Below are 57,671 nucleotides of genomic sequence, written 5' to 3' on the forward strand. Positions count from 1 at the left end.
TCATCCGTGGCCAGAAAGTCGCTTCGCCGTCAGACACCCAAGGTGGGAGCCGTATGCCCGAATTGGGCCCGTACGGATCTGTGCGGGGGGCGCGAGGTAACTCGCGTCCCTACCGCGAAAGTTAACGACGCGCGGTCGAAGTGAGGCTTTTGACCCGGACGGACAATCGGCAGGTCAGAAATTGGACGAATGTCGGCCAGAAAGCCGCCGCTTCTTTCGCCGACTATTTTTGAATGGTGGAGCAATATTGAACACTCCTCGGGAGCCGAACAGAGCCATGATCGAGTGGCGGTTGGCGATGCGAGTGGCATCGGCGGGGAGGCCAACATGAAAAATAGAAAGTTCGAAATGATGTCCGCGGACCAACTTTGGACGCTGCACGAGGAAGTGTGTGCGATCCTGTCAATGAAATTGGACGCTGAAAAGCAAAAGCTAGAAAATCGCTTGGCTCGTCTCGACGGACGCATCGAGCACGAACAAAAGGTGCGTCGAGCTTATCCGAAGGTTCATCCAAAATATCGCAATCCGGAGAGGCCCTTTGAAACTTGGTCTGGTCGAGGGAAGCAGCCGCACTGGGTCAGGGCACAACTAAGGTCAGGAAAAAAGGTCGACGAACTGCTGATTTCTCGGGCGCACTGAAGACGCCTGAGCCCCTGTTATACAAAGGTCCAGCGTCCGATCGCGAAGATTCCTCCAAAGGCTGATGCCTGCTCGTGGCACGAATGTATGGACCGGCTGCGTTTTGCAATAGAGGTTGCGCGTGGATAGCGGAAGTCGCTGATATGTATCCGGCCTGCTTGATCGGCTCGCGGGCCGTGGCCTTGATGGGAATACGCACGCATCTTTGGTCTCATTAACGGACAGGTTGACCAGCAACCATTAGTGCCACCAGACTCTGAATGCGCTCATTGATCCGTTCCATGCATTTACTCTGTCGCGAACATTGGCACCGGCGAGGCATTCGAGCGCGGGCGAGACTTCGGCGCATGGCTTGGTCTCGTCCCACGCCAGTACAGTACAGGTGGTCGATCCATCCTGGGTCGCATCTCCAAGCGCGGGAGCAAGTATCTCAGAACCTTGTTCATCCAGGCCGCAAACGTCATCGAGCGGCGTGGCCCGCTGCGACCTACGATCGCTACCACCTATTGGTCGCGGCACCGTGGCCCGCCTTTGCGCAAACGGCCTTCGTTTTTGTAATAGCGCTGAATTTTATCTTCGCGTTGCTCTACACGCTGCGGCCGGACGCGGTTCAATACCTGCTACCGGCGACGTGCGGCAAGTCGGCGCTCCGTGACATCCAGGACCGCACCGACACATTCCTCTTGGCCATTGTCATGGCGATTCACACGAGCGAAAAGTCTTATCCACTTTAACCGACCATCAGGCATTTGCAGCCGTATCTCGCAATCCTGATTGTCGACACTTCCCCGCACCCGCGCGTGAACATCGGCTAGGACGGGGATGTCGTCTGGATAAACACGCTCGGCTATCATCGCAAAAGTCGGATCGGTGTTGGGCTCAAACTCGAAGATGCGATGCAGTTGCTCAGAGAAAATCAACTCGGCCGTACCCAACTGCCACGAGAACGTTCCTGCCAAGCTGCTTCGCTGACTTTCGCTGAGGTAGAATTCGCTCCGCTTGAGCTGGGCTTCATTCCCGATCATCTGCGTCACCTGTCATTTAGCCAACCTATATCGCAACAATTCCGCCTTACGATACCGGTCCCCTCAACCCCACAATCTCCGCCCGCTGCCTCCTGGACCATTCAACGTTGGGAAGATGTTACTTATATCAATGTATGAGGGATTGGCGCTCACTAGATGAGTGAGTTCTGTGCAGTCATCCCTGTAAAAACGGCGCCGGTCCCACTGGGCAAACCCCGGACGCATGACGGGCTTATCGCTCGAAGGGCGCGCAGGTCCTTACTATCTTCAAGGACGTGAGCGTCGACATCACGTTCGCGTCGCCAAAGGGAAGCGGCCGCTGCTTGATCCCAAAATTCGAAAGGTTCTGTATCCTCGCTATCGCCTTCGGTATAAATTGCGCTCCCATGTGAATTGAACGCGCCTGCGGGTTTGCCTGAGAAACTTCTCCCCTAGTCACGAAAGGAGGCACGATGACCACAAGCTTTCAAGCCGATATTCGTCCGCTTTTTACTGAGCGAGACATCAAGGGGATGATGAAGGGGTTCAACCTGGCGAGCTATGATGAAGTCAAAGCTCACGCAGCCTCTATTTACGACCGCATTCGTGGAATTGGCGGCGCCGTCATGCCGCCGCCACCGCCAAGGGGCGAAGGCCCATGGCCGCAATCCCGCATTGATCTGTTCGCTAAATGGGTGGCCGACGGCTGTCCACCTTAAAGGCCCAGCAACGATGGCGGTTGTTGAAGGCAAACTTCGCGTTTGTCGCCCGATGGCACTATTGAGACATGCCGGACGACCAAGCGGATATCCGCTAGTCGGTGAAGACCAGAAATGAGCAGCTCGGGGTCAAGTGTCGCTAGTGATCTATCTGCGACATCGACTACTATTCGATGTTGCAATAGCGAAGCCCGATTTGACCCTATCAACGGACTTGTTCGAGCCGATAGAATGCCTTCTCAGAAGCCTAGGCGCGGGTATGGCAACTTTGCAGATCAAACGAGTTTATGAGCAGCGGTCGCCTACTGACGGGCGGCGCATTTTGGTAGACCGTGTTTGGCCCCGCGGGATTAGCAAAGAGAATCTAGGAGAGGTAACTTGGCTTAAGGACGTCGCGCCAAGCGCCGAATTGCGAAAATGGTTTGACCATCGTACCGAGCGTTGGAAGCAATTCCGTGCTCGTTACTTTGCAGAGCTCGACCGCAATCCAGCAGTAGAACAGCTGCGCAGCATTTGCCAGCTGGGGCCGGTTACGCTTCTCTATTCGGCTCGCGACGTTGAGCACAACCAAGCTCAAGTACTTTCAGAATATCTCGCGACACGGTGTCAAAAGGAACGGCCCCCGTCTGTGAGGGTACTCAGCAAACGGGGCCGCCCGACAGCTGCGGGACAAACCTGACGTGGCTTCGCCACTGTCTGGAATAGATGCGGACGAAGTTGCCTTTGGTTTTCCGGCCCGTATTGACCTCTATGATCACTTTTGCACACATTCTGCGGAACTAAATCGCCACTCCTGCGTGATGTCACGGCTGCTTTTGTGCGGCGGGACTAGGGGGGCATGGGTGAAAAATCTACCGCTTATTCTGGTCGTTGAAGACGATCAGCTTCTCGTAACCCTCCGGTGAGGATCGCCTTCCGAGCAGCAACTTTGCCTGCGATAGTTTGCTGATTGATTTGCAAGCAAATTTTGATCCGGGCATCCACGTCTTGTGCGCTGAAACAGAGGAAGGCGTGGATGGCCGGGTCAAGCCCGGCCATGACGGAGAAATACCAGCTAATTCCGCCATGCCCGTAGGCATCCGATGCCCGTTGTTAGTGCTTGATGTCGGTCTGATCAGGTGTTCTGCTTAAAAAAGCTGCTGGAGCACCCCTCTCGTGTCGATCTTCGTCGCACTTCACCACGTCACGCACTACAAATACGACCGCCCGATCGACCTCGGTCCACAGACCATCCGGCTGCGGCCGGCGCCCCATACGCGGGTTCCGATCCTGAGCTATTCGCTCAAGGTGACGCCCTCCAATCATTTCGTGAACTGGCAACAGGACCCGCAAGGCAACTGGCTTGCCCGCTTCGTATTCCCCGAGAAAGCCAATGAGCTGAAAATCGAGGTTGATTTCTCGGCGCAGATGACCGTGATCAATCCGTTCGATTTCTTTGTCGAGCCATCCGCCGACAGTTTTCCGTTCGAATATAACGCCGATCTCAAGACCGAACTGGCGCCATACCTCGCAACCACCGAGCCCGGTCCGCTGTTGGCCGCTTACGTCGCAGGCATCAGGCGGGAGGCGAGCAGTACCGTCAACTTCCTCGTCGATCTGAACGCCGAACTGCAGAAAAAGATTCGCTACATCATCAGGATGGAGCCGGGCGTTCAGACGCCTGAGGAAACGCTGGGATCAGGCGCAGGCTCCTGCCGCGACTCAGCGTGGCTATTGATCCGGATCTTGCGGCATCTCGGCTTCGCGGCGCGTTTTGTCTCCGGCTACCTGATCCAGTTGCGCCCGGATATCGACCCGGTCGAAGGACCACGCGAGGTCGAAAACGACTTCACGGATTTGCACGCCTGGGCCGAGGTCTACCTGCCGGGCGCGGGCTGGATCGGATTTGACGTCACCTCGGGCATGCTGACCGGCGAGGGGCACATTCCTGTCGCCGCCACGCCGCATTACCGGACGGCGGCGCCGATCAGCGGGGCGGCTGGATTCGCCAATGTCGAATTCGGCTTCGAGATGAGCGTCAAACGAATCCGTGAAGCGCCGCGGATCACCCGGCCGTTCTCGGATGAATCCTGGGCGCGCCTCGACAAGCTCGGCGAGCAGGTCGATGCCGATCTGGTGGCCGGCGACGTTCGCCTGACGATGGGCGGCGAGCCGACCTTCGTCTCGGTCGACGATATGGAATCTGCGGAATGGAATATCGCCGCGGTCGGTCCCACCAAGCGCCGCTTCGCCGATGAGCTTATTCGCAAGTTGCGGACGCGGTTTGCGCCGGGCGGCCTGCTGCATTACGGGCAGGGCAAATGGTATCCGGGCGAAAGCCTGCCGCGCTGGGCCTTTGGCCTATACTGGCGCAAGGACGGCGTGCCGATCTGGAAGAATTCCGACCTGATCGCGGATATCGAAGGACCGCACGAGGCTAACGTCGAGGAGGCCCAGCATTTCGCGGAAAAGACCGCCGAACGCCTGGGAGTTGATTCCGAATTCGTGATGCCCGCCTTTGAAGATCCCGGCCATTGGCTGCAAAAGGAAGCCGGCCTGCCGCCGAATGTTGATCCCAGCGATTCCAAACTGTCCGATCCCGAAGAGCGCGCGCGGATGGCGCGGGTGTTCGACAAAGGTTTGAACGAGCCGCGTGGGTTCGTGCTGCCGATTCAGCGCTGGAACGCGGATGCCGGCAAGTGGAAGAGCGAACGCTGGCAGCTGCGCCGGAATAACCTGTTTCTGACCCCGGGCGACTCGCCGCTGGGGCTTCGGCTGCCGATCGCCTCACTGCCGCATATTCCCGCCGACGAATATCCCTACATCGTCGAACAGGACCCGCTGGAGCCGCGGGAACAATTGCCGGTGTTTGATGGCGCGCCGGCGGAGAGCGCGCCGCATCAGCAGGTGCAGGAACAGCAGCTCAAGGGCGGTGGTGGCGTTCGTACCGCGATGTCGATCGAAATCCGCGACGGCGTGCTGTGTGCGTTCATGCCGCCGGTGGAGAAGATCGACGACTATCTGGAACTGATCGCGGCGGTGGAAGCGACCGCCGAGGACATGCATGTCAAGGTGCATGTCGAGGGCTATCCGCCGCCGTTCGACCCCCGCATCGAGGTGATCAAGGTGACGCCCGATCCCGGCGTCATCGAGGTCAACATCCAGCCGTCGACGAACTGGCGTTCGGCCGTCGATATCACCTTCGGTCTCTATGAAGACGCGGCAAAAATCAAACTCGGCGCCAATAAATTCCTGGTCGATGGCCGCCACACCGGAACCGGCGGCGGCAATCATGTGGTGATCGGCGGCGGCACGCCAAAGGATTCGCCGTTTCTGCGCCGGCCGGATCTGTTGAAGAGCCTGGTGTTGTACTGGCAGCGTCATCCCTCGCTGTCGTATTTCTTCTCCGGCATGTTCATCGGCCCGACCAGCCAGGCGCCGCGCATCGATGAGGCCCGGCATGACGGCCTCTATGAACTGGAGATCGCGCTCGCCCATGTGCCGCCGCCGGGAAAAGAGATTCCGCTGTGGCTTGTGGACCGCCTGTTCCGGCACATTCTGGTCGACCTGACCGGCAACACCCATCGCGCCGAAATCTGCATCGACAAGCTCTATTCGCCGGATAGCCCGACCGGGCGGCTTGGCCTCGTTGAATTTCGCGCGCTTGAGATGCCGCCCGATCCGCGGATGTCGCTCGCCCAGCAATTGCTGATCCGCGCGCTTATCGCCAAGTTATGGCGCGAGCCGCAGCAAGGGAAGTTCGTACGCTGGGGCACGACGCTTCACGACCGCTTCATGCTGCCGCACTTTTTGTGGGAAGATTTTCTCGATGTGCTCGCCGAACTCGGGCATTCCGGCTATGAGTTCTCGCCGGAATGGTACGCAGCCCAGCTCGAATTTCGCTTTCCGGTGTTTGGCCGGGTGCATCACGGCGGCGTCTCGCTCGAAGTCCGTCAGGCGCTCGAACCCTGGCATGTTCTTGGCGAGGAGGGGAGCGCTGGCGGCACCGTGCGTTACGTGGATTCCTCGGTCGAGCGGTTGCAGATCAAGGCCGAAGGCTTCGTTGAAGGCCGACATATCGTCACCTGCAATGGCCGGCGGATGCCGATGACGCCGACGGGGCGCTCGGGCGAGGCGGTCGCGGCCGTCCGCTTCAAGGCCTGGCAGCCGGCGTCCGGCCTGCACCCGACCATTCCCGTCCATGCGCCGCTGACGTTTGACTTGATCGACAGCTGGAACAACCGCTCGCTCGGCGGCTGCGTCTACCATGTCTCCCATCCCGGCGGGCGAACCTACGATACCAAGCCGGTCAATTCCTACGAGGCTGAGGCGCGCCGGCTCGCCCGGTTTCAGGATCATGGCCACACCCCCGGCACGATCGACCCGCCGCCGGAGGAGCGCACAATTGAATTCCCCCTGACTCTCGACTTGCGGACGCCACTCTTGCATTGAACACTGCAGTGTAAGGCGCGGAAGAGAGTCGAGGATTTCAAGGGATGGCCGACCAGGGAATCGGACAAGGAAACAAGGCCCGTCCCGGCAGCCGCCGCGTGGCGCAGTGGATGCGCGACTATGTGCCACTTCCAGGAATTCCCGATGAATATATCGCGGAAGGTGGCACGCCGCGTGCGGTCTGGAGCCGTTTTTTCGAAGCCATCGCCACCCTGACGCCAGCTGAGATCGAACGGCGCTTCGGCACCGCCGACCGGCATCTGCGGGAAGCCGGCGTCAGCTATCGCGCTCCCGGCGAGACCGCCGACCGGATGTGGCCGTTGAGCCATCTGCCCCTTCTGATCGATGAGGCCGAATGGCGGCAACTGACCGCAGGCATCGTGCAGCGCGCCCAACTGCTGGAGCTTGTGCTGAGCGATCTCTATGGCGAGGGCAAGCTGATCACTGAGGGCGCAATACCGGCGGCCGCGATTGCCGGCAGCCCCGAATATCTGCGCCCCGTGTGCGGGATCAAGCCGCCGGGCGGGCGATATCTCAGCCTCTATGCCGCCGACGTCGGCCGCGGACCCGACGGACGCTGGTGGGTATTGAGCGACCGGACGCAAGCGCCGTCCGGCGCCGGCTATGCGCTCGAAAATCGCCTGGTGCTGTCGCGCGCTTTCGCCAGCCTCTACAAGTCGATGAATGTCGAGCGCGTCGCGCCGTTCTTCGAGGCGTTCCGCGACTCCCTGCGCGCCGGCGCCGACCGGGACGAGCCGCGCATCGGGCTTCTGACGCCCGGCCAGTTCAACGAGACCTATTTCGAGCACGCAACGCTGGCGCGCTATCTCGGTTTCCTTCTGGTCGAGGGTGACGATCTCGCGGTCAGCGGCGATCGCATTCATATCCGCACCGTCGCGGGGTTGAAGCGGCTGGATGTGTTGTTGCGCCGGGTCGATTCCAATTTTCTCGATCCGCTCGAACTCGACGCGTCCTCGCAACTCGGTGTGCCCGGGCTGATCGACGTGCTCCGCAAGAACGGCGTCGTCGTCGCCAACATGCCGGGCTCCGGTGTGCTGGAGGCGCGCGCTCTTCTCGGCTTCCTGCCAAGTCTTTGCCGGCGCCTGCTCGGTGAAGATTTGAAGATGCCGCATATCGCGACCTGGTGGTGCGGACAGGCCTCCGCCCGCGAGGAAGTGCTGTCGCGGCTCGACGAGATCGCGATCGAAGGCGCCTATCGCCGGGATGTACCGGGCTTTCCGGGTCAAAGCCCGGTGCTGGCCGGAGGGTTGCCGGCGGCCGATCGCGAACGGCTGACGACGGCCATCAGCGATCGCGGCATCGACTTCGTCGGCCAGGAACTGGTGCGGCTATCGACCATGCCGGTATGGGATCAGGGGCGGATCGCACCGCGGCCGTTCGTGCTGAGGGTCTTTGCCGCAGCGACTGATCAGGGGTGGACGATCATGCCGGGCGGCTTCTGCCGGATCGCCGAGCAGCCTGACGCGCGAGCCGTATCGATGGGAGACGGCGCCCGCGCCGCCGACGTGTGGGTGGTTTCCGACCGGGCGGTGCCGGCGACGACGCTGTTGCCGGCCACCGATACGGTGCGCATCCGGCGCATCGCGGGGTGGGTGCCGAGCCGGGCCGCCGACAACCTGTTCTGGCTGGGCCGTTACCTCGAACGCGCCGAAGCGACGTTGCGGCTGATACGGGCGCTTGCAAGCTCGCCGCGCGATCCCGTCAGGGGATCGTCGACCGTGCTTCATACCGTGGAACGGATTCAGCGGCTTCTTCTAGCATGGGGCGCGACGTCGCAAACCGCGCGGTCGCAGCCTGGCAGAGTGGTTGCCGAAGCGCTGCAAAACGACGAGCGCTTCGGTTCGGCGTTGTCGCTGGTGCGCTCGGCCCAGCGCATGGCGACGTCGCTGCGCGAGCGCCTCTCGCCGGATGCCTGGCAGGTCATTATCGAAATGGCGGAGCGTTTGGCGCAGGAAGTCGAGGACGATGACGGCGTCATCAGGGCTGCCGAACTGTCGTTGCAGGAGCTGGCAAGCTTTGCAGGCCTCGCCCAGGAAAACATGAATCGCGCCGCGGGCTGGCGTTTCCTCGAAATGGGCCGCCGCGTCGAACGCGCGATCAACACGGTGCGGTTTGCGCGCCAATTTGCCTATGACGAGGCGACTGGCGAAGACCTCGACGCTCTGTTGACGCTGGTGGATTGTCAGATCACCTACCGCTCGCGCTATCTGGTCGGGCCGCTACTCGCGCCGGTGCGCGACCTCGTAGTTCTCGATCCCTACAATCCGCGATCGGTGGCGTTCCAGGTTTCGGCGCTGAACGACCACATCGCCAGCCTGCCGACGTTGAAGGAAGGCGGACTGATCGAACGGCCGCAACGTCTGGCCGTCGCGGCGCAGGCGGTCCTGACGACGGCCGAGGCCGCGAGCCTGTCGACCCAGGCATTGTTTGGCCTTGAACAAGACCTGCTCCACCTCGCCGATGCGATCGGACAGCACTATTTTCCGCACGGGCCGAATGCCTCGAGGCCCGAGAAACTGACGGGCCTTGCGTGATCTACGACATCCGTCACGTCACCTCATACAGTTACGAAAGTCCGGTCAGCTTCGCGCGGTGCTCGCTGCGGCTGCAACCGCGAAGCGGCGACGGACAGGAACTGATTTCTCACACCGTCGACATCAGGCCGCGTCCGGCGGACCGAACGGTCAGGCGAGACTTTTTCGGCACGCAAACCGAAAGTATCCTGATCGAGGCGGCGCACCGCAGTCTGCGGATCGATTCCCGATCGCGCGTATCCGTGTCGCGCAATGCGCCGGATCGCCGCGCACAAAGCCGCGCCTGGGAAAGCGTTCGCGATGTCGCCATCGAAGCCAAGAGTCTCGGTCCGGCTTCCCCGATCGGATATGTTTTCGCAAGCCCGCTGGTGCCGGTGCAGCGTCCGGTGACTGCCTATGCGTCGGCGAGCTTTGCGCCCGGCGGCGGCATCCTGGCCGGCGCGGTTGATCTGATGCACCGGATCAGGACCGATTTCAAATACGACCCGAAGGCGACCGTCATCTCGACACCGCTCAACGAAGTGTTCGAAAAACGCCACGGCGTCTGTCAGGACTTCGCCCATGTCATGATCGCGGGCCTGCGCGGTCTTGGCCTGCCGGCGGCCTATGTCAGCGGCTACTTGCGGACGATACCGCCGCCCGGGAAAGAGCGTCTGCAAGGCGCGGACGCCACGCACGCCTGGGTATCGCTGTGGTGCGGCGACGGGTTGGGTTGGATCGGTTTCGATCCGACCAACGATATCCTGGTCCAGAACGATCACATCGTTCTGGCCGTCGGTCGCGATTTCTCCGACGTATCGCCGGTCGACGGCATCATCGTGGGATCGCGGAAGCAGAAGCTCAACGTGGCCGTTGACGTGCTGCTGGTCGAATGACCGGTAAGTCGCTCGCGTGGCGTTGATCGCGCGGGCCGTCGTTTCTTAACGAGGCATTTACTATTTGTCGTATTTGGAAGCCGCGCGTAAGACCTGCTTAGCTCTCCCCCCGTAGATTTACCGGCAAACAGGCACCAGTAAAGTGCAAGGCGGGGGAAAGAATGCCGGATACGTCAAACGCCAACAAAGGCTCGTCTTCGATTGAGGGCGGTCTTTTCAACCAGATCGCTTTGTTCAGCGCCAGCGGACTTGCTATGTCGATGGCGTTCATCTTCGTGGGCGACCTTCGGATCCTGTATCCCTGGTTCTGAGACGATCGCCGTCTCGGGGACACCTCAATCCGTTCAAAAATGTTTTTTATCGGCCTTCGCGGATCGCGCGGGCGGGATCGCGTCTGGCTAGCTGGCGGTCGCATTTCGCGGCGCGGCGTCGCCTTCGGTGCGCAGGTCGCGGAAGAATTTTTCGACTTCACGCGACAGCCGTTCTGCCGTCGAGGCGAGTTCGCCCGACGTTGACAGCACGGACGAGGCACCCTTGTTGGTGTTCTCGATGGCTTCGCTGAGCGATCCGATATTGGCCACCAGCGTCGAGTTGCCGTCGGCGGCGAGCTGCGCATTTTGCGAGATCTCGCGTGTTGCCGCATCCTGCTGCCCGACCGCGCTCGCGATGTTGGACGTGACGTCGTTGATCTCGCGGACGGCAGTGCCGATTTCGCGCACCGCTTCGACCGCGTTTTTCGTCGAGGCCTGAATCAGGCTGATATTCTGGCCGATTTCGGAAGTCGCCTTGGCGGTTTGCCCGGCGAGCGCCTTGACTTCGTGGGCCACCACGGCAAAGCCGCGGCCAGCTTCGCCGGCGCGAGCGGCTTCAATCGTGGCGTTCAGCGCCAGAAGGTTGGTCTGTTCGGCAATCGCCTGAATGAGGGTGAGCACGCCGTCGATGCGTTGGGTCGCCGCGGCGAGGCTTTCGATTTCAGCAACCGATTTTTCGGTACGCTGGCCGGCCTGCTCGACCACCTCGGCCGATTGGCGCACCTGCCGGCCGATCTCCTCGATCGACGCGGAGAGTTGCTCGGCGGCGCCTGCCACCGCAAAAACGTTGCTGGAGGCCTGTTCGGTGGCGCGTGCCGCGGCGTTCGCGCGTCCGCTAGCGTCGGCGGCAACCCCCGAAATGGACTGCGCGGTATCGCGCATGGCGGAGGCATTGTCGTTCACCGCGCCCAGCACGCTTCCGATCGCGCCGCGGAAAGACTCCACCGAAGCTTCGATTTGCCGGGTCCGTTCTTCACGCGCTTTGGAATCCGAGAGCACTTGTGCATTGAGGTTGCGGTTTCGATCCATCGCTTCCTGAAAGATCCGGATCGCGCGGGCCAGTGCGCCGATTTCGTCTTGCCGATCGAGATGCGGAACCTCAATGCCCTCCGCACCGTCAGCGACCTGCTTGATAGTGGTGGTAATCACCGAAAGCGGGCGGGCCACCATTCGGGCAATGATGAAAATACCGGCGCCGACCAGAGCCAGCGCCAATCCGCCGAGGCAGGTCAAGAGAAGCGCGAGCTGACGGTTCAAAGTGGTGTCCAGAGCAATTCGCCTGCTGCGTTCCGCATAGACTTTCGAGAGCTCTCCAAGGTCGTTGTTGAGAGCGATGCGCACCTCGCGATTGGCATCGTTGTCGCCCCATTCCCGGCCCGCTTCGTGGCTGATTTCGACCGCACGGCGAACCAGTTCTTTTCGGAATTCGACGAATTGGTCGATCCGCTTTTTAAAGACGGCAAATTGCTGGGCGTCGTCTGCCTGGGTGATCGATTCCCAGTTCTTGACGACGCCAAGCAGCTGGTCGCTGAATTTGTGCAGACCATCGCCGTACTTCTTCATGACGGGCAGATCGCTCGACATGTATATCCCGCGCGATTCCATCACCATGGCATAGACCAGCGAATTGACGCGCTCGACATTGAGCGCAGCCTGGCTTGCGATTTCGATGGATTGGGTGAGTTCGGTGCCGCGACGGGTGTTGTAGTCGGACAATGCAGTAATGGCTGCCGTCAGAAGCGCAAACAGGGCGAATATCGAATAAAGTTTGAAGGCAAGCGAAAAGCTTGAGCCTTTGAGACTCGATGATGCAATCGTATTCATGAATATGGCATCCGTGGCCTCGCTCAGGAGGCTAATGTAACGGCCGTCATAACGACTATGTGTAATCTTCCTGTAGAAAATCTTAACCATTGCCGCTTGCGTGGGCGATTGGGGCGGGATTCGAGGCCATAGATGGTTCGCATCTCGGGGAGGTTGCGTAAAATATGCAAATTAAATCAATATTATAGTCGCGCAGCCGGCCAGTGGAGCGGCTTGTCATGCAACATAACGCGAGGCGCCGTGTCGCAGGCTGGCAAGTAAAATGCTACGCTGACGATAGGGTTGTTGGCGGGCGGCGCTGACCGGTCCGGAGCAAACATGGCCTATCGGCACGCGATCGGCAGTACCGCCTACGTTTTCAACGACCTTCGCGATCTCCTGGCCAAAGCGAGCCCTCCGCGCTCCGGCGATCGTCTTGCAGGTATCGCCGCCGAAAGCGCCGAACAGATGGTGGCTGCGCGGATCGCGCTCGCAGACCTACCACTCAAGCAGTTTCTGCACGAGACGGTCATTCCCTATGAAGCCGACGAGGTGACCCGCCTGATCGTCGATGGTCATGATCCCACAGCCTTTGCGGCGATCGCTTCGTTGACGGTCGGATCATTCCGCGACTGGCTGCTCTCCGGGAAGGCAAGCGGCGAGGTCCTCAAGACAATCTCGCGCGGGATCACGCCGGAAATGGCCGCGGCGGTTTCAAAGCTGATGCGCAACCAGGATCTGATACTGGTCGCCAAGAAATGCGAGGTCGTCACCGCTTTTCGCGACACGATCGGTTTGAACGGGCGAATGAGCGTGCGGCTGCAACCCAACCATCCCTTCGATGATGCAAAAGGCATTACCGCATCGATACTGGATGGCATCCTCCTCGGTGCCGGCGACGCCTGCATCGGCATCAACCCCGCCAGCGACGATCCCGCCATCATTGGCAGGCTGTCGCATCTGCTCGACGAGATCATCGGCCGGCTCCAAATTCCGACCCAGGCCTGCATATTGTCGCATGTCACCACGACGCTTCGATTGATCGCCGAGGGCGTGCCCATCGACCTGGTGTTTCAGTCGATCGCGGGCACGGAAGCGGCCAACCGCAGTTTCGGCGTCGATCTTGCGCTGTTGCGCGAAGCGCACGACGCCGGCCGCTCGCTTCGGCGCGGCACCGTCGGCAACAACGTAATGTATTTCGAAACCGGGCAGGGGTCGGCGCTATCAGCGAATGCCCATCACGGCGTCGATCAGCAGACCTGCGAAGCGCGCGCCTACGCCGTCGCGCGCGCTTTCGATCCGTTGCTGGTCAACAGCGTGGTCGGCTTTATCGGCCCGGAATACCTCTATGACGGCAAGCAGATCATTCGGGCCGGGCTGGAGGATCATTTCTGCGGAAAGCTGCTCGGCCTGCCGCTCGGCGTCGACGTCTGCTACACCAATCACGCCGAGGCCGACCAGGACGACATGGACAATCTGCTGACGCTGCTTGCGGCGGCCGGCGTGAACTTCATTATGGGTGTCCCGGGTGCCGATGACGTCATGCTGAACTATCAGTCGACGTCATTTCACGACGCGCTCTACGTCCGGGACCTTTTTGGACTGAAGCGGGCGCCCGAATTCGACGAGTGGCTGCTTCGCACAGGCATCGCCGACGCAAGCTTTCGTCTTGCCGCCAATGGCGAGCTATTGCCTGATTTTGCCCGGCGTTTGATCGCCTGAGGACCTGCAAGCCCCCCATCTGGCTGGGGCTTAGCAACTATATGGCCCGTGCGGGATTATGCCACTGCCACAATGCTGAAAAATTTGTGGCCCAGCTTGGGGGTTGCATGATTAACTTGTCAAAGTCGAAGGCGCAGAGGGAGCTATGAGAGCTGAAAGCGCTGGCGTCGTGCGCCGTATCTTGTGCGTCTTTCCGCGCTACACGTCGTCCTTTGGCACGTTTGAATACTCCTATCCGCTGACTGACGGCGTTCAGGCGTTCATGCCCCCGCAAGGGCTGCTGCTGATCGCAGCCTATATGCCCGAAAACTGGCCGGTGCGGTTCGTCGACGAAAACATTCGCCCCGCCACCGCTGAGGATTTCGAGTGGGCGGAGGCCGTCTTCGTCAGCGGCATGCATATTCAGCGGCAGCAAATGAACGATATTTGCCGCCGGGCGCACGCCTTCAACTTGGCAGTTGCGATCGGCGGGCCTTCGGTCAGCGCCTGTCCCGACTACTATCCTTCGTTCGACTATCTGCATGTCGGCGAACTGGGCGATGCAACCGATGAATTGATCGCGCTTCTGGCGCGCGATCCGTCGCGCCCGTCGCGGCAGGTCGTGCTCAAGACGGCCAACCGTCTCGACATGACGTGCTTTCCGCTTCCCGCTTACGAACTCGCCGAACTCAAGCGCTATTTCCTGGGCAGCATCCAGTATTCGAGCGGGTGTCCCTATCAGTGCGAATTTTGCGATATTCCCGGACTCTATGGCCGCAACCCGCGCCTGAAAACGCCGCAACAGATCACGGCTGAACTCGACAAGCTGCTTGAATGCGGCATCCGCGGTTCGGTTTATTTCGTCGATGACAATTTCATCGGCAATCGCAAGGCCGCGCTCGACCTGTTGCCGCACTTGGTCGAATGGCAGAAGAAGACCGGTTTTGTTCTGCGCTTCTCCTGCGAGGCGACGCTGAATATCGCCAAACGGCCGGAAATTCTGGCCGGGATGCGAGAGGCGTTCTTCAGCACGATCTTTTGCGGCATCGAGACGCCGGATCCGGTGGCCCTGAAAGCGATGCACAAGGATCACAACATGATGGTCCCCATCATGGAAGGCATCCAGACGATCAACAGCTACGGAATGGAAGTCGTCTCCGGAATAATTCTCGGGCTGGATACCGACAAGCCGGAAACCGGAGCCCATCTGCTTGAATTTATCGAGGCCTCGCAAATCCCGCTTCTGACCATCAATCTGCTTCAGGCGCTGCCCAAGACCCCGCTCTGGGACCGCCTGATGCGGGAGAACCGTCTGATCGAGGACGAAGGGCTGGAGTCCAACGTCGTTTTTCGTCAGCCTTACAAGGACGTCGTCGACACCTGGCGCAAGTGCATGGGAGTAGCCTATGAGCCCGCCAAATTGTTGCAGCGTTACGAATACCAAATCCGCGAAACTTATCCCCGCCAGATCGAGCGGCCGTCGTCGCGTCAGCAGTTGACGTGGCCGAACATCAAGCTCGGCCTGGTGATGCTGCGTAATATCTTCTGGAAGATCGGGGTTCTCGGCGACTACAAGCTTGAATTCTGGAAATTCGCGCTGCGTCGTCTGGCCCGCGGCGAAATCGAGTACCTCATCTCCTCGATGATGGTTGCACATCACCTCATCATGTTTGCGCGCGGAGCCTCCGGCGGGCGGCAAAATGCGTCAAACTATTCCATGCGGTTGCGCGAGGCTTCCGTCCCTGCCGAGTAATCCCACCAAGACCGAGGTATCACCGTCGTCGCTCGCGCGCCTGCGCGAGTTGACGCCGGCACGCGTCGCGTTGGGTATCGTCGGCGCGAGCCTGCCGACCAAGGCCTTGCTTGAATTCACCCTAGACCATGCGCGGGCGCGCGACGCCGTTCACGCAGCTTTCGATACCGAAGGCCTGGCGCAAGGCCTCGCCGATATCGGTCTTGAAGCGACGCGGGTTTCGAGCCTGGCGCCGACCCGCAAGGACTATCTCGCCCGCCCGGATCTCGGGCGCAAACTTGACCCGGATTCGCGGCACAAGCTGATGGCTCCCTGCGGCAAAGCAAGCCCGGTTACGATCATTATCGGCGACGGGCTTTCCCCGACCGCCGTCAACGCACATGCGGTTCCGCTGTTGAGCAAGCTGCTGCCGTTGCTGGCGGACGACGTCATCGCCGTCGGCCACGCCGTTGTCGCAACTGGCGCGCGGGTGGCATTGGGCGATGAGATCGGTGACGTTCTTGGCGCGCGCATGACCGTGATGCTGATCGGCGAACGACCGGGCCTGTCCGCCGCAGACAGCCTCGGGGTTTATCTCACCTTTGCCCCCTCGGTCGGGACAACGGATGAAAAGCGAAACTGCGTTTCCAATATCCACGGGGCCGGGCTCAGCTACGAGGATGCGGCGGCAAAGATCGGTTGGCTGATTCGCGAAGGCCTCGCGCGGCAATCCACCGGGGTCGGGCTGAAGGACGAAAGCGGCATCCAGTTGGGCCACGCTATTGCCGCTAATTCGAGCTAACGCGAAAATCCCGCGAGATGGCAACCCCTTCGGGCTGTGCCATTTTAGCGCGCAGCTTGCGAGAAGCCCGGCAGACCTGCTACACCAGCCTCACAAAATTATCGTATATTTTCAAAGGCTATTATGGCACTCCGCCGATCGGTCGGAGCTTTCCAGGCTCGATTGTTTTGCTGCAGTTTGAGTTGGCTGGTTGGGCCAGTGTGAGAATTGGATAGGGCATGCTCGAAAAGAACAGCGAGAGTGAAGTCCACGTCGAGAAAATCGAGCAGCGGCCGATGGGCAGCATTGCCTTTGGGCTCGAAAGGATCGGACTCATCGCGGTTCAGGCGCCGATCTGGTCCTGCATCATTCTCGTGGCGCTCATCATCGGCGCGGTTTTCGGAATCGAGCGCATCAGGATCGACGACTCCTTAAGCCAGCTCTTCCGTTCCAACTCCCGCGAATACCGGCAATATGAATCGGAAATCAAACGCTTCCCGGCGACGGAATTCGACGTGCTCGTCGTGGTCGAGGGCAAAAATCTGCTTGCACGCGACAATCTCGAAAAGCTCCGTGATTTCATCACCGACCTGCAACTTGTGGAGGGCACACGCGGCCTGATCTCGCTGTTCTCGGCCCGTCAGGCGCCGGCGCCGGGCAAATTCCCTGCGGCGCTGTTTCCGTCCGAATTGCCGCAAGGAGCAGACTACGACAAGTTCATTGAAACGGTGAAATCGAACGAACTCATTCGCGGCAAATTGTTGTCGGAAGACGGTACGCTGGCGCTGGTCGTGCTCTCGCTTGAACCGGAGGTGGTTGCGAGCAACAAGCTCACCAAAACCATCGGCGACATCAGAAAGCTGATGAAGGAGGACCTCGGGGACACCGGCTTGAACGTTGAATTGTCCGGCGTTCCGGTGATGCAGCTCGAAATCCGCAACGCGGTCGAGCGCGACGGTTTGACCTACAATATTCTCGGCATTCTGGCCGGCTGCATCATCGCCATCATTTTCTTCCGCAAGATATCGTTCATGGTGGTGGCGGCGTTCCCGCCGATTATCGCGATTCTGCTGGCGCTCGGCGTTCTCGGCTGGGCGAACTTCAATCTCAATATGTTTTTGAACGTGATGACGCCGCTGATCATGGTGATCAGCTTTTCGGATTCGATGCAGCTTACCTTTGCGGCGCGTGACCGCCTGATTGCGGGGCAGGACAAGTACACGGCTTTCCGCAATGCCGTGATGGTCGTGGGCCCGGCTTGCGTGCTGACGCATGGCACGGCCGGAATCTCGTTCATTGCGCTTCAGTTTTCGGATTCCGACCTAATCCGCAAATTCGGCGAGGCGGGGTTAGCCGCAACCATCATCGCGCTTGTCGCCGTGCTGTCGCTGGTGCCGGTATTCGGCGTGCTGCTTGTGCGCAACGAAAAGACGTTTGCCGTCAAGTTCCAGGGCGCCGACGCCGGCGTGCAGATGCTGCGGAATTTCTGCTACTGGATCGCGGTGCGAATGGTCGGCCGCCCCGGCCTGTTCAGCCTCATTGCGGTGCTGTTCGTCGGGGGCCTCGCGGTTGTCTACGCCAATCTTGAACCGCGCTATCGTCTCGCAGACCAGGTGCCGGACAAGCAGCAGGCGGTGGCCGCCAGCAGCCGTCTCGACGCCAAGTTGACCGGCGCCAATGCGATCGACGTGCTGATCGAATTCCCGAAGGGCGCCTCGCTCTATTCGCCCGAAACATTGCAAACCATCGCCGATGTTCATTCGCAGGTTGAAAAGCAGGCCGGCGTCGGCAATGTCTGGTCGCTGGAGACGCTGCGGCGCTGGCTCGCGGAGAAAGCAGGCAGCTCGGATGTCGCGACCCTGAAGGAATATGTCAGCGTTATTCCTGAATATCTGGTGCGCCGTTTCATCTCGGCCAGTCAGGATGCGGTGGTGGTGTCGGGCAGGGTGCCGGACCTGGATTCCAGCCAGATCCTTCCCGTGGTCGAAAAGCTCGACAGTGGGCTGGATACCGTGCGCAAGGCGCATCCCGGCTACGAGATCGCGGTGACCGGTCTGTCTGCGATCGCCGCGCGCAATTCCGCCAACATGATTGAAAAACTCAACCGCGGCCTGACCATCGAATTTGCGCTGGTTGCGATGTTCATCGGGCTGGCCTTCCGCTCGGTGGTCGTCATGTTCTCCTGCATCCTGCCCGGCATTTTTCCGGTGGTTATGTCCGGCACGGTGCTTTGGTTGCTCGGGGAGGGGCTGCAATTTGCCAGCGTCGTCGCGCTGACGGTGTCATTTGGGCTGGGGCTCAGCGCCACCATCCATTTCCTCAATCGCTTGAGGCTTGAGTCCAGGCCCGACGTCACGCCGGAGCTTGCGGTTGAGCGGGCCACTGTTCTGGTCGGGCCGGCATTGATCCTGACCACCGTGGTGCTCGCCTGTGGCCTGGTCGTGACCGTATTTTCCGATCTGCCTTCGCTGCGCTTGTTTGGCTGGTTGAGCGCATTCTCGATGGTGTCGGCGCTGGTGGCCGACCTCTTCATCCTGCGCCCGACGGCGATGTTTTTGATCAACCTGTCGATGAAGCTGCGCGGAACGGCGCGTCCCGCGGAACCCGCCGTGTAGCTCACCTGCGATGGTGAAGAGCTAGCTCTTCACCATCGTGATCGATACGCCCCTGATGTCGCCCTTCGAAGTGATTTGAACCGTCTGCTTGTTGCCGCTCGTCCGCAACGTCAGGCTTGCCGTAAAGCCGGGGGATTCGACCGTCACATCGATCTTGCCGCTGCCGGCGGTTCCCAGCAGGCTGCCAGAAATATTGCGGTTCGTCTCCGACCAGCTGCCGGTAATATGATCGCCGTGGCTGGTGACGTCGCTGGTAAGATCGAACTTATAGCTGTCGCTGGCACAGCGAAGGGTTTGCTTCAACACAAGCCCGGTGCCGTCGATCTGGTAGACCGCTCGGCAGCGCAGCCGCTCGGTCGAGCCGTCCGAGAGCGAAACCGTTCCGTTGCCGGACCATGCGCCGTCAAAGCCGGCAAACGGACGCGTTTGCGCGTGACCTGACGACGTCGACAGCACCAGCGCTGCTACAATTGCACTCGCTTTGATCGTTTGCCCAATCAATCCCGAACCGATGTGTTTCATCTTGAATTGCCCCGTTCGAATGTGACGTTTTCGCGCACGGCGTTCTTCACGCGCATGTGCTTTGGTGTTCCGGCAACAGGTTTGGTTCAAAAGGATCATTCGAATCGCGCCATTCGCTGAGTAATTTCTTCTCAGTGCGACAAATTTTCTTCACTCCGAGACGAAGAGTGAGGCATCAGCATTTTTTTACTCGCGAAACGAATGTGACTTCGGGTATCTTAAGTTTCTCGCCGCGCGGTAATTGCCCTGCGCCTTCATCCACAAAAATGCCGTGTAATGCCAATTGGTTACGTGCTCCTCGAAATCTGCGTTCGAGGGCCGCAATTTAGGGAGATGGTCGCCGCAAATTTGGCCGCATTTAACAGCGCTTCTGCTTGCCGAAATCGGCGACCTTCGCAATCTGATCGGCGACCTTCGCAATCTGAATAGTCTGCCCCGCTGATGCCACGTGCTATTCGGGTTAGAAAATCTCCGTCGTAAGAATCTCGGCCGTAAGAATTAAAGGAACACAATGCGTAAATCTTTCTTCGTCGCCGCCCTGCTGGCGCTGTCGGTTTCTGCCGGGGCTGTGGCCCAGCAACAACAACACGGCGGAACGCCCGAGGAGCAGAAAGCCTGTGCCCATGACGTTCAGAAATTCTGCCGTGCCGTGATGAACGACAGCGACATCACCGTTCTGAACTGCTTGCAGCAGAACAGGGCCAAGCTGACCAAGGCCTGCGATCAGGTCCTTGTCAGTCACGGTCAATAAAAGCCTAAAAAAGCCTTCTTCGAAAGTCCGCCGCCGCCCGTTCCAAGGTGCGGCGGGCCTTTGCCTATGGGCACGGATGGCATTGGTTTTGGTGACATATTCGCCTATATGGGGCTGACGTAATTCCGAGAGCATGCCGGATATCCGGCGCATGCGAAAACCCATGACACAGTCAGCCTTTGAGATGACGAACGCGAGCGAATGGCGATCCGGCAAGGGTCACCGCGACGAGAATTTTCCGGTCGCGTCGTGGATCATCCACCCGCGGCATCGGGCATTGATCCTCGCGTTCTATAACTTCGTCAGAACGGCCGACGATATCGCCGACCATGAAACACTGGGCGGCGACGAAAAGCTCGCGCTTCTCGATCTGTTGGACGCGGAGTTGCTCGGCAAGGGTGACAGCCAGGCGGAAGCCGTCAATCTGCGCCTTGCGCTGGCGGAGCGCGGGATGTCACCGCGTCATGCGCTCGATGTCCTGATCGCTTTCCGGATGGACGTGACCAAGCTTCGTTATGAGACGTGGGACGAAGTGATCCATTATTGCCGATATTCGGCGATGCCGGTCGGCAGGTTCATGCTCGACGTTCACGGCGAAAGCACGTCCACTTGGGCGGCGTCGGACGCGCTTTGCGCCGGCTTGCAGATCAACAATCACTTGCAAGACTGCGGCAAGGATTTCAGGAATCTCGACCGTGTCTATCTTCCGCGCGATGCGCTGGAAGCCAGCGGCGCTTCCGTCGAACAATTGGGCGAGGCACGCGCTGCGCCCGCGTTACTGGAATGTCTGCAATCGCTGGCGGTGCGTAACGAAGTCCTGCTCGACGAGAGCAAGTTGCTGGCCGCCGAGGTCAGGGATTTCCGGCTTGGGCTTGAGATATCGGTCATTCAATCGTTCGCGGACAAGATCGTTCGTCTCCTGAAGGTGCGCGATCCCTTGAGCGAACGGGTGCACCTCAATCCGGTCGAATTGCTCGCGTTCAGCCTCGGAGGTCTCGCCGCCGAATCGATCCACCGTCTCTCCGGGCGCCGTCCGGCATCGAAATCGGCGGCTGGCGCATGACGGGAGAGGTGGCGTGCGCCAATCCGAATTATGGGACGACGGCATCGGGCAGTTCGTTCTATGCCGCGATGCGCATTCTTCCGCAGGAGCAGCGGGAGGCGATGTTTCAGATCTACAGTTTTTGCCGACAGGTCGACGATATCGCCGATTCCGACGGCCCGCGCGAACAGCGGCTGGCCGCGTTGCAACAGTGGCGCGAAGATATCGACGCCCTCTATCAAGGCCATCCGCCGGCGCGCCTGCGCGATTATGTTGCCTCGGTGAAACAGTTCGGGTTTGAGCGCGAGGATTTCCTGGCAATCGTCGATGGCATGGAAATGGATGTCCCGCAGGACATCAGGGCGCCGGACCTTGCCACCCTCGATCTTTATTGTGACCGGGTCGCAAGCGCGGTCGGGCGCCTCTCGGTCAAGGTGTTCGGTTTGCCGAGAGAGGACGGCATCCTGCTCGCGCACCATCTCGGCCGCGCCTTGCAGTTGACCAACATTCTGCGCGACATCGATGAAGACGCCGCGATCGGGAGGCTGTATTTGCCGAAGGAGGGATTGGTGCAGGCGGGCATCAGTTCGACCGATCCGCTGGTCGTGGCCGCCGATCCGGCCGTGCCGAAGGTCTGCACGCCGCTGGTCGATCGGGCGCGAAACCACTTTGCGCAAGCCGACCAGATCATGGCCCGCAATTCGCGCCGTGCGGTGCGCGCACCACGCATCATGTCGAAGTATTACGGTTCCATTCTGGCATTGCTTGTTGCGCGCGGGTTCGCTAACCCGCGAACGTCGGTTCGCCTGAACAAGGCGGCCCGCATCGCCATTCTGCTTCGCTACGGCTTTTTCTGACGTCCCAAATCTTTCACACAATCATCTCATGCAAAAAGTTGCCCACATCGTTGGCGCGGGAATTTCGGGCCTGTCGGCCGCGGTCCGGCTGGCGAACGCGAATTTCAAGGTGTGCCTCTATGAGGCCACGCAACAGGCGGGCGGACGCTGCCGGTCTTATTTCGATGCCGCAACCAACCTGACCATCGATAACGGCAACCACCTGCTGCTCTCGGGCAACCACCACGCCTTGGCCTATGCGAGGTCGATCGGCACCGAAGCCGGGCTGGTGGGACCGAAGCGCGCCCAGTTTCCCTTTGTCGATGTGTCGACTGGCAAGCGCTGGCAGCTCGATCTCGGCGACGGCCGTCTGCCGCTATGGGTGTTCGATTCCGCGCGACGGGTGCCGGACACGAGCTTGCGCGACTATCTGGCGCTGATGCCGCTGATCTGGTCGTCGCCTTCCAGGCTTGTGGGTGACGCCATCCCCTGCGAGGGCGTGCTGTACCAGCGATTGGTGCAGCCGCTGCTGTTGGCTGCGCTCAATGTCGATCCGCCCGGCGGATCGGCCGGCCTTGCCGGCGCGGTCGTGCGGGAAACGCTGCTCGCGGGCGGGCAAGCCTGCCGGCCACTGATTGCGCGCGAGGGTCTGAGCGCGGTTCTGGTCGAGCCGGCGATCAAGCTGTTGCAGGGCAAAGGCGCCGATATCCGGTTTAGCCAGGAGCTGCGCGGATTTGGCAGCGTCGCGGATCGGGTGAGCGAGTTGAAGTTCGGCGAACAGGCCATCTCGCTGGCACCGTCGGACGTCGTCGTGCTAGCGGTGCCGCCACGACCGGCGGCCTCGTTGTTGCCGGGGCTGAAGACGCCGTCGAAGTTCCGCGCCATCGTGAACGCGCATTTTCGATTTGAGCCGCCCAAGGACCTGCCCGCGATTTTGGGCGTCGTGGGAGGGCTGGTGGAATGGCTATTCACGTTCCCCCAGCGCTTGTCGATCACCATCAGCGGCGCCGACCGCCTGGTGGATATGCCGCGCGAGGAGCTCGCCCATGCCATTTGGCGGGATATCTGCCAAGCTGCGGGGATCACGGCCGAACTGCCGCCCTGGCAGATTGTTCGCGAGCGTCGTGCCACATTTGAGGCCACGCCGGAACAGAACGCGCTGCGGCCGGGCGCCGTGACGGCCTTCAAAAACCTGTTTCTTGCCGGCGACTGGACTGATACGGGGGTGCCGGCAACCATCGAAGGGTCGGCGCGGTCGGGGAACCGGGCGGCCGATCTCATCCTCGCCATGCGCCAGATTTAATGAGCGGACGGCGAAATTAAGGTTGTCTGTGAGACCGGACGGATAAGGACTTAGGATTTCGGGCGAAATGCATTCTGCTGCCACCCAGCTTAGGAGCACCGACGGCCTCGAAGCGAGCATCGTTTCGGCGACGCAAGGGCTGCTGAATGATCGCCAGGCCGATGGGCATTGGGTGTATGAGCTTGAGGCCGATTGCACCATTCCGGCCGAATATGTGCTGCTCGCTCACTATCTCGCAGAACCGGCCGATACGGTTCTGGAAGCCAAGATCGCCAATTACCTGCGCCGGATTCAGGGCGCCCATGGCGGCTGGCCGCTGGTCCATGACGGCGAGTTCGACATGAGCGCGAGCGTCAAGGCCTATTTCGCCTTGAAGATGATCGGCGATTCCATCGATGCGCCGCATATGGTGCGGGCGCGCGAGGCGATCCATGCCCAGGGCGGAGCGGCCAAGAGCAACGTGTTCACGCGCTTCATGCTCGCTTTATTCGGTGTGACGACCTGGCGCAGCGTGCCCGTGTTGCCGGTCGAGATCACCTTGCTGCCGCTATGGTTCCCGTTTCACCTGAACAAGATTTCCTATTGGGCCCGCACGACGCTGGTGCCGCTTCTGGTGCTGGCGGCGCTGAAGCCGCGTGCGAAAAATCCAAAGGGCGTCGGCATCGACGAGCTGTTCCTTCAGGATCCGCGTTCGATCGGCATGACCGCCAAGGCGGCGCATCAAAGCTGGGGCTGGTTTTTGTTTTTTCGTGCCCTGGACAGCGTGTTGCGGGTGGTCGAACCGCTGTTTCCAAAGAGGTTGCGCGCACGCGCAATTAACGAGGCCGTCGCCTTCATCGAAGAGCGGCTGAACGGCGAGGACGGTATGGGCGCGATCTTCCCGCCGATGGCCAACGCCGTGATGATGTATGAGGCGCTTGGCAAGGGCGCCGACTATCCGCCGCGCGCAACCCAGCGGAGGGGCCTCGCCAAGCTCCTGGTGATCGGCGCGGACGAAGCCTATTGCCAGCCCTGCGTGTCGCCGGTGTGGGATACGGCGCTGACCTGTCATGCCCTGCTCGAGGCCGGAAGCGAGGCTGCGCTGGCGCCGGCGCGGCAAGGGTTGGATTGGCTGGTGCCCAAACAGGTGCTGGACGTGAAGGGGGATTGGGCGGTCAAGAGCCCGCAGACCCGCCCGGGCGGATGGGCTTTCCAGTACAATAATGCTCACTACCCCGACCTCGACGACACCGCGGTCGTCGTCATGGCCATGGATCGCGCCCGACGCGCGGTGCCGAACCCGGCCTATGACGCCGCGATCGACCGTGGCCGCGAATGGATCGAGGGCATGCAGAGCAAGGACGGCGGGTGGGCCGCCTTTGACGTCAATAATCTCGAATATTACCTCAACAACATCCCGTTCTCGGACCACGGCGCTTTGCTCGACCCCCCGACCGAGGACGTCACGGCCCGCTGCATTTCCATGCTGGCCCAGCTTGGGGAGACCGCCAGCACGAGCCCGGCAGTCGCGGCCGGGATCGCCTACCTGCGCAAGACCCAGCTTGCGGAGGGGTCCTGGTATGGCCGCTGGGGCCTGAACTACATTTACGGCACCTGGTCGGTGCTCTGTGCGCTCAATGCCGCGGGCATCGACCATAAGGACCCGATGGTGCGGAAGGCGGCCGACTGGCTGGTGTCGGTCCAGAACGCCGATGGCGGCTGGGGCGAGGATGCGGCCAGCTACCGACTCGGTTACAAGGAATTCGACCCGGGATTTGACGGCGGCCCGACCACGCCCTCGCAAACGGCATGGGCTTTGCTTGGTCTGATGGCGGCGGGCGAGGTCGAAAATCCGGCTGTTGCCCGCGGTGTCGAGTACCTTATGACCACACAGACCGAAAAGGGCTTGTGGGACGAGCAACGCTATACGGCTACGGGGTTTCCTCGGGTGTTCTATCTGCGCTATCATGGCTATTCGAAATTCTTCCCGCTCTGGGCGTTGGCGCGGTTCCGGAATTTGCGAAAGACCAACAGCAGGGTGGTAGGGGTCGGGATGTGAAGTTGGGGGCAGGGGTTGGCGCGTCCGGGGTCAAGGTGGACCCGCGGCCGGTGCTTATTGTGACTGGTCTGATACAGGAGGCCCGGATCGCGTCCGGGCCTGGGATGACCGTCATCTGCAGTAGTAGCGATCCGCAGCAGCTGCGCGCGCTGCTAACCGTATTCGATCCCGCCACGATCAAGGGAGTGATCAGCTTCGGCGTGGCCGGTGGGCTCGATCCTACCTTGAAGTCAGGCGATGTTGTGGTGGCGACCGAAGTGCTGGCGGGCGACGCGCGTTGGCTGGCTGGTCTTTCCCTCAACGACGATCTGATCGCCAGCATGGGGCTCGGACGCCGGCGCATCGTCAGGGGACGCCTGGCAGGCGCCGAGCAGGTGGTCGCCGCCCGTCACCTCAAGGAGGCGCTGCATCTGGAGACGGGTGCCGCCGCGGTCGACATGGAAAGCCATATTGCGGCTGAGTACGCTGCCAACGCCGAGCTTCCGTTTGCGGCGCTACGGGTCGTCAGCGACCCCGCCCACCGGGCTCTGCCGCCGCTGGCAATGGCCGCGATCAAGCCCAACGGCGATATCGACCTGCGCAAGGTCCTGCGCAGCGTGGCGCGTAATCCGCGCACGCTACGCGATCTGGTTACAACCGGGATCGACTTCAACCGCGCGCTAAAGAGCCTACGCGGCTGTCGAAGCTTTCTGCTGGGCAGCGAGGGCCTCGTCACGGCGGATCTCTGACAGCCGCTTCTGCACTTCCGCAGAGAAGATGTACTGCGCCGGCCTCTGCTTGGTGAGATCGATTTCCGGCGCCATCGGGCCGGTCGTCCGGACACCGCGGATGGCCACTGCCATTGCCTTCAACGGATTGCTGAGCGCCGCGCTTGCCGCGGTTGGCTCATAGCCGCAATGGGCCATGCAGTCGGCGCACTTCTCGTACTTGCCGGTGCCGTAGGTTTCCCAATCCGTCGTGTCCATCAGCTCCTTGAAGGTCTTGGCATAGCCTTCACCGAGCAGATAGCAGGGCTTCTGCCAGCCGAAAATGTTGCGGGCGGGCATTCCCCATGGGGTGCATTCGTAGCTCTGGTTGCCGGCCAGGAAGTCCAGGAACAGGCTGGAATGCATGAAGTTCCACTTCTTGCCCTTGCCCCGCGCAAACACGTCGCGGAACAGGTTCTTGGTCTTGGTGCGGTTGAGGAAGTGCGCCTGGTCGGGCGCGCGCTCATACGCGTAGCCCGGTGACATCGATACGCCGACCCCGAGTTCAGTCGTGAAGTCGAGGAACTTGGCGATGTCTTCTGCCGAATGTCCGTCGAAGATCGTGGCATTGACGTTGACCGCAAACCCCTTGGCTTTGGCGGCCTTGATCGCCGAGACCGCGCGATCGAACACGCCTTCCTGGGACACGGCCTTGTCGTGGTGGTCCTTCAGACCATCCAGATGGACCGAGAAAAACAGGTAGGGCGAGGGCGTAAACAGGTGAAGCTTCTTCTCGAGCAGCAACGCGTTGGTGCAGAGGGAGACGAATTTCTTGCGCGCCACGAGACCGCGAACGATTTCGCCGATGTCCTTGTGAATCAGCGGCTCGCCGCCGGGAATCGCCACCATCGGCGCGCCGCATTCATCGGCCGCATCCCAGCATTCCTGCGCCGTCATCCGGCGATTGAGGATCGCATCCGGATAATCGATCTTGCCGCAGCCTACACAGGCGAGATTGCAGCGAAACAGCGGCTCGAGCATCAGCACCAGCGGGTACCGTTTCCGGCCCATCAGCTTCTGCTTCATCAGATAGCCACCGATGCGAATTTCCTTGAAGAACGGTATTGCCATTACGAATCTTTCTACCACCCAGGGAGAGGAGTTTATCAGCCCACCGCCAACTCAGCCGGAAGCCGAAATTCGATATTTTCTTCGCGGCCCGGAAGCACCGAAACCTCAACCGGTCCGATACGCCTCAAGGCCTCGATCACGTCGTCGACAAGAACTTCCGGCGCCGAGGCGCCGGCGGTTATTCCGACCGCCTTGGCATCCTTCAGCCATTCCGGATTCAATTCGCTGCCATCGGCAATCAGGTAACTCGCTACACCGACTTCGGTGCCGATTTCGCGCAGCCTGTTCGAATTGGAACTGTTGTTGGCCCCAACCACCAAGATAACGTCTACGAGTTTACTCAGGTCCCTTACCGCAGATTGGCGGTTCTGTGTCGCATAGCAGATATCCCGGATGTCGGGGCCTTGAATATTTGTAAATCGCTGGTGGAGGGCCGCAATGATGTCCTTGGTGTCGTCCACGCTGAGCGTGGTTTGGGTGATATAGGCCACCGGGGCGTCGCTCGGCAACGTCAGCGCCGCGACGTCATCGACGTTCTGGACCAAAAGCACCGGGCCTGGAACCTGGCCCATGGTGCCCTCGACCTCGGGATGGCCCGCATGGCCGATCAGGATCAAGGACCGGCCCTTCGACATGTACCGCTTGCCCTGGTTGTGGACCTTGGTCACCAGCGGACAGGTGGCGTTGAGCACGGGCAGGCCGCGCGCCGCAGCCTCTTCCTCTACGCTTTGCGCCACGCCATGGGCGCTGAACACCGTAACAGCCTGCGGCGGGACCTCGGAAAGGTCCTCAACGAAGATAGCCCCTTTGTTTTTCAGGCTTTCGACCACGTATTTGTTGTGCACGATCTCATGCCGGACATAGACCGGAGGGCCGTATTTCTCGAGCGCACGCTCGACGATCTCGATTGCGCGCACGACGCCCGCGCAAAACCCGCGAGGTTGTGCCAGATAAACTTCCATAGGACGGCCGTTACGCAAGTTGAACTACCCCCAATTTAGCGCTCGATCCCGACGCCGATATTTCAACGCATGTTTGCAATATCCGCACCAACCGTTGCCGGACAGGCGCAGGGCTTTGTGTCAAAAAAAGATCGGATAGAAAAGGCGATTACCGGCAGGATTGTCAGGAGGCAGGTATATGTCGTCTTCAGTATTAATCTAGGTACTATGGTACAGTTTTGAGCTCAAGATTGCTTACATTTCCTCACAGCTGCGTCATAACGCCCGATTAAACGGCGGAAAGCGCCCGATGGCCCGAATTCGGCATCTTGCTGGCCTTTTTAGGCTAACGGCGCCAGAAAAGCGCAAAAACAACATTAGATCGGCTTGGGGAACTCGGTTAGATAGCGGGCGTTTCCGGCAGGCCGTTAACATCAGCGTTAACAGCAGAAAGAATAGACGTGCTGACAAAGCTAGTTATTTCGATTGTCCAGACCTGTACCCGGTTTGCCGCCACCACTGTTCTGATTGCCCTTGGCCTTGCGGTCGGTGCCGGCTTCTATACTGCCGAACATTTCGAGATCAATACCGACATCAACACGTTGATTTCTCCCGATCTGGACTGGCGCAAGCGCGACATTCAGTTCGACACGGCGTTCGACCGGGACCGCACGATTCTGGCGGTGGTGGAGGCGCCGACGCCTGAGCTGACGAACTCGGCCAGTGCGGCGCTCTATCGGAAGCTCGCCAATGACAAGCAGCATTTCGAGTCGGTCCAGCCGCTGGGGTCGGGCGAGTTCTTCGAGAAGAACGCGCTGTTGTTCCTGCCAAAGGAAGAGGTCGCTCGGGCCACCGGCCAATTTGGGTCGGCAGCGCCGCTGATCGAGATCATGGCCGGCGATCCGAGCATCCGCGGTTTGACCGGCGCATTGGAAACCGCTCTCGCCGGCGTCAAGCGCGGCCAGATCAAACTCGACAGCACCGAGCGGCCGTTCAACCAGATCTCCCAAACGATCGAGGACGAGCTGAAGAACGGCAACGCCACCTTCTCATGGCGCGAACTGATCAGCGACAAGCCTTTGACCGATGGCGATCGGCGGTCGTTCATCGAGTTCAAGCCGATCCTGGATTTCAACGCGCTCGAGCCCGGCAAGGAGGCAACCGATGCGATCAGGCAGGCCGCCGGCGACCTCAAGCTCGAAAGCGAATATCGCGCGCGGGTCCGCCTGACCGGTCCGGTGCCGATCGCCAATGAGGAGTTTGCCACGGTCGCCGACGGCGCTGTCGTCAATGGCGTGGGCACCGTTCTGGTCGTGCTTTTCATCCTCTGGCTGGCGCTGCATTCGGCGAAGATCATCTCGGCGGTGTTCGCCAATCTGTTCATCGGCCTTTCGATCACCACGGCAATCGGCCTGATGATGGTCGGCTCGTTCAATTTGCTTTCAATTGCGTTTGCGGTTTTGTTTGTCGGACTGGGCGTCGATTTCGGCATCCAGTTCAGCGTCCGCTACCGTTCGGAGCGTTTCAAAGGCAACGACCTGAAGGCGGCGCTGGCGAAGGCGGCCGAGCGGTCCGCCGTCCCCCTCTCGCTCGCGGCGATGGCGACAGCGGCGGGATTCATGTCGTTTCTGCCGACCGACTACAAAGGCGTGTCTGAACTCGGCAAAATCGCCGGCGTCGGCATGCTGGTAGCGTTTTTAACGAGCATCACCGTATTGCCGGCCTTGCTCAGCCTGCTCAACCCTCCGGGAGAAGACGATCCGGTCGGCTATGCCTTTTTGGCCCCGCTCGATCATTTCCTCGAAAAGCACCGCGTGATCGTCATTGTCGGAACCTTGCTGGTCGCGGCTTCCGGCTTGCCGCTGCTTTACTTCCTGCACTTCGATTTCAACCCGATGCATTTGCGCAATCCCAACGTTGAATCGATCGCCACGTTCCTCGACCTGAGAAAAGATCCGAACACCGGCGCCAACGCTATCAACGTGATGACGAATTCGGAAGCCGATGCGAAAAAGATCGAAGCCAAACTCTCGCAGCTGCCGGAAGTGCTCAACGTGATCTCGCTGGACAGTTTCGTGCCGGAAGATCAGCCGGAAAAGCTGAAGCTGATTGCGCAAGGTGCCAAGGTTCTCAATCCGGCGCTCAATCCTGAATCCGTTGATGAGCCGCCGTCGGACGCGGAAAATATCGACGCCCTGAAGGGATCGGCGGATAGTTTGCGCAAGACCGCGGGCGACGCCAAAGGGCCGGGAGCGGTAGCGTCGCGGCGGCTGGCCGATGATCTGCAACGGCTTGCCGATTCCAATCAGGCCACCCGCGAAAAAACCCAAGCCATCTTCGTCGCCCCGCTGAAGATCGTGTTCGATCAACTCAAGAACGCGATGCAGGCGAGGCCGGTCAGCCTGAATAATCTGCCGACCGATCTGGTGAGCGGCTGGAAGACCAAGGACGGCCTGATGCGCGTCGAGGCCGAGCCGCGCGGCGATCCCAACGACAACGAGACGCTGCGCAAGTTCGCAGCCGCCGTGCTTGCCGCCGAGCCAACCGCGATCGGCGGTCCGGTGTCGATTCTCAAGTCCGGCGAGACGATCGTGAAGGCGTTTATTCACGCCGGCTTCTGGGCACTGCTCGTCATCAGCCTGTTGCTCTGGCTGACGCTGCGACGCATCACCGATGTGTTGCTGACGCTGGTACCACTGTTGGTCGCGGGCGCGGTGACGCTCGAGATATGCGTCCTGATCGACATGCCGCTCAATTTCGCCAACATCGTTGCGCTGCCGCTGTTGCTCGGCGTCGGCGTCGCCTTCAAGATTTATTATGTGACGGCGTGGCGCTCCGGGAGAACAAATCTGCTGCAATCGAGCCTGACGCGCGCCATATTTTTCAGCGCGCTGACAACGGCCACGGCGTTCGGCAGCCTGTGGCTGTCGAGCCATCCGGGAACCGCAAGCATGGGTAAGCTTCTGGCGCTGTCGCTGGTCACGACACTGGCTGCGGTGCTGCTGTTTCAGCCTGCGTTAATGGGCAAACCGCGCGATGTCGGGGAGTAGGCAGATATCGCCGACATCGGCGGGGGCAGCGGGCGTCGTCGCTGCCTGCTTCTGACCCGATGTCGTCTTGGGCGCCGCCGTCATCGTGCCCGTAGTCTTCGGGGGTACCGCAGGCTTTGCGCCCTTTGCTACAGTGTTGGTGGGACTCGAAGGAATGGGGCCGGCGATTCGAGTCCAGGTTTCCCCGCCGCACAGGAAGCCGAGCACGCAGCCCTGAATTTCCAGCTTGTCGGAGCCGACCGGTTTGATCGTCGAGCTATACGTCTTGCCGTCATTGGCGTTGTAGACTTCGCCTTCCCACTGATCGACCCCGGATTTCTTCTTCATATTACTGAGGACCGCTATGCCCAGCGTTGGTCTGCTCCGTTTTGAGGCGTCGGGATTGTGTTCGTCGACGCCGCCGGGCTCCTTCTCCCAGGCGACCGCGCCCCACATGCTGCCGTTGCATTCGGCGACGCGAATGTGGGCTACGCCGTCCGCCACGAGCCAGTCTCCGGTCGGATCGGCCGCTAGCGCCGAAGCTGTGTTCAGCCCGGAAAATGTAGCAAAAAGTATAAGTGTACGCATAACATCTCGCGGGCGGTGCAACATTGTGTAACCTATGCTCAAATGGATGATCCTGAGGATGGCAAAACGCCGCATTCAGCGTTTTCAGTTGACGGAACGGGCACTAAGCGAAGTATGTAGCTGATGACGGATTCTAATCTAGATGTTTCTGCGATGTTTGCGGACCGGCAGGGGCAACGTAGCTCCATGCATGCGCGTTATTTGAACGAACAGCTCGTTCGGGTCCTCAAGACGATCGGTTATGATGTCGGCTTCCAGAAGGGCCAAGGCCAGTACCTCTTTGATCGTGACGGTGTCCGTTACCTCGATCTACTGAGCGGGTTTGGCGTTTTTGCGATTGGCCGGAACCATCCGGCCCTGCGTGAGGCGCTCAAGAGCGTTCTCGACAGCGACCTGCCAAATCTCGTTCAGCTCGATGTTTCGACGCTCGCCGGCATTCTGGCTGAGCGGTTGCTGAAATATGTCCCATATCTGGACAAGGTGTTTTTCGCCAATTCCGGCGCGGAATGCGTCGAGGCCGCCATCAAGTTCGCGCGCGCCTCCACCGGCCGGCCCGGCATCGTCTACTGCGCGCACGCTTACCACGGCCTCACTTATGGCGCGTTGTCGCTGACGGACGATCCGAACTTCCGCGGCGGGTTCCAGCCGCTGCTTCCTGGCTGCACCTCGATCCCCTTCAACGATCTTGCCGCGCTTGAGCAGGCGCTGTCCTCGCGCGAAGTCGCCGCTTTCATGTTCGAGCCGATCCAGGGCAAGGGCGTCAACATGCCCACCGACGAGTTCCTGCCCGGCGCGGCCGCGTTGTGCCGGAAGTACGGCACCTTGATGATTGCGGATGAAATCCAGACTGGCATGGGTCGAACAGGTCGCTTCCTCGCCGTCGAACACTGGAACGTCGAGCCCGACATGGTTCTGTTGTCGAAGGCGCTCTCCGGCGGTCATGTGCCGGTTGGCGCAGTGCTCACGCGCAAGAGCATCTTCGACAAGATCTTCAATCAAATGGACCGCGCGGTCGTGCACGGTTCGACGTTTGCGAAGAACGACCTGGCGATGGCGGCCGGCATTGCCACGCTTGAAGTGATGAAGTCGGAAAAGCTGGTCGAGGCCGCCGCCAAGCGCGGCGCCGAGCTTCGGCTCGCGCTCAACCGGATGGTTCCCGGCTACGAGCTTCTGAAGGAAGTGCGTGGCAAGGGATTGATGATCGGTCTCGAGTTCGGCTCGCCGAAATCGCTGCGGCTGAAAGCGTCTTGGAACGTGCTGGAAACCGCAAACAAAGGGCTGTTCTGTCAGCTCATCACCGTTCCTCTGTTCAAGGACCACAAGGTTCTGACCCAGGTGTCGGGCCACGGCAGTCACACCATCAAGCTGCTGCCGCCGCTGACCATCACCGAGGAAGACTGCAACTGGATCGTACAGGCGTTCGATTCGGTGATCGCATCCAGTCACAAGGTCCCGGGCGCGATCTGGTCGCTCGGCAAAACGCTGGTCGACAACGCGGTTCGCAAATCAGCTTAAGCTTATCGTTTGCGCATGATCTCCGCGCAAACGCTCTTGCGTTTGTCGCGAGGGAAAACCGCTGCACACTTTTCCCGTATCGTGAGCTAGCGCCCATCCTCCAGGATCATCGCCGCACCTTTTTCGGCAATCATCGCCGTCGGGGTGTTGGTGTTGCCCGAGGTGATCGTCGGCATCACGGACGCATCCGCGACCCGCAGACCCGCAAGCCCGCGAAAGCGCAATCGCTCATCGACGACGGCCAGGGAATCGTTTTCCGTTCCCATTTTCGCAGTGCCCACGGGATGAAAAATGGTGGTCCCGATGTCGCCGGCGGCTTTTGCCAGCGACGCTTCGTCATCGCCGACAGAGGGGCCCGGCAAATATTCTTCCGGATGATAGGGAGCGAGCGCGGGCTGCTTCATCAGTCGCCGCGTGGTGCGGATCGCGTCGGCAGCGACCTGACGGTCGTCATCGGTCGACAGATAGTTCGGCGCGATCGACGGCGCCTGATCGGCAGCGGAAGACTTGATCCGCACGGTGCCGCGCGAGGTCGGTTGCAGGTTGCAGGCGCTGACGGTGATGGCCGGAAATCGATGCAGGGGATCGCCGAACTTGTCGAGCGACAGCGGCTGCACGTGGAACTGGATATTGGCCCGGTCGCGGTGGGAATCAGAGCGGGTGAAGATGCCAAGCTGCGAGGGCGCCATGGTCAAGGGGCCACGGCGGCGAAAAGCGTAATCGAGGCCCATCAGGCCGCGTCGCAGGTAGGAGTAATAGGTCTCGTTGAGCGTGCGGACGCCGGAGACCTTGTAGATCGCGCGCTGCTGCAAATGGTCTTGCAGGTTTCGCCCGACGCCCGGTCGGTCGATGATGCTTTCAATGCCGAGCGGGGTCAGCCATTCCGCAGGACCGATGCCGGATCGGTGCAGCACTTGCGTCGATCCGATCGAGCCGGCGCACAGGATCACTTCGCCCTTGGCACGGGCCTCGAAAATCTCACCATCCCTGGCAAACAGAACGCCCGCGGCGCGGCCGTTCTCGATGATGAGACGGTCGACCAGCACGTTCTTCTCGAGGCGGAGATTAGCCCGCCCCAAAGCGGGCTTGAGAAAACCGCGCGCCGAAGACCAGCGGCGTCCGCGCTTCTGGTTGACGTGGAAATAGCCGACGCCTTCGTTGTCGCCGGTGTTGAAATCCGCAGTTTTGCGAATTCCCATTTGCTCGGCCGCTGCGCCGACGGCATCGAGGACGGCCCACGACAGCCGGGGCGCCTCGACGCGCCAGCCGCCGCCGCTGCCGTGATGTTCGCTCTCGCCGAGGAAGTGATCCTCCAGCCGGCGAAAGGCCGGCAAGACGTCGCCATAGCCCCAGCCGGTCAGGCCGAGCTGACGCCAGTGGTCATAGTCGGCGGCCTGTCCACGCATCGAAATCATGGCGTTGATCGCTGAGGAACCGCCGACCACCTTGCCGCGGGGATAGGCCAGCGAACGGCCATTGAGGCCGGCTTCGGGTTCGGTCCGAAACATCCAGTCCGAGCGTGGATTGCCGATCGCGAACAGGTATCCGACCGGGATATGAAACCAGATCCAGTTGTCGCTGCCGCCCGCTTCCAGGATCAGCACCCGGTTTTTCAGGTCAGCCGACAAGCGGTTGGCCACGATGCATCCGGCGGTACCGGCCCCGACGATGATGTAGTCGAAATCTCCATCGATCCGTGTCGTCATTTTCTCGTTTCCGCCCTTCGCCTGCGCATCTGTTAGCCAGACGTTAATAGGCCGGACCAAAGTCCGGCGATTGCGCCTTTGTCAATGCAAGGGGCCCGGATCTCGTACGAAGGGGTATTGGGCGGGCTGGGCCTTGCATGCTAAACAGGGGCGACATCAACGATTTAGACCCGAGTTTCCCATGCCCATCGTCAACCGCGCGGCCGACCTGCAACCCGAAATACAGGCCTGGCGCCGCGATATCCATGAACATCCTGAACTCGGCTATGAGGAGCGCCGCACCTCGGCCTTCGTGGCTGACCGGCTGCGGGAATTTGGCTGCGATGAGGTCGCGACCGGGCTGGGCGGCACTGGCGTGGTCGGTGTCATCAAGGGACGCAAACCTGCCGGCAACGCCGACGTCAAGGTGATCGGGCTTCGCGCCGACATGGACGCGCTTCCGATCGAGGAAGCGACCGGATTGCCTTACGCCTCCAAAATCTCCGGCAAAATGCACGCCTGCGGTCACGACGGGCATACCGCGATGCTGCTCGGCGCGGCGCGCTATCTGGCCGAGACCAGGAATTTCGCTGGGCAAGCCGTCGTGATCTTTCAGCCGGCGGAAGAGGGCGGGTTCGGCGCGGCCGCGATGATCAGGGACGGACTGTTCGAACGCTTCGCCATCGATCAGGTCTACGGCATGCACAACGGTCCGGGAATTCCGGTCGGCAGCTTCGCGATCCGGCCGGGTCCGATCATGGCCTCGACCGATGCTGTCAACATCCACATCGAAGGGCGCGGCGGCCATGCGGCACGGCCGCATCTGTCGATCGATTCCGTCATGGTTGGCGCTCAGCTGATTACGGCGTTGCAGTCGATCGTCGCGCGCAGCGTCGATCCGCTCGAAGCCGCCGTCGTCTCTATGTGCGAGTTCCACGCCGGCAATGCGCGCAACGTGATTCCGCAGACCGCTGAAATCAGGGGCACCGTCAGGACCTTGACGCCGGAAGTGCGGGCGCTAGTCGAGAAGCGCGTGCGCGAAGTCGTAGGCGGCGTGGCGCAGATGACCGGCGCCAAGATCGATCTCGAATATCTTCGCGGCTATCCGGTCGTGGTCAACCATGCCGCGCAAACCGATTTTGCGATCAAGGTGGCCGAGGACGTCGCCGGCAACGGCAACGTCCAGGAGATGCCGCCGCTGATGGGCGGCGAAGACTTCGCCTATATGCTGGAGAAGCGGCCGGGCGCGTTCATCTTCTGCGGCAACGGCGACAGCGCCGGTTTGCATCATCCGGCCTATAATTTCGACGACGAGGCGATAGTCTTCGGCACCTCGTACTGGATCAAGCTGGTCGAAAGCACGCTCGTGGCGTAAAGGCCGTTACGCCAAGACGTCAGACAGCAATAAAGCAATAAAAAAGGCCCGCGTGATGCGGGCCTCTTTGTTTTACGTTCGATCCGCCTTTGATCAGAACAGGTGGGCAAAGATGAAGTACAGCCCGCCCGAAAGCATGATCGCCACCGGCAGCGTCAGCACCCAGGCCATTGCCATGTTGCGGATGGTCGCGACCTGAAGTCCCGAGCCGTTGGCCGCCATGGCGCCGGCGACGCCCGACGACAGCACGTGCGTGGTAGAGACCGGAAGGCCGAAGGTGTCGGCCGCGAAGATCGTCGCGGCGGCAACGAGCTCTGCCGAGGCACCCTGGGCGTAGGTTAGGTGCGTCTTGCCGATCTTCTCGCCCACCGTCACCACGATGCGCTTCCAGCCGATCATGGTGCCAAGGCCTAGCGCCAGCGCGACCGCAATCTTCACCCAATTCGGGATGAACTTGGTGGCGGCGTCGAGCGTGCCTTTGTAGGTGTTCAGGACCGCGACATCGTCCTTGCTGAGGTCGCTTTCCTTGTCCTTCATCAGGAAGCGGATCGCTTCCGAGGTCAGGTACATATCGTTACGGGTGTTGCCGACGACTTCCGACGGAACCTTCTTCAGCGAGCCGTACTTCAGGACCTGATCGCCGACGTCCTTTACCAGCGCCGAGAGCGAAGGATAGGTGCCTTCGCTGATGCGATGCTGCGACACATACTGCGTCACGGCCGGGCGCGGATCGCCGATGATGCTGTGGCCGGCGCTCTTGGCCGCAATCACCTTGGAGGCGGCGTCGGAGGCCTGCTGGAACACCGCGATCTGCGAGTCCGGCATCGAGCGGTTGAGGGCGTAGGCGGTGGGCACCGTGCCGATCAGGATCAGCATGATCAGGCCCATGCCCTTCTGGCCATCGTTCGAGCCGTGCGCAAAGCTGACGCCCGTGCAGGTCAGGATCAAAAGGCCGCGGATCCAGAGTGGCGGGGCCTTGTTCGGTTCCGGCGCGGAATAGAGCGCCGGACTGCGGACGATCACCTTCAGCAGCAGGAGCAGCAGCGCGGCGCAGATGAAGCCGACCAGTGGCGACAGCAACAGCGCGTAACCGATTTCGGTGGCCTTGCTCCAGTCGACGCCTGAGGTTCCGTCGCGGCCGCGCATCAGCGCGTTGACGACGCCGACACCGATGATCGATCCGATCAGGGTGTGGGAGCTGGAAGCCGGCAGGCCGAACCACCAGGTTCCGAGGTTCCAGATGATCGCGGCGATCAAAAGGGCGAACACCATCGCAAAGCCTGCGCTGCTTCCGACCTGAAGGATGAGCTCGACCGGCAGCAGTGACACGATGCCGAAAGCCACCGCGCCGGACGACACCAGCACGCCAAGGAAGTTGAAGAAGCCGGACCACATCACGGCGAACTCGGCCGGAAGCGAGTGGGTGTAGATCACGGTCGCGACCGCATTGGCGGTGTCATGGAAGCCGTTGACGAACTCGAAGCCCAGCGCGATCAGCAGCGCCACCACCAACAGCATGTAGGGGACGTATGAAGTTATTTTGGTGCCGGTGGCATCGACGTCGGCGTAGATGCTGTAGGCGACAAACGCCAGACCGGCGGCGAGAATTCCGAAAAAGATAATCATCGTCAGAGGGTTAAAGCCCTTGTCGAGATTCGGTCTTGAGGCAGGCTGGATCGGCCCGTCGTCCGTCCCGCTAATTTTTTGGTCAAGTGCAAAATCAGTCATTATCGACGCCCCTGATACGGTGAGCCTTCATCATTGCCGCACGGATTTGAAGGTTAGATGACAGTGACGGGGTTATCCCCAGTCGCGGCTGAAAGCCCGGCCGATCTGATTGAAATGATTGAAATAAAATCTTTTGAGAGAACCTCTGACTGACCCGTCCAATTCACAGTAATTTTTTGTGGGAATAAATCGCAAACAACGGGTCAGTCTCGCGCGGCGTATCTAGCAAAGCAGCGCCCTGAATGTCGATCAGGCTGCGATGCGATCAGGCCGCATGAGCTGATTTTTGCAATACGGCCGCGGCCATTTTCAGATCGCTGACAAAGCGCTCGTACTCGCGCGCCCTGGCGTCGGGATCGGGCAGCCGCAACAAATAAGACGGATGCACCGTCACCAGCGCCTTGGTTTCATCATCGAGATCAATGAGATGACCGCGGTTCTTGTTGATCGGCGTGATCTTGCCGAGCACGCTTTGGGCGGCCGTGGCACCCATGGCCACAACGAGCGCCGGCTTGATGGTCGCCAGTTCGCGTTCGTACCATGGCCGGCAAGCTTTGATTTCAGATGTTGACGGTTTTTGATGCAGGCGGATTTTCCCGCGCGGCACAAATTTGAAATGTTTGACCGCGCCGGTGATGTAGACCTTCCCCCGCTCGATGCCGGCCTCGGCCAAGGCGCGGTCGAGCATCTGCCCCGCCGGACCCACGAACGGCTTGCCGGCAAGGTCTTCCTTGTCGCCGGGCTGCTCGCCAACCAGCATGACGGTCGCGTCCGGCGGGCCCTCGCCAAACACGGTCTGCGTCGCATCCTTCCACAGCGGGCAGGCGCAGCAGGAGGCGGCTTCCTCGCGCAACCTCTCAAGTTCTTTGGCTACGCTAGTGGTTTTGCCTCTCATCGGCTCCTCCAGCCGCTTCTGCATCTTGTGTGGCTCAGTCGCGGCCCCAGCGATCATCGCGTCGGTGGCGCGTGCGGCGCCGGCGATCAGAGGTTTAATCATCGAAGCCTCCGGCAGGTTCCTCCAGTACTTCCTTGGCATTTCCGCACTCATGGCTTTGACCTTGAGGCGGGCGGGATTGAAGATCGCGGCGTAATAGCGCCGCCACGTCTCTTCCAGACGGTCCGAAGCCGGCGCTCCAGCCTTATGGACGCCGGGGGAGAGTGAAAGCGCGACGCCATCCCAATGCGCACAGAGGTCGGGCGTCAGGATCGACCAGGGCATAGCGGCGAAACGGCGCGCAAAGAACGGCGCTGCCAGTTCGACGATGTGATGCTCCGGTTCGAACCAGGCGACATAGCGGGCCTCGCGTTCGCGGCCGATCTCGCGGAAGCGGACAAAGGCGTGCATCTTGTGCTCGTCTCGGCGCACCGCTTTTGCCATCGCCGAGATGCACGAAATGTCGGGATCGGTCGCAACCTCCAGAAGGTCATGGTGGCTGCGCAATCGCCACAGCAAGCGGTAAAGGATTGCAAACCGCTCGGGATCACGGTGCAGTATCGCAATACTGGCTAACTCCACGAATTTGGCCGGGACGTTGAAGGTTTCAGCCGATGAGCGCGGTTGTGATGCCGTCTTCATTGTTGCAAATAGTTGGTCTTCGTCGCCCTCGATGTTCCACGTCACATCCGTTGGCTTAACGCCGTCGAGCACGAGTGTGCGCGCAGCCTGCCGCCAGCCGTTGAAATCGGTTTGGTGGATGAGGGTGATGTGGTGCATGGTGTTACCCGCTTTCTCGTCATTGCGAGGAGCGAAGCGACGAAGCAATCCAGACTTTTATTCTGGTCCTGGATTGCTTCGCTTCGCTCGCAATGACGAAGTCTCAAAATCCGAATCCCAATTGAGCCGCCTTTGGTTTGAAACGCTGGGCAAGGCTTGCGTCGTCAAGCAAATGCGGCGAGGGGCGATGATCGCTGAGAACGATGAAGGGCAGCGCCTTTTGCTTCGGGATATGAAGGCAGCCGAGATCGGCGGCGCGGATAGACGTCACGCGGCGCGTGGCGATGATCCGGTCGACTGCTTTGGTGCCGAAGCCGGGCACGCGTAATAGTTCCTCGCGGCTGGCACTGGCGACATCGAGCGGGAACCGGTCGCGGTGGCGCAGCGCCCAGGCGAGCTTCGGGTCGATGTCGAGCGGCAGCATTCCGGCGCCCTCGACGATTTCGTCGACATCGAAACCGTAGAAGCGCATCAACCAATCGGCCTGGTAGAGCCGATGCTCGCGCATCAACTGAGGGGCTGAAAGCGGTAGCGCACGGCTTGAATCCGGGATCGGGCTGAAGGCGGAGTAATAGACCCGCTTGAGATGGTAGGCGCCGTAGAGATTGGCGCTGGTTGCGAGGATGATCTGATCGTTCGAATTGTCGGCGCCGACGATCATCTGCGTGCTCTGGCCTGCGGGGGCAAAGCGCGGCGGCTTTATCTTCGACACTTTCGATACTTGGGCTTCCTTTTGGGCCTCCTTTGTTTCGTCGAGCTTGAGGCGAAGCCGGCCCATGGTGCGGCGGATTGCACGCACGTCTTTTTCCGGCGCGAGCCGTGCGAGGCTATCCTCTTCGGGGACCTCGATGTTGATAGAGAGGCGGTCGGCATATTTGCCGGCCTCGGTGATCAAGGCATCATCGGCTTCCGGGATGGTCTTTAAATGAATGTAGCCGCGGAAATGATGTTCTTCGCGTAAGCTGCGCGCGACGTTGACCACTTGCTCCATGGTGTAATCGGCGCTGCGGATGATGCCAGAGGAGAGAAACAGGCCTTCGATGTAATTGCGGCGATAAAAGTCGATCGTGAGCTTCACGATCTCATCAGTCGTGAAGCGGGCGCGCGGCACGTTGCTGGAAGTGCGATTGACGCAATAGAGGCAATCGTAGTTGCAGGCGTTGGTGAGGAGCACCTTCAACAGTGAGATGCAGCGGCCGTCCGGCGCGTAGGAATGGCAGATGCCCATGCCGGGGGCGGTCGAGCCGAGGCCCTTGCCGTCGCTTGAATCCCGCATCTCGGTGCCGCTGGACGCACAAGAAGCGTCGTATTTGGCGGCATCTGCCAGGATTTCCAGCTTGCGTTGCACGTCCATCTCTAAATCCCTTTGATTCCATTCATGAATCGTCGAACCGCCAATTCGATTGACTCTTCGATCACCGTTAGCTTTAAATTAGAACATATCATGAACAAATGAGCCAGCTTCTGGTTCTCTAAAAACCGGCTCGGCGATCAGTTTTCAGAAGGACGCGGCGCATCGTGAAGATGAGCGCAGCACATAATCTTGCGACGTTACGCGACAGCATCGAGCGCCTCGAGACGCATGGCGCGGCCTATGGGTCGCGAAAGGTGCCGCTTGGGCATTCGGAGGCGGATGCGAGCTTGCAAGGCGGCCTCGCTTTGGGTGTCGTGCACGAGGTGTTTGCGGAAGCCGGACGGCAGAGCGCTGTGGCGACTGGCTTTGTCGCCGGGATTTCAGGGCGCGTGGCCGCGCGGCGTCCGGTGGTCTGGATCCGGCAGGATTTCACGGAAGTCGAAGCGGGCGCCGTCTCGATGAGCGGGTTTTCCGAACTCGGTCTCGATCCGCGCCTTCTCGTCAGCGTCCATGCCGCCGACGTCGACCATGCCTTGCGAACGGCCGCCGATGCACTCGCCTGCGATGCGGTGGGCGCCGTCGTACTGGAGGTCTGGGGCGAGGCGAGACAACTCGACCTTGTCGCCAGTCGCAAGCTGACATTGGCCGCGCAAGCTTCCGGCGCGACCGGACTGGTGTTGCGGATGGCGGCGGAGCCGAGGGCCTCGACCGCCGAGACCCGATGGATCGTGCGCGCGGCGCATTCGCCACCTGGCTCACACCCATCGAGTGCATGGGGATCGCCTTTGTTCGAGGCGCGGCTTGTCCGCAACCGTCATGGCCCGACCGGCCGTTGGATCATGGAATGGAAATGTGATGAGTGCCTTTTCGGAAGTCCGGCGGCGTATCCTCAGCCTGTGGCTGCCGCACCTGCCCATCGACCGCATCAAGCGAGCCAAAGCGTTTTCAAGCGAAGTAGGCGCCGGTTCGCGTGAAGAAAGCACCTCACATCCGGTCAAACCGGTTGATGGGTCCAGCATTGTCGTTGCCAGGCAAGACAACATGCTGCGGATTTCGGCGCTCGACGATGCGGCGGCGCATTTCGGCCTCGCGGTCGGCCTGCCGCTGGCGAACGCCCGCGCCATTTGCCCTGACGTGCAAGTCTACGATGCCGATGAAGCCGCCGACGCTGCGGCACTGAACGCCATCGCCTGTTGGTGCGATCGTTTCACCCCGCTGGTGGGGCTCGATGCTCCGCACGGTCTTTTTCTCGACATCACCGGCTGCGCCCATCTGTTCGGCGGCGAAGCGGCGATGATGAATCTGGTGTGCGCCGGCCTGACCGCGCAAGGGTTTACGGTCAGCGCTGCGATCGCTGCGACGGCCGTCTGCGCGCGAACGCTGACCCGTCACGTCCATGGCCGGATCGTTCGCGCAGGCGAGGAAGCCGCTGCGGTCGGTTCGCTACCGGTATCGGCGTTGGGCGCGGACATCACCGTGGTGACGGGTTTGCGCCGCGCCGGCTTGAAAACCATCGGCGAGGTCGCGGCGCGTGAGCGGCACGAAGTCACCGCCAGGTTTGGCGCTGCCTTTACGGCGCTGTTGGAACAGGCGCTGGGGTACAGCGATGCGCCGATCAGCCCGCGCAAGCCGCTGCCCGATTACATCGTGGAGAAGCGTTTTGCCGAACCGGTCGTGACCGAGGCGGTGATCTCGGCCACCCTGTCGGGGTTGGCCGGGATGCTGGTCGCGGCGATGGCAAAACAGGGCAAAGGCGCGCGGCGGCTGGAAGCCCGTTTTTTTCGGACCGATGGCGCGGTTCGCACCCTCATGGTCGACACCGGGCAGGCTGTTACCAGAGGCAAGGTGATCGACCGGCTGTTTCGGGAGCGGCTGGAGGCTTTAAGCGACCCGCTCGATCCCGGTTTCGGATTCGACCTCATTCGTCTGGCCGCAAGCCGCACCGAAATCGTCGTGCAACAGCAGCGCGATCTCGACGCCAACGTTCACGACAATGACGAGCTTGCAGCTTTGATCGATCGCGTTGCCGCGCGGATCGGCGGCAAGCGCGTGGTCGTTCACCTGCCGCAGGACGCGCACATTCCCGAGCGCGCGGTGTGGGCCGCGCCGGCGCAGCATCATCTGGTGGCAGCTGCGCAGGCCGTCTGGCCGGCGCGCATGGTGGGCGAGCCGCCGCTACGGCCATTGCGGCTGTTCGAGCGGCCGGAACAGATCAAGGTGATCGCCGAAGTGCCGGATGGTCCGCCGGCGCGGTTCGTCTGGCGGCGCGCCACCCATGCCGTGGTTCGCACCGAAGGTCCCGAACGCGTCGCCATGGAATGGTGGCGGGCGGGAAACGTGACGCTGACGCGCGATTATTTCCGCGTCGAGGACGAGGAGGGGCTGCGGTTCTGGCTCTATCGCGACGGGCTATTTGAAGAAGTCGAACAGCAGGAGGGCAGGGCCGTACTGCCGAACTGGTTCATGCATGGACTGTTCGCATGACGACTGGCAATACAGGCTACGCCGAAATAGGCATCACCACGAACTTTTCGTTCCTGCGCGGCGGTTCGCATCCACAAGCCTATGTTCATCAGGCGGCCATTCTCGGTCTTCCTGCCATCGGCATTGCCGACCGCAATACGCTTGCCGGCGTCGTGCGGGCTTTCAAGGAACTGGATAATCCCAAGATCGAACACAAGCCAAAACTTCTGATCGGATCGCGGATCGTTTTCATCGACGGCACGCCGGATATTCTGGTCTATCCGCGCGACCGCTCGGCTTACGGCCGGCTGTGCCAGTTGTTGACGCAAGGCAAGCGCGGCGAGGAGACCCTCAAGGGCGAGTGCCACTTGAAGATCGACGATCTCCTGGAGTTTGCCGAAGGGCAATTTCTCGTGCTGACGCTGCCGCATCGTTTCGAAGAAGTGAAAGCGGACAAAGTTCTGGAGCGGCTGCGGGGAAGTCGCGCCGACGGCGTCTGGCTGGCGGCAAGCCTGTTATATCGCGGCGACGACCGGCGGCGTCTGGCCCGGCTCAAGCGCATCGCGGATCACGCTCGTGTGCCGTTGCTGGCGACCAATGAGGTGCTTTACCACCATCCGTCGCGCCGTCCCTTGCAGGATGTCCTCACCTGCATCCGCGAGAAGACGACCATTGAAGCGATCGGCAAGCGTCTGGAGGCCAATGCCGAACGTCATCTCAAGCGGCCAGAGGAAATGACGCGGCTGTTTCGCGATGCGCCGGAGGCTATCGCGGAGACCATGCGATTTGCCGCCGGCATCACCTTTTCGCTCGATCAGCTCAAGTATCAGTATCCCGACGAGCCGGTGCCGCGGGGCAAGACTGCGCAGCAGCACCTGGAAGATCTGACCTGGGCGGGCGTGCAGACCTATTTCGCAGGCCAAATCGACGACACGTTGCGCGCCACTTTACGCAAGGAGCTCGATCTCATCTCTGAGCTGAAATACGCGCATTACTTTCTCACCGTGCATGACATCGTGCATTATGCGCGCAGCCAGAACATCCTGTGTCAGGGGCGGGGATCGGCGGCCAATTCCGCCGTGTGCTACGTGCTCGGCATCACTTCCGTCGATCCGACCCAGGTCGATCTGCTGTTTGAACGTTTTATTTCCAAGGAACGGCTGGAACCGCCCGACATCGACGTCGATTTCGAACATTCGCGGCGCGAGGAGGTGATGCAATATGTCTACCGGCGTTACGGCCGTCATCGCGCGGCGATCATTGCAACCGTCATTCATTACCGGCCACGCAGCGCGATCCGCGACGTCGGCAAGGCGCTCGGGCTGACCGAGGATGTGACCGCGGCGCTGGCCGATACGGTGTGGGGAAGCTGGGGCAGTGGCCTCAACGACATGCAGGTCAAGCAGGCCGGTTTCGATCCGAAAAACCTGATGGTGGAGTTGGCGGTCGAACTCGCCACCGAGCTGATCGAGTTTCCACGGCACCTGTCGCAGCATGTCGGCGGCTATGTGCTGACGCAGGACCGGCTCGATACTTACGTGCCGATCGGCAATGCCGCGATGGATGATCGTACCTTCATCGAATGGGACAAGGACGATGTCGATGCGCTGAACATGATGAAGGTCGATGTGCTGGCGCTGGGAATGCTCACCTGCATTCGCAAATGTTTCGACCTGATCGCCGAACACAAGGGCGAGCGTTACGAGCTCGCCGACATAAAATCAAAGGACGATGACGAAGTTTATCAGATGCTGCAAAAGGGAGAATCGCTCGGGGTTTTCCAGGTCGAGAGCCGTGCGCAGATGAACATGCTGCCGCGCCTGAAGCCGCGCACCTTCTACGACCTTGTCATTGAAGTGGCGATCGTGCGGCCCGGTCCGATCCAGGGTGATATGGTGCATCCTTATTTGCGCCGGCGAAATAAAATTGAGAAGGAAAACTACCCGTCTCCCTCGCCGGAGCATGGTCCTTCGGACGAATTATACAAGGTCCTGCACAAGACGCTCGGCGTGCCGCTGTTTCAGGAACAGGCGATGCGGATTGCGATCGAGGCCGCGGGATTTTCTTCCGAGGAAGCCAATGGCTTGCGCCGCGCGATGGCGACATTCCGTAATGTCGGGACGATCGGAAACTTCGAAGAGAAGATGGTCAATAACATGATCAGGCGCGGCTATGATCGGACATTCGCCCAAAATTGCTTTGAACAGATCAAGGGTTTCGGATCTTACGGCTTTCCTGAAAGCCATGCCGCAAGTTTCGCGCAGCTTGTCTACGTCTCGTCCTGGCTGAAGTACTGGCACCCTGACGCGTTCTGCTGCGGGCTGTTGAATTCGCAGCCGATGGGTTTTTATGCCCCGGCGCAGATTGTCAGTGACGCCCGCAAGAACGGCGTCAAGGTGCGCGAGATCGATGTGTCCTTTAGTCATGCCCAGAACACGCTGGAAGAAAGAGATGGAAAATATTGCGCGGTGCGGCTCGGATTCCGCCAGATCGACGGCTTCAAGTGGAAGGATGCGGATGAGGAGCAGTTGAAATATATCCAATCGTCATTCCGGGATGCGCCGTTAGGCGCAGGCCCGGAATCCATTCAGCCGCGTGCGCGCTCAGAAATAGATTCCGGGCTCTCGCTTCTCGATCCCCGGAATGACGGTAATGACGACTGGGCCGATCGCATCGTCGCCGCGCGGGCGCGCCGCCCCTTTACCTCGTTGGAAGATTTTGCCCGTGACACGGCACTGCCCAAGCGCGCATTGATTTTGTTGGCGGATGCCGACGCGTTTCGTTCTATCGGGCTCGACCGTCGTGCAGCGTTGTGGGCGGTGCGGCGTCTGCCCGATGATGTACCGTTGCCGCTATTTACGGCCGCCACAGCCCGCGAACAGCCGGATGAGCAGGCGCAGCCTTTGCCGTCGATGCCGATCTCGGAACATGTGGTGGCGGATTATCAGACCATTCGCCTGTCGCTGAAGGGGCACCCGATGGAGTTTTTGCGCACGAGGTTTACGCGCGAAGGCGTCATCGCCTGTTCATCGGTGTCGGATGCGCGAGACAAACAACATGTCCGCTGTGCCGGCGTGGTACTGGTGCGGCAACGTCCAGGCAGCGCCAAGGGCGTCGTCTTCATGACGCTGGAAGATGAAACCGGCATCGCCAATATCGTGGTGTGGCCGAAGGTGATGGAACGTTTCCGTAAAGAAGTGATGGGCTCACGGCTGATCCTGATCGAAGGCACCATTCAAAGCAGCCCGGAAAAGGTCGTGCACCTCGTGGCTGAACGGCTGTTCGACCGTTCCCACGATCTCCTCGATCTCGCCAACGACATCCCTCGCGGGAAACACTCACTGCCGGCCGGCGCTACGGTCGTCGAATCGCTCAACGATGACAGGCGCGACCATCCGGACAAGCCGGCGCAAAAAATCCGCCATCCCCGCAACGTCCGTATCCTGCCGCCATCGCGGGATTTTCATTAGTGTCAGGTATCGGCCAGTCCGAACCCTCCGATTGAAACGGCAGGTCTACGACTTGAGACGAGGTCGCCGATCAGGCGACCGGACGCCAGAGCCAGCGTGAACCCGAGCGCCCCGTGACCGATGTTCAACCAGAGATTATCGAAGGAGGTCCGATCGATGATCGGAAGGCCCTTCGGTGTGGCGGGACGAAGTCCGCACCACGCGACCGCTCTGTCGAAGTCAGCAGCGCCCGGGAACATCGCCGCGGCCGCCGCGCGGAGCGTCGCGACACGACGGGGGTTCAAGTCGGCGCGCCGGCCATTAATGTCCGCCATGCCGGCTATCCGCAACCGGTCGCCGAGGCGCGCATAGACCATCTTGCGCTCATAGTCGGTGATGCTGATGCGCGGCGCGACCGCTCCAGCATCTATCGGAGCCGTGAGGCTATACCCTTTCAACGGGTATAGCGGCACACGAATTCCCAGCGTTCCGAGCAATGGCACGCTGGAGGCTCCGGTTGCGATCACGATGTGATCGGCATCGATATCTTCATTCCCCACCAATGCCACTGCCCGCCGTCCGAACGACCGTCGCAGGCGGGTGACGGTGGTTCCGAAACGGAATGCGACACTCCGCTTGCGCAACGAGCGCATCAATCCGACGCAGAACCGATAGCAATCGCCGCTGTCTTCACCGCTGGTGAAGATGCCTCCGCGCAAGCGGTCGGCGAGATGAGCAAGCGCCGGCTCTCTTGCAACACAAGCGTCGACATCCAGTGCTTCCTGCTCGCAGCCCAGCGATCGCTGATAGTCCAGTAGACGCCGCGCCGCATCGAATGAGGCACCCGTCCGATGAACCACCAGCTTGCCGGCGTTGGCATGATCGAAATTCAAATCGGGTTCGCGAGCGAGTAATTCGTCCATCAGATCGCGACTGAAGAACGACAGCGAAAGCAATCGGCGTGTCGATTCCTCGCTTTGGCGATGCGTGCAGGCACGCACGAATCGCATCACCCAGTTCCATTGCTGGAGATCGACGCCGGGACGGAAGTGAATCGGCGAATCCCGTTTCAAAAGCCATTTCGGCAGCTTCGAGAGCACGCCCGGACCAGCCAACGGAGCGACATAGCTATAGGAAAGCTGGCCGCCATTGGCAAAACTCGTCTCGCTCGCAACATCGTCGTTGCGCTCGATGACCGTGACCTGGTGCCCGTCCGCTCGCAGATACCATGCCGTGGTTAGGCCGACGACGCCGGCTCCGAGGACGACAACATGCTTGGCCACACCAAAGCTCCTGATGAACAGGAGCCACTTTCTTCAATTTCCTGGCGGCGTCCAATATCGATCGGCAGGCGGGATATAGACGCAGGTTATATCCCGCCGAACGTGAAAGAACCCACGGCCCTAGCATACCTCACGCAGGAGCTTCATCAGACGTTCCGCGGCTCGCGGCGGCGGGCGCTCATGCTGGGTCAGAGCATACACATTCAGACTGGAAGCAATCTCCACCGGCCGCACCTGGATGTCCGTGACGCCGGCCGGATAGTTGGCCGTGAGGGAGTCGACCAGCGCGACGCCGACATTCGCCTGCACCAAGGACTTCGCCAGCGTATAGGTCTGCACCGAAATCGCGCTTTTCGGGGTTGCTCCCGCATCCTCCAGCCAATCGGAGAGGATGCCGCCGAGGTAATCGTCGGCGTCGATGGTGATGAGCGGTTGATCGGTCAACTCCTCGGCCCGCAACGGGCGCTTCAGAAGTTTGTCGGGCCACCAGCCCGCGGGCGCGATCGCGCACAGGCCGCAACTCCGCAGCTCAGTGAGTACAAGATTGGGATGCGACACCGGGCGCATGGTCAGACCAATCTCGATTTCATTGAGCAGCAGCGCTTGCTCGATTTCCCGCGTATGCGCGACGGACAGTTCGCAACGCGACTGCGGGAATGCGCGGCACCAGCGGGCCACGGCTTGCGGCAACAAGTGATGGGCGAGCGCAGGCGTTGCTGCGATTCGCAGCGGTTGAACCGAGCCACGCGAAAGACTGGTGGCGAGCCTTCGAATGCGCCGCAGCTGTTCATCGAAGGGTGTCAGCTCCCGCTGCAATTGCAGCGCCTCCTGGGTGGGCACCAATTTTCCCTTGCTGCGCAGAAACAGCGGAAACCCGACCGACTGCTCTGCATGCTGGAGGATCTTGCTCACCGCGGGCTGCGAGATATTCAGGATTTTGGCCGCGCCGTTCGTCGAACCGGTCAGCATGATCGCGCTGAAAACTTCGATGTGTCGCAAGCGCACCTGTTTCCTCCGGGTGACGCCAAGTCTCACCTGCGCACCATGATAGCCAACATCAATTCCGGCGTGCGTTGCGCTGTCAACCCTGCGACGCTCCTATAACCCCGGGTTATATCGTGGGTTTCTCTTTTCATTGGGCCCAGCGAAATAGCGGCATCTACAGTCGGTTGCGACCAGACGGGTAGTTCGGCGCAGGTGAACCATCAAAGCCGGATGTGCCGTGGGGGAGGGGGAGTTTCATGGAAACCGGCTTTTCCAGATTGCAAAAGATTGCCTGCCTTTCTGGATTGTTTTCGGCCTGGGCGGTGGGATATGCCGACCGTATCCTGATGAGCATTGCGGTGATCCCGATTGCCCGCGAATTCTCGCTCGACGCCGGCCAGGCCGGCATGCTGCTCAGCGCCTTTTATGTCAGCTATGCTGTGATGCAGCTCGCCGGCGGCTGGCTGTCGGATCGCTACGGTTCGCGGGTCGTCGTCGTGTCTTGCATCGTCGCGTGGTCGGTATTCACCAGCGCCACCAGCTTCGCCTGGTCATTCGCGTCGCTGCTGGCGATCCGCTTCATGTTCGGGCTCGGCGAGGGCAGCTTTCCTCCGGCGAGTTCGGTCACGGTCGCCGAAGTCTTCCCAAAACCGGAACGCGCGCGGGCGAAGTCGTTCCTGATCTCCACGGTGTTTCTCGGCAACGCAGCCGGCGCCGGCCTGATTGGCGCCACCGTCGCCTATCTCGGCTGGCGCGGATCGTTTCATATTCTGAGCGCCGCCGGATTCGCAGTCGCGCTGTTCCTTTGGTTTGCGCTACGCGGCGGCATCGCAGCCCAGCGTGTGCACGTTGCCAGCCGCGCGCCTCAGCCGTGGGGATCGCTGTTCCGAAACCCGATGGCGTGGAAATTGACGGCAATCTGGTCTTTTACCAGCCTGCTTTATATCGGGGTTCAATCCTGGATGCCGACCTACCTGACGAAGACCTGTGGGATCGATCTGAAGCAGGTCGGTCTTGCGACCATGATCCCGAATCTGATCGCGTTTGCCGGAACCAATGTCGTCGGGCTGCTGCTGGACAAGCATGGCAAGGACCACGAGAGGATGTTCATGGTCCTCGGAGCCTTCTTCAGCGCCGTTTTCCTCGCGCTGCTGATAACGACGGCCTCGCTCTCGCTGGTGTTGGTTTACTGGACGCTGCTGCTGCTGGCGTTCAATTTTGTCTATGCTACGGTTTTCGCAGCACCGCTCCGGCACTTTCCCGAGCATTTGATCGGCAGCACGACAGGGCTGATGAATTTCGGTGGACAAATCGGCGGTTCGGTTGCGCCCGCCGCGATGGGCGCGCTCATCGCAGCGAGCGGAGGTTCTTATATCGCGGCGTTTTGCCTGTTGCTGGCGTCCGCGGTCACGTCAGCCGCTGTCGGCATGATCTGGCGGCCGACAGGCGCTCCGGTCTACGCTGTTCAGCCGGCAGGCACCCCATAGAGACAGGAGTTCACTATGACTGATCGCACGGGCGATCCGTTCGATATCCTCATTCGCGGCGGAACGGTGATCGACGGGACAGGCCAACCGCGCTTCGATGCGGATGTCGGTATCCGCGATGGCTTGATCGCCGCCATCGGCGATCTGACGGAGGCGCAGGCGACCGTTACTCTCGAATCCCGCGGAAAGATCGTCGCGCCGGGCTTCATCGATTCCCACACCCATGACGACCATGCGCTTCTGTCCGACCCCGACATGACATTCAAGATCTCGCAAGGCGTCACCACCGTGGTGACCGGCAATTGCGGAATTAGCCTCGCGCCGCTCCGGCCGGATCTGCCGCGCCCGATGCCGCAAAGTCTGTTGGGGGCCGGCGACCAGTCTCCTTGCACGTTCGAACGTTTTGCCGACTACCTGGAAGTGTTGCGGCGCGCGCCTGCATCGGTCAACGTCGCCGCGATGGTTGGGCATACGACGCTGCGCCTGATGACCATGGATTCGCTTGATCGTCCCGCTCGGCCTGAAGAAGTTGCCGCGATGCGCGGGCTCGTCGTCGAAGCGCTCGAGGCGGGTGCGATCGGCGTATCCACCGGCACTTACTACCCTCCGGCCGCGATGGCGCCGACCGAGGAAGTCATCGAGGTTTGCCGGCCCATCGCCGGCACCGGCGCGGTCTACGCGACGCACATGCGCGACGAGGCGGAAGGCTGCGTCGACTCCTTGAATGAATCCTTCGAGATCGGCCGCGCCCTGAATGCAACCGTTGTGATTTCCCATCACAAGCTGATCGGCGAAGCGAATTTCGGCAAGTCGGCCGTGACGCTGCCTTTGATCGGCGCGGCGATGAAGTGTCAGTGCCTTGCGCTCGACTGCTATCCCTATGCGGCCAGTTCGACCATGCTTCACACCGACGAGGTGAGGCTGCGGGGGCGCGTCCTGATCGCCGAATGCGAGCAGCATCCGGAATATGTCGGCCGCGAGCTCGCCGATATTGCGGAGGAATGGAAGGTCAGCCGGCTCGAGGCGGCGCGCCGCCTGCAACCTGCAAGCGCCATCTATTTCATCATGGACGAGGGCGATGTGAGAAATATCCTGGCCTTCGAACACACGATGGTCGGCTCCGATGGCCTGCCTGGCGGGACCAAGCCGCATCCGAGACTCTGGGGAACGTTTCCGAGAGTTCTCGGCCACTATAGCCGCGACCTTGGCCTGTTTTCGCTGGAAACCGCCGTTTGGAAAATGAGTGGCCTGACCGCGAAAAACTTCGGTCTGGCCAACCGAGGAACAATCGCAACAGGACACCATGCCGATGTCGTCGTGTTTGATGCTGCGACCGTGATCGACAAGGCTACGTACGATACCCCGACGGAGCCGGCCGAAGGTATCGAAGCGGTGATCGTCAACGGCGCTTTGACCTGGCACCAGGGAATCCATAGCGGCGCGCGCTACGGCCAGGTCATCACACGCGTAGGGCGGTCCTAATCTCGTCGAGGCGCGAAGGCGGCAAAAGCTCCGAGATAGGTTTTTGAGAGCGGCGTGGCATAGGCGCCCGTTTTCGAGGTCTTCAAGCCGAGAACGCTGCACGCCTCGGCCAATTTGACCGCGCTCGCGACGCCGTCGATGACCGGCAGGCCGTGCTGCTCGCTCAGGCGCGCGGCGAGGTCGGCCATGCCGGCGCAGCCGAGCACGATGGCCTCGGCGCGGTCCTTGTGCCGGGCGCGTTCGATCTCCGCGCTGATTTGCGCCGAGGCGTTGGAGGCGGGATCGTCGAGCGCCAGCACCGGCACCTCACAGGCCCGAACCTTGGCGCAGCGGCTGGCGAGCCCGTATTTCATGAGATTGGTTTCGATCGCGGGAATCGAGCGGGACAGCGTCGTGACGACCGCAAAGCGATGCGCCACCAGGGATGCCAGATGAAAGGCGGCCTCGCCGATGCCGATCACCGGCGCGGAGGCGAGGGAGCGGGCAGCTTCCAGACCCGTATCGTCGAAACAGGCAATGATGTGGGCCGAGACCCCCGAAGCTTCGCCCTTGGCGATTTCAGCCAGCAGTCCGGGTACGGAGAACACCTCGTCGTAATAGCCTTCGATCGAGACCGGTCCGTCCGCCGGATTGACCGCGATGATTTCGGTGCCGGGCGCTGCCACGGCGCGGGCGGCCGCGCCGATCTTGTCGGTCATAGCGACTGACGTGTTCGGATTGACGACGAGAATGCGCATGGGGCGCACTCTACACCATTCCCTTGCCGGCATCCGAGCCGTGACGCCGCTGCCGGGCCTGCAGCACCAGAATGACGATCAGGGCGGTGAAGATCACCAGGAACGATACCGCGCTGGTCAGCGTGCCCAGCGCATAAATGTCTGGCTTGGTGACGGTTGTGGTGAGGCCCTGCAATTCAAGCGGCAGGGTGTTGACGGAACCGATGGCCTGGCTCGAGCGGGCGAGTTCGTCCCACGACAGGGTAAAACCGAACAGGCCGATGCCGACCACCGACGGCAGGATGATCGGCAGCACCACATAGCGGAACGTCTGCCATGGCGTCGCGCCGAGGTCGCGCGCGGCTTCTTCGAGCCGGCCGTCAAACCGGTTGAAGATGGCAAACATGATCAGAAGTCCGAACGGCAGGGTCCAGGTGAGGTGGGCGCCGAGACCGGACGAGAACAATCCCATTCCGGTGGTCCAGCCCTCAACACCGAGGCTGTTGACGAAATCATCCAGCAGGCGGAATTCGAGGCCAATGCCGAGCGAGGTGATGATCGACGGCATGATCAGGCTGGCGATCGCGACATAGAACAGAACGGTAGCGCCGCGGAACGGTTTGCGGAAAGCCATGCCAGCCGATACCGAGAACAGCACCGTCAGCACCATCACGACGAGACCGAGTTCGAGCGAACGTTTGAACGCAGCGCCGATATCGACGATGCCGCCACCCGAGAATACCCTGGAGAACCAGACCAGCGAGGTGCCGTTCATCGGAAACGTCAGGCCGCCGTCGGGACCTTGAAACGAGAGGATGTAGATCGCGAACATCGGGCCGTACAGAAACAGCACATAGGCGATGAAAAACAACGCCAGAAAATAGAATGACCGTGGCCGCTTCTCGCCCATCGGGTTCTCTTACAGTTCTTTGCGGATATCGACGATCCGCGTCAGGGAGGAAATGATCAGGATGGTGATGCCAAGCAGGATCACCGCATTGGCCGCGGCGGCCGGGAATTGCAGGGCGTTAAGCCGCGTTTCGATGATCTTGCCGGCCGACGCAATCTGCTGTCCGCCCATCACGCCGACGGTGACGAAATCCCCCATCACGATGGTGATCACGAAAATCGATCCGATCACGATGCCGGGCTTGGCCAGCGGGATCACGATGTTCACCAGCGTCTGCCATCCGGTGGCGCCGGCGTCGTAAGCCGCCTCGATCAGCCGCTTGTCGATGCGGATCATCGAGTTGAAGATCGGCACCACCATGAAGAACGTGAACAGGTGGACCAGCGCCAGCACCACGGAGAATTCGGAGAACAACAGCCATTCGAGCGGCTGATGAATCAGGCCCATGCCCTGAAGGCCCTTGTTGACGAGGCCGTTGCGGCCGAGCAGGGGAAGCCACGCGATCATGCGGATCACGTTGGATGTCCAGAACGGAATCGTACAGAGCAGTGTCAGCACGATCTGCCAGGTCTTGGAGCGGACGTGGAAAGCGAGAAAATAGGCGACCGTGAAGCCGATCAACAGTGTCAGCACCCACGTCAGCACGCATAATTCCAGCGTCTTCAGATAGGTTTTCAGGATCGTGCAGAGTTCGGGCAGATCGGCGATGCAGCCTTCGAACGTATCGGTGTAGCCGCGCAGGCTGAAGGCGGGAACCATCTCGTATTCGTTATAGTCCCACGCGCTGACGATGACGACGAACAGCAGCGGCAACAGAAAGAACAGCGAAAAGACCAGCATCATCGGCACGGCCTGCAGCCACGCAGCAAAAGATTTGCGGTCTTGCGTCATGGAAAAGGCCGGTTTTGGATCAGGTGGAAGCGTGCCCGAAAAGCCGATCCTGCCGCGCCGGGGCGCGGACAGGATCTGAAAATCAAATCAAGCGGCGATGAATTCATTCCACTTGCGGACCATGTAGTCGTTTTCGTCCATGACCGCGTTCCAGCAGGCGACCGCGCCCATGCGGTCTTCGTAGGAGCCGCCGTCGCGCTTGGCGCCGGCCTTTTCGAGAACAGTGCCGTCCGGCGCCTTGATGTCGTTGATCGCCGGCTTGCCTTCCATCCAGTAGCCCCATTCGTCCGCGGACATGTTGGCCTTGGCCGTGGAAAGAACGGCCGAATAGTAGCCTTGGCGGTTCAAATACGCTCCGGCCCAGCCCGACAGGAACCAGTTGACGAATTCATAGGCCAGGTCGAGCTTTTGTCCTGAGACGGCCTTCGACACGCAGAAGCCCGAAGCCCAGGAACGATAGCCTTCCTTGAGTGGCTGGAAGGTGCAGGCGATACCCATCGAGCGCACCTTGGTCACGGCGGGCGACCACATCGACTGGATGATGGTTTCGCCTGACGCCATCAGGTTGACGGATTCGTTGAAGTCCTTCCAGAACGCGCGGAACTGACCGGCCTTCTTGGCCTCGGTCATGAGCTTGATCGTGAGATCGATCTCCTGCTTGGTCATGTTGCCTTTGTCGGCATATTTGTGCTGGCCGGTCGCTTCCACCACCATCGCCGCGTCCATGATGCCGATCGACGGAATGTTGAGGATCGAGGCTTTGCCCTTAAATTCCGGGTTGAGCAGTTCGGCCCACGAGTCGATCGGCCGCTTGATCAGGTCAGGACGGATGCCCAGCGTATCCGCATTGTAGACCGTGGGAATAAGCGTAACGAACTCGGTTGGCGTGCTTGAAAATTTCTTGGAATTGGCGCCTTCGAGATACAGTACCTTCCACGGCGCGGTGCCCTGGCTGCCGATCTTCTTGCCGCTCGGCAACTGGCCCTTGGTGAACACCGGCGTGATGTTGTCAAATTGTTTGATCTTCTTGGCGTCGAGCGCCAGAATATTGCCGGACGGGATCAGCTTCTTCAGCGAAAAATATTCGGTGTCGAGCACGTCGAACGAGTTCGGCTGGGTGACCACACGCTTGGTCACGTCGTCGGTCGTGGCCGTGATGTATTCGATCTTGATGCCGGTATCTTCCAGGCACTTCTTGGCGATGTCGTCGCCTTCATTCACGGCCGTGCCGAGATAACGCAGAACCTTCGGTTCGGCGGATTTGACGTAAGGAAATCCGCTGATGGCGCCCGAGCCCGCGGCAAGGCCGACCGCGCCGGCCGTGCCCTTCAGAACGGCGCGGCGGCTCACACTGTTGTTCATCGTCTTTACGAAATTACTCATGGCTATCTCCAAAGATGTCAGATCGCCGGTTCTGGCGACCGGACGGTTACGGAACTGCGAGAGCTCTTGAGAAGGCTCGCCTGCGACGGATCCCAGCTGGCGATCACTTTTTCGCCGATGCGGTAATTGGCACGGTCATATTGGTCTTCGCTGAGCTGAGCCGAGATGTCGGCTCCCCCGTCGGCTGCGATGGCGACGCGGACATAGGTCCCCTGATACTCGACTTCACTGACCGTGCCCGCGATCGATGGACCGCCCAGAACGTCGCCCGGTCGTTTGAGGATCAGACGATCGTTGCGGACCGCGTAGGTTTCGCCGTCCACCGAAATCACGGCGTGGCCGCCAATGAACTTCGCGGTGAATTCGGTCCTGGGATGGTTGAAGATTTCCCGCGGCGAATCCTGCTGCTCAATCTTTCCGGCATTCATGAGCACCACGATGTCGGCGAGCGCCATCGCCTCGTCCTGGCTGTGGGTGACATGGATGAACGAGATGCCGAGTTCGCGTTGCAATCGCTTCAGCTCGGTTCGCATGCGCAGCCGCAGGAACGGATCGAGCGCGGAAAGCGGCTCGTCCAAGAGCAGGATCTGCGGCGAGGTGATCAGCGCCCGCGCCAGCGCCACGCGCTGCTGCTGGCCGCCGGAAAGCTGCGGCGGTAGCCGCGCCGCATAGGCCTGCATGTCGACCAGTTCGAGCAGTTTTCTGGCTTCGGCATGGCGTTCGGCCTTGTCGACGCCCCGCATCTTCAGCGCGAACGCCACGTTGTCGAGCACCGACAGATGCGGAAACAGCGCGTAGGACTGAAACATCATCGCGGTGCTACGCTGGGCGGGCGGCAAATCAGTGACGTTGCGCGGGCCGACGATGATGTCGCCGGATGAGACCGATTCATGACCCGCGATCATGCGTAAGGTGGAAGTCTTGCCGCAGCCGGACGGTCCCAACAGGCAGCAATACGAACCCGCCGGGATTTTAAGATTGATGGCGTCAACGGCAGTCACGTTGCCGTAGACCTTCGACAGTTGCACGAGCTCTAACGCCGCAGCCTTGCTTGTCATCCGCTTCCCGCCGGGAGGAGTGGCTTTCCGGGCAGGGATGCAACGGATGTGCCAGAACGATTAAAAATCCCGCTTGTTTGAAGGAGTTGACGACCTTTCGTGAACCCACGCGAAAAGGTTCGGCGGTTGTGGGAAAGAACGCGTCGCAATGATCAACGAGC

General features: G+C 60.8%; 42 protein-coding genes and 1 pseudogene. 26 read left to right on the forward strand and 17 right to left on the reverse strand.

Translation table 11 applies throughout. The annotated features are described in order from the left end of the window. Window positions 1-189: 189 nt before the first annotated feature. Both ABSE61_RS06765 and ABSE61_RS06770 read left to right on the forward strand, forming a co-directional pair. Window positions 190-639, forward strand: a complete 450-nt coding sequence (locus ABSE61_RS06765; protein WP_423870318.1) for an H-NS histone family protein — start codon at window positions 190-192, stop codon at window positions 637-639. Between the two features lie 294 nt (window positions 640-933). After that, window positions 934-1,095 (forward strand): annotated as a pseudogene (locus ABSE61_RS06770) (transposase); the annotation flags it as partial. A 164-nt stretch (window positions 1,096-1,259) separates the two neighbouring features. Here the strand turns inward: ABSE61_RS06770 and ABSE61_RS06775 are convergent. Then, window positions 1,260-1,664, reverse strand: a complete 405-nt coding sequence (locus tag ABSE61_RS06775; RefSeq protein WP_423870319.1) for a PAS domain-containing protein — start codon at window positions 1,662-1,664, stop codon at window positions 1,260-1,262. Between the two features lie 452 nt (window positions 1,665-2,116). Here ABSE61_RS06775 and ABSE61_RS06780 point away from each other — a divergent pair, with 452 nt between their 5' ends. From ABSE61_RS06780 to ABSE61_RS06805, 6 genes are all read left to right on the forward strand, one after another. After that, window positions 2,117-2,362: a hypothetical protein gene (locus ABSE61_RS06780; RefSeq protein WP_423870320.1), complete on the forward strand. Its 246-nt coding sequence runs from the start codon at window positions 2,117-2,119 to the stop codon at window positions 2,360-2,362. A 259-nt stretch (window positions 2,363-2,621) separates the two neighbouring features. Beyond that, a complete protein-coding gene (locus ABSE61_RS06785; RefSeq protein WP_423870321.1) occupies window positions 2,622-3,041 on the forward strand; it encodes a DUF488 domain-containing protein in 420 nt (139 codons plus the stop codon). Window positions 3,042-3,517: 476 nt separating this feature from the next. Further along, complete coding sequence (locus tag ABSE61_RS06790; protein WP_423870322.1) at window positions 3,518-6,793, forward strand: transglutaminase family protein; 3,276 nt, start codon at window positions 3,518-3,520, stop codon at window positions 6,791-6,793. A 44-nt stretch (window positions 6,794-6,837) separates the two neighbouring features. Continuing rightward, window positions 6,838-9,348 carry a circularly permuted type 2 ATP-grasp protein gene (locus ABSE61_RS06795; RefSeq protein ID WP_423870323.1) on the forward strand — a complete coding sequence of 837 codons (2,511 nt, stop codon included), beginning with the start codon at window positions 6,838-6,840 and terminating at the stop codon, window positions 9,346-9,348. Beyond that, complete coding sequence (locus ABSE61_RS06800) at window positions 9,345-10,223, forward strand: transglutaminase family protein (RefSeq protein WP_423870324.1); 879 nt, start codon at window positions 9,345-9,347, stop codon at window positions 10,221-10,223. The genes ABSE61_RS06795 and ABSE61_RS06800 overlap by 4 nt, the downstream gene beginning before the upstream one ends. Window positions 10,224-10,384: 161 nt before the next feature. Next, window positions 10,385-10,534, forward strand: a complete 150-nt coding sequence (locus tag ABSE61_RS06805) for a hypothetical protein (RefSeq protein ID WP_423870325.1) — start codon at window positions 10,385-10,387, stop codon at window positions 10,532-10,534. An 87-nt stretch (window positions 10,535-10,621) separates the two neighbouring features. On the opposite strand, the gene ABSE61_RS06810 is transcribed toward ABSE61_RS06805, so the two are convergent. Further along, window positions 10,622-12,358 (reverse strand): methyl-accepting chemotaxis protein, encoded by a 1,737-nt coding sequence (locus ABSE61_RS06810; RefSeq protein WP_423870326.1) that lies wholly within the window; start codon window positions 12,356-12,358, stop codon window positions 10,622-10,624. 318 nt (window positions 12,359-12,676) lie between these two features. Here ABSE61_RS06810 and ABSE61_RS06815 point away from each other — a divergent pair, with 318 nt between their 5' ends. The 4 genes from ABSE61_RS06815 (at window position 12,677) to ABSE61_RS06830 (ending at window position 19,166) form a co-directional block, all read left to right on the forward strand. Next, window positions 12,677-14,059, forward strand: a complete 1,383-nt coding sequence (locus tag ABSE61_RS06815; RefSeq protein WP_423870327.1) for an ethanolamine ammonia-lyase subunit EutB — start codon at window positions 12,677-12,679, stop codon at window positions 14,057-14,059. A gap of 145 nt (window positions 14,060-14,204) precedes the next feature. Beyond that, a complete protein-coding gene (locus tag ABSE61_RS06820; RefSeq protein ID WP_423870328.1) occupies window positions 14,205-15,791 on the forward strand; it encodes a B12-binding domain-containing radical SAM protein in 1,587 nt (528 codons plus the stop codon). Then, a complete protein-coding gene (eutC, locus tag ABSE61_RS06825; RefSeq protein ID WP_423870329.1) occupies window positions 15,739-16,572 on the forward strand; it encodes an ethanolamine ammonia-lyase subunit EutC in 834 nt (277 codons plus the stop codon). The genes ABSE61_RS06820 and eutC overlap by 53 nt, the downstream gene beginning before the upstream one ends. Window positions 16,573-16,790: 218 nt before the next feature. Then, the gene (locus ABSE61_RS06830; protein ID WP_423870330.1) at window positions 16,791-19,166 is read left to right on the forward strand and encodes an efflux RND transporter permease subunit; all 2,376 of its coding nucleotides are present in this window, start codon (window positions 16,791-16,793) and stop codon (window positions 19,164-19,166) included. Window positions 19,167-19,187: 21 nt separating this feature from the next. Here ABSE61_RS06830 and ABSE61_RS06835 read toward each other — a convergent pair whose 3' ends face one another. After that, the gene (locus ABSE61_RS06835; RefSeq protein WP_423870331.1) at window positions 19,188-19,688 is read right to left on the reverse strand and encodes a hypothetical protein; all 501 of its coding nucleotides are present in this window, start codon (window positions 19,686-19,688) and stop codon (window positions 19,188-19,190) included. A 511-nt stretch (window positions 19,689-20,199) separates the two neighbouring features. On the opposite strand from ABSE61_RS06835, the gene ABSE61_RS06840 reads away from it, so the two are divergent. The 6 genes from ABSE61_RS06840 to ABSE61_RS06865 all read left to right on the forward strand — a co-directional run bounded on the left by ABSE61_RS06840 (window position 20,200) and on the right by ABSE61_RS06865 (window position 26,386). Then, a complete protein-coding gene (locus ABSE61_RS06840) occupies window positions 20,200-20,439 on the forward strand; it encodes a hypothetical protein (RefSeq protein WP_423870332.1) in 240 nt (79 codons plus the stop codon). A 184-nt stretch (window positions 20,440-20,623) separates the two neighbouring features. Next, entirely contained in the window at window positions 20,624-21,502 is an 879-nt protein-coding gene (hpnC, locus tag ABSE61_RS06845) for a squalene synthase HpnC (RefSeq protein WP_423870438.1), read from the forward strand. After that, window positions 21,499-22,338 carry a presqualene diphosphate synthase HpnD gene (gene hpnD, locus ABSE61_RS06850; RefSeq protein ID WP_423870333.1) on the forward strand — a complete coding sequence of 280 codons (840 nt, stop codon included), beginning with the start codon at window positions 21,499-21,501 and terminating at the stop codon, window positions 22,336-22,338. Before hpnC ends, hpnD begins: the two co-directional genes overlap by 4 nt. 28 nt (window positions 22,339-22,366) lie before the next feature. Continuing rightward, window positions 22,367-23,620: a hydroxysqualene dehydroxylase HpnE gene (hpnE, locus tag ABSE61_RS06855; protein WP_423870334.1), complete on the forward strand. Its 1,254-nt coding sequence runs from the start codon at window positions 22,367-22,369 to the stop codon at window positions 23,618-23,620. Between the two features lie 67 nt (window positions 23,621-23,687). Further along, complete coding sequence (gene shc / locus ABSE61_RS06860; protein WP_423870335.1) at window positions 23,688-25,658, forward strand: squalene--hopene cyclase; 1,971 nt, start codon at window positions 23,688-23,690, stop codon at window positions 25,656-25,658. Beyond that, entirely contained in the window at window positions 25,655-26,386 is a 732-nt protein-coding gene (locus ABSE61_RS06865; protein ID WP_423870336.1) for a phosphorylase, read from the forward strand. The genes shc and ABSE61_RS06865 overlap by 4 nt, the downstream gene beginning before the upstream one ends. Here ABSE61_RS06865 and hpnH read toward each other — a convergent pair. Both hpnH and ispH read right to left on the reverse strand, forming a co-directional pair. Continuing rightward, window positions 26,327-27,475, reverse strand: a complete 1,149-nt coding sequence (hpnH, locus tag ABSE61_RS06870; RefSeq protein ID WP_423870337.1) for an adenosyl-hopene transferase HpnH — start codon at window positions 27,473-27,475, stop codon at window positions 26,327-26,329. The two genes, ABSE61_RS06865 and hpnH, sit on opposite strands and share 60 nt — an antisense overlap. A gap of 35 nt (window positions 27,476-27,510) precedes the next feature. Next, window positions 27,511-28,437, reverse strand: coding sequence for a 4-hydroxy-3-methylbut-2-enyl diphosphate reductase (gene ispH / locus ABSE61_RS06875; protein ID WP_423870338.1), 927 nt, complete (start codon window positions 28,435-28,437; stop codon window positions 27,511-27,513). Window positions 28,438-28,877: 440 nt separating this feature from the next. Here ispH and hpnN point away from each other — a divergent pair, with 440 nt between their 5' ends. After that, window positions 28,878-31,466: a hopanoid transporter HpnN gene (gene hpnN / locus ABSE61_RS06880; protein ID WP_423870339.1), complete on the forward strand. Its 2,589-nt coding sequence runs from the start codon at window positions 28,878-28,880 to the stop codon at window positions 31,464-31,466. Here the strand turns inward: hpnN and ABSE61_RS06885 are convergent. Continuing rightward, window positions 31,434-32,033, reverse strand: coding sequence for a DUF2147 domain-containing protein (locus tag ABSE61_RS06885; protein ID WP_423870340.1), 600 nt, complete (start codon window positions 32,031-32,033; stop codon window positions 31,434-31,436). The two genes, hpnN and ABSE61_RS06885, sit on opposite strands and share 33 nt — an antisense overlap. A gap of 123 nt (window positions 32,034-32,156) precedes the next feature. Here ABSE61_RS06885 and hpnO point away from each other — a divergent pair, with 123 nt between their 5' ends. Further along, window positions 32,157-33,548, forward strand: coding sequence for an aminobacteriohopanetriol synthase HpnO (gene hpnO / locus ABSE61_RS06890; RefSeq protein WP_423870341.1), 1,392 nt, complete (start codon window positions 32,157-32,159; stop codon window positions 33,546-33,548). Between the two features lie 86 nt (window positions 33,549-33,634). Here hpnO and ABSE61_RS06895 read toward each other — a convergent pair whose 3' ends face one another. Further along, window positions 33,635-35,254, reverse strand: a complete 1,620-nt coding sequence (locus ABSE61_RS06895) for a GMC family oxidoreductase (RefSeq protein ID WP_423870342.1) — start codon at window positions 35,252-35,254, stop codon at window positions 33,635-33,637. Between the two features lie 181 nt (window positions 35,255-35,435). Between ABSE61_RS06895 and ABSE61_RS06900 the strand changes: the two genes are divergently transcribed. After that, window positions 35,436-36,608: a M20 aminoacylase family protein gene (locus tag ABSE61_RS06900; protein ID WP_423870343.1), complete on the forward strand. Its 1,173-nt coding sequence runs from the start codon at window positions 35,436-35,438 to the stop codon at window positions 36,606-36,608. A 93-nt stretch (window positions 36,609-36,701) separates the two neighbouring features. On the opposite strand, the gene ABSE61_RS06905 is transcribed toward ABSE61_RS06900, so the two are convergent. The 3 genes from ABSE61_RS06905 to ABSE61_RS06915 form a co-directional block, all read right to left on the reverse strand. Then, window positions 36,702-38,336, reverse strand: coding sequence for an inorganic phosphate transporter (locus ABSE61_RS06905; RefSeq protein WP_423870344.1), 1,635 nt, complete (start codon window positions 38,334-38,336; stop codon window positions 36,702-36,704). Window positions 38,337-38,601: 265 nt separating this feature from the next. Next, window positions 38,602-40,050: a UdgX family uracil-DNA binding protein gene (locus ABSE61_RS06910; protein WP_423870345.1), complete on the reverse strand. Its 1,449-nt coding sequence runs from the start codon at window positions 40,048-40,050 to the stop codon at window positions 38,602-38,604. A gap of 103 nt (window positions 40,051-40,153) precedes the next feature. Continuing rightward, window positions 40,154-41,404: a putative DNA modification/repair radical SAM protein gene (locus ABSE61_RS06915; protein ID WP_423870346.1), complete on the reverse strand. Its 1,251-nt coding sequence runs from the start codon at window positions 41,402-41,404 to the stop codon at window positions 40,154-40,156. A 170-nt stretch (window positions 41,405-41,574) separates the two neighbouring features. Between ABSE61_RS06915 and ABSE61_RS06920 the strand changes: the two genes are divergently transcribed. The 3 genes from ABSE61_RS06920 to ABSE61_RS06930 are packed head-to-tail and all read left to right on the forward strand — an operon-like array spanning window position 41,575 to window position 47,337. Next, window positions 41,575-42,378 carry an ImuA family protein gene (locus ABSE61_RS06920; RefSeq protein ID WP_423870347.1) on the forward strand — a complete coding sequence of 268 codons (804 nt, stop codon included), beginning with the start codon at window positions 41,575-41,577 and terminating at the stop codon, window positions 42,376-42,378. Next, entirely contained in the window at window positions 42,260-43,888 is a 1,629-nt protein-coding gene (locus tag ABSE61_RS06925; protein ID WP_423870348.1) for a Y-family DNA polymerase, read from the forward strand. Before ABSE61_RS06920 ends, ABSE61_RS06925 begins: the two co-directional genes overlap by 119 nt. Next, window positions 43,885-47,337 carry an error-prone DNA polymerase gene (locus tag ABSE61_RS06930; RefSeq protein WP_423870349.1) on the forward strand — a complete coding sequence of 1,151 codons (3,453 nt, stop codon included), beginning with the start codon at window positions 43,885-43,887 and terminating at the stop codon, window positions 47,335-47,337. Before ABSE61_RS06925 ends, ABSE61_RS06930 begins: the two co-directional genes overlap by 4 nt. A 2-nt stretch (window positions 47,338-47,339) precedes the next feature. Here ABSE61_RS06930 and ABSE61_RS06935 read toward each other — a convergent pair whose 3' ends face one another. Beyond that, a complete protein-coding gene (locus ABSE61_RS06935; RefSeq protein WP_423870350.1) occupies window positions 47,340-48,599 on the reverse strand; it encodes a D-amino acid dehydrogenase in 1,260 nt (419 codons plus the stop codon). A 120-nt stretch (window positions 48,600-48,719) separates the two neighbouring features. Next, window positions 48,720-49,634, reverse strand: coding sequence for a LysR substrate-binding domain-containing protein (locus ABSE61_RS06940; RefSeq protein ID WP_423870351.1), 915 nt, complete (start codon window positions 49,632-49,634; stop codon window positions 48,720-48,722). 206 nt (window positions 49,635-49,840) lie between these two features. On the opposite strand from ABSE61_RS06940, the gene ABSE61_RS06945 reads away from it, so the two are divergent. Both ABSE61_RS06945 and ABSE61_RS06950 read left to right on the forward strand, forming a co-directional pair. After that, window positions 49,841-51,070, forward strand: coding sequence for an MFS transporter (locus tag ABSE61_RS06945; RefSeq protein WP_423870352.1), 1,230 nt, complete (start codon window positions 49,841-49,843; stop codon window positions 51,068-51,070). 15 nt (window positions 51,071-51,085) lie between these two features. Beyond that, entirely contained in the window at window positions 51,086-52,552 is a 1,467-nt protein-coding gene (locus tag ABSE61_RS06950; RefSeq protein ID WP_423870353.1) for an N-acyl-D-amino-acid deacylase family protein, read from the forward strand. On the opposite strand, the gene ABSE61_RS06955 is transcribed toward ABSE61_RS06950, so the two are convergent. The 5 genes from ABSE61_RS06955 to ABSE61_RS06975 all read right to left on the reverse strand — a co-directional run bounded on the left by ABSE61_RS06955 (window position 52,549) and on the right by ABSE61_RS06975 (window position 57,510). Continuing rightward, window positions 52,549-53,289, reverse strand: coding sequence for an aspartate/glutamate racemase family protein (locus ABSE61_RS06955; protein WP_423870354.1), 741 nt, complete (start codon window positions 53,287-53,289; stop codon window positions 52,549-52,551). The two genes, ABSE61_RS06950 and ABSE61_RS06955, sit on opposite strands and share 4 nt — an antisense overlap. A 10-nt stretch (window positions 53,290-53,299) precedes the next feature. Next, the gene (locus ABSE61_RS06960) at window positions 53,300-54,178 is read right to left on the reverse strand and encodes an ABC transporter permease (protein ID WP_423870355.1); all 879 of its coding nucleotides are present in this window, start codon (window positions 54,176-54,178) and stop codon (window positions 53,300-53,302) included. Window positions 54,179-54,187: 9 nt separating this feature from the next. Then, entirely contained in the window at window positions 54,188-55,069 is an 882-nt protein-coding gene (locus ABSE61_RS06965) for an ABC transporter permease (protein WP_423870356.1), read from the reverse strand. A gap of 87 nt (window positions 55,070-55,156) precedes the next feature. Then, window positions 55,157-56,452 carry an ABC transporter substrate-binding protein gene (locus ABSE61_RS06970; RefSeq protein WP_423870357.1) on the reverse strand — a complete coding sequence of 432 codons (1,296 nt, stop codon included), beginning with the start codon at window positions 56,450-56,452 and terminating at the stop codon, window positions 55,157-55,159. A 17-nt stretch (window positions 56,453-56,469) separates the two neighbouring features. Then, window positions 56,470-57,510, reverse strand: a complete 1,041-nt coding sequence (locus ABSE61_RS06975; protein WP_423870358.1) for an ABC transporter ATP-binding protein — start codon at window positions 57,508-57,510, stop codon at window positions 56,470-56,472. Window positions 57,511-57,671: the final 161 nt, after the last annotated feature.

This window comes from Bradyrhizobium sp. (assembly GCF_049519115.1).
Classification (GTDB): domain Bacteria; phylum Pseudomonadota; class Alphaproteobacteria; order Rhizobiales; family Xanthobacteraceae; genus Bradyrhizobium.

Excerpts from the sequence above, each read along its gene's own strand:
- hpnC (WP_423870438.1), top strand. The coding sequence starts at position 20,624 with ATGACGAACGCGAGCGAATGGCGATCCGGCAAGGGTCACCGCGACGAG.
- ABSE61_RS06885 (WP_423870340.1), bottom strand. The coding sequence starts at position 32,033 with ATGCGTACACTTATACTTTTTGCTACATTTTCCGGGCTGAACACAGCT.
- ABSE61_RS06795 (WP_423870323.1), top strand. The coding sequence starts at position 6,838 with ATGGCCGACCAGGGAATCGGACAAGGAAACAAGGCCCGTCCCGGCAGC.
- hpnO (WP_423870341.1), top strand. The coding sequence starts at position 32,157 with ATGACGGATTCTAATCTAGATGTTTCTGCGATGTTTGCGGACCGGCAG.
- ABSE61_RS06955 (WP_423870354.1), bottom strand. The coding sequence starts at position 53,289 with ATGCGCATTCTCGTCGTCAATCCGAACACGTCAGTCGCTATGACCGAC.
- ABSE61_RS06910 (WP_423870345.1), bottom strand. The coding sequence starts at position 40,050 with ATGCACCACATCACCCTCATCCACCAAACCGATTTCAACGGCTGGCGG.
- ABSE61_RS06830 (WP_423870330.1), top strand. The coding sequence starts at position 16,791 with ATGCTCGAAAAGAACAGCGAGAGTGAAGTCCACGTCGAGAAAATCGAG.
- hpnH (WP_423870337.1), bottom strand. The coding sequence starts at position 27,475 with ATGGCAATACCGTTCTTCAAGGAAATTCGCATCGGTGGCTATCTGATG.
- eutC (WP_423870329.1), top strand. The coding sequence starts at position 15,739 with ATGCGTCAAACTATTCCATGCGGTTGCGCGAGGCTTCCGTCCCTGCCG.
- ABSE61_RS06810 (WP_423870326.1), bottom strand. The coding sequence starts at position 12,358 with ATGAATACGATTGCATCATCGAGTCTCAAAGGCTCAAGCTTTTCGCTT.
- hpnD (WP_423870333.1), top strand. The coding sequence starts at position 21,499 with ATGACGGGAGAGGTGGCGTGCGCCAATCCGAATTATGGGACGACGGCA.
- ABSE61_RS06945 (WP_423870352.1), top strand. The coding sequence starts at position 49,841 with ATGGAAACCGGCTTTTCCAGATTGCAAAAGATTGCCTGCCTTTCTGGA.
- ABSE61_RS06820 (WP_423870328.1), top strand. The coding sequence starts at position 14,205 with ATGAGAGCTGAAAGCGCTGGCGTCGTGCGCCGTATCTTGTGCGTCTTT.
- ABSE61_RS06975 (WP_423870358.1), bottom strand. The coding sequence starts at position 57,510 with ATGACAAGCAAGGCTGCGGCGTTAGAGCTCGTGCAACTGTCGAAGGTC.
- ABSE61_RS06840 (WP_423870332.1), top strand. The coding sequence starts at position 20,200 with ATGCGTAAATCTTTCTTCGTCGCCGCCCTGCTGGCGCTGTCGGTTTCT.
- ABSE61_RS06950 (WP_423870353.1), top strand. The coding sequence starts at position 51,086 with ATGACTGATCGCACGGGCGATCCGTTCGATATCCTCATTCGCGGCGGA.
- shc (WP_423870335.1), top strand. The coding sequence starts at position 23,688 with ATGCATTCTGCTGCCACCCAGCTTAGGAGCACCGACGGCCTCGAAGCG.
- ABSE61_RS06835 (WP_423870331.1), bottom strand. The coding sequence starts at position 19,688 with ATGAAACACATCGGTTCGGGATTGATTGGGCAAACGATCAAAGCGAGT.
- ABSE61_RS06765 (WP_423870318.1), top strand. The coding sequence starts at position 190 with ATGTCGGCCAGAAAGCCGCCGCTTCTTTCGCCGACTATTTTTGAATGG.
- ABSE61_RS06925 (WP_423870348.1), top strand. The coding sequence starts at position 42,260 with ATGAGTGCCTTTTCGGAAGTCCGGCGGCGTATCCTCAGCCTGTGGCTG.
- ispH (WP_423870338.1), bottom strand. The coding sequence starts at position 28,437 with ATGGAAGTTTATCTGGCACAACCTCGCGGGTTTTGCGCGGGCGTCGTG.
- ABSE61_RS06900 (WP_423870343.1), top strand. The coding sequence starts at position 35,436 with ATGCCCATCGTCAACCGCGCGGCCGACCTGCAACCCGAAATACAGGCC.
- hpnE (WP_423870334.1), top strand. The coding sequence starts at position 22,367 with ATGCAAAAAGTTGCCCACATCGTTGGCGCGGGAATTTCGGGCCTGTCG.
- ABSE61_RS06960 (WP_423870355.1), bottom strand. The coding sequence starts at position 54,178 with ATGGGCGAGAAGCGGCCACGGTCATTCTATTTTCTGGCGTTGTTTTTC.
- ABSE61_RS06785 (WP_423870321.1), top strand. The coding sequence starts at position 2,622 with ATGGCAACTTTGCAGATCAAACGAGTTTATGAGCAGCGGTCGCCTACT.
- ABSE61_RS06905 (WP_423870344.1), bottom strand. The coding sequence starts at position 38,336 with ATGACTGATTTTGCACTTGACCAAAAAATTAGCGGGACGGACGACGGG.
- ABSE61_RS06815 (WP_423870327.1), top strand. The coding sequence starts at position 12,677 with ATGGCCTATCGGCACGCGATCGGCAGTACCGCCTACGTTTTCAACGAC.
- ABSE61_RS06970 (WP_423870357.1), bottom strand. The coding sequence starts at position 56,452 with ATGAGTAATTTCGTAAAGACGATGAACAACAGTGTGAGCCGCCGCGCC.
- ABSE61_RS06915 (WP_423870346.1), bottom strand. The coding sequence starts at position 41,404 with ATGGACGTGCAACGCAAGCTGGAAATCCTGGCAGATGCCGCCAAATAC.
- ABSE61_RS06920 (WP_423870347.1), top strand. The coding sequence starts at position 41,575 with ATGAGCGCAGCACATAATCTTGCGACGTTACGCGACAGCATCGAGCGC.
- ABSE61_RS06775 (WP_423870319.1), bottom strand. The coding sequence starts at position 1,664 with ATGATCGGGAATGAAGCCCAGCTCAAGCGGAGCGAATTCTACCTCAGC.
- ABSE61_RS06780 (WP_423870320.1), top strand. The coding sequence starts at position 2,117 with ATGACCACAAGCTTTCAAGCCGATATTCGTCCGCTTTTTACTGAGCGA.
- ABSE61_RS06805 (WP_423870325.1), top strand. The coding sequence starts at position 10,385 with ATGCCGGATACGTCAAACGCCAACAAAGGCTCGTCTTCGATTGAGGGC.
- ABSE61_RS06895 (WP_423870342.1), bottom strand. The coding sequence starts at position 35,254 with ATGACGACACGGATCGATGGAGATTTCGACTACATCATCGTCGGGGCC.
- ABSE61_RS06965 (WP_423870356.1), bottom strand. The coding sequence starts at position 55,069 with ATGACGCAAGACCGCAAATCTTTTGCTGCGTGGCTGCAGGCCGTGCCG.
- ABSE61_RS06930 (WP_423870349.1), top strand. The coding sequence starts at position 43,885 with ATGACGACTGGCAATACAGGCTACGCCGAAATAGGCATCACCACGAAC.